General features: G+C 41.4%; 62 protein-coding genes and 1 rRNA gene (1 of these 63 cut by a window edge). 42 read left to right on the top strand and 21 right to left on the bottom strand.

The window, feature by feature from the left end; translation table 11 throughout:
* The 3 genes in view from ND6B_RS15460 to ND6B_RS15470 are tightly spaced (at most 8 nt apart) and all read left to right on the top strand, a layout consistent with a single transcriptional unit that may run on beyond the window.
* Positions 1–62, top strand: partial view of a CheR family methyltransferase gene (locus ND6B_RS15460; RefSeq protein ID WP_013466126.1) — the final stretch only. It extends 769 nt beyond the left edge of the window; 62 of the gene's 831 nt are visible here — the last part of the coding sequence; its start codon lies off the left edge, out of view; it ends in the stop codon at positions 60–62.
* Positions 46–663 carry a chemoreceptor glutamine deamidase CheD gene (gene cheD / locus ND6B_RS15465; RefSeq protein ID WP_013466125.1) on the top strand — a complete coding sequence of 206 codons (618 nt, stop codon included), beginning with the start codon at positions 46–48 and terminating at the stop codon, positions 661–663. Before ND6B_RS15460 ends, cheD begins: the two co-directional genes overlap by 17 nt.
* 8 nt (positions 664–671) lie before the next feature.
* On the top strand, positions 672–1,703 hold the full coding sequence (locus ND6B_RS15470; RefSeq protein WP_028834833.1) for a protein-glutamate methylesterase/protein-glutamine glutaminase: 1,032 nt from the start codon (positions 672–674) through the stop codon (positions 1,701–1,703).
* A gap of 3 nt (positions 1,704–1,706) precedes the next feature.
* On the opposite strand, the gene ND6B_RS15475 is transcribed toward ND6B_RS15470, so the two are convergent.
* Positions 1,707–2,732 carry a polysaccharide deacetylase family protein gene (locus ND6B_RS15475; RefSeq protein WP_033102770.1) on the bottom strand — a complete coding sequence of 342 codons (1,026 nt, stop codon included), beginning with the start codon at positions 2,730–2,732 and terminating at the stop codon, positions 1,707–1,709.
* A 42-nt stretch (positions 2,733–2,774) separates the two neighbouring features.
* On the opposite strand from ND6B_RS15475, the gene ND6B_RS15480 reads away from it, so the two are divergent.
* On the top strand, positions 2,775–4,046 hold the full coding sequence (locus tag ND6B_RS15480; RefSeq protein WP_033102781.1) for an MATE family efflux transporter: 1,272 nt from the start codon (positions 2,775–2,777) through the stop codon (positions 4,044–4,046).
* A 4-nt stretch (positions 4,047–4,050) separates the two neighbouring features.
* Here the strand turns inward: ND6B_RS15480 and ND6B_RS15485 are convergent, their stop codons facing one another.
* Positions 4,051–4,320 (bottom strand): hypothetical protein, encoded by a 270-nt coding sequence (locus ND6B_RS15485; protein ID WP_033102769.1) that lies wholly within the window; start codon positions 4,318–4,320, stop codon positions 4,051–4,053.
* 13 nt (positions 4,321–4,333) lie between these two features.
* On the bottom strand, positions 4,334–4,909 hold the full coding sequence (nfuA, locus tag ND6B_RS15490; protein ID WP_013466120.1) for a Fe-S biogenesis protein NfuA: 576 nt from the start codon (positions 4,907–4,909) through the stop codon (positions 4,334–4,336).
* A gap of 146 nt (positions 4,910–5,055) precedes the next feature.
* Here nfuA and ND6B_RS15495 point away from each other — a divergent pair, with 146 nt between their 5' ends.
* The gene (locus tag ND6B_RS15495; protein ID WP_033102780.1) at positions 5,056–7,605 is read left to right on the top strand and encodes a M14 metallopeptidase family protein; all 2,550 of its coding nucleotides are present in this window, start codon (positions 5,056–5,058) and stop codon (positions 7,603–7,605) included.
* Positions 7,606–7,607: 2 nt separating this feature from the next.
* Here the strand turns inward: ND6B_RS15495 and ND6B_RS15500 are convergent, their stop codons facing one another.
* Complete coding sequence (locus ND6B_RS15500; protein ID WP_013466118.1) at positions 7,608–8,285, bottom strand: ComF family protein; 678 nt, start codon at positions 8,283–8,285, stop codon at positions 7,608–7,610.
* A 74-nt stretch (positions 8,286–8,359) separates the two neighbouring features.
* On the opposite strand from ND6B_RS15500, the gene bioH reads away from it, so the two are divergent.
* The 3 genes from bioH (at position 8,360) to ND6B_RS15515 (ending at position 10,362) form a co-directional block, all read left to right on the top strand.
* A complete protein-coding gene (gene bioH, locus ND6B_RS15505) occupies positions 8,360–9,097 on the top strand; it encodes a pimeloyl-ACP methyl ester esterase BioH (RefSeq protein WP_028834837.1) in 738 nt (245 codons plus the stop codon).
* A gap of 92 nt (positions 9,098–9,189) precedes the next feature.
* On the top strand, positions 9,190–9,498 hold the full coding sequence (locus ND6B_RS15510; protein WP_008112879.1) for a hypothetical protein: 309 nt from the start codon (positions 9,190–9,192) through the stop codon (positions 9,496–9,498).
* A gap of 6 nt (positions 9,499–9,504) precedes the next feature.
* Complete coding sequence (locus ND6B_RS15515) at positions 9,505–10,362, top strand: putative metalloprotease CJM1_0395 family protein (RefSeq protein WP_013466116.1); 858 nt, start codon at positions 9,505–9,507, stop codon at positions 10,360–10,362.
* A gap of 66 nt (positions 10,363–10,428) precedes the next feature.
* Here the strand turns inward: ND6B_RS15515 and ND6B_RS15520 are convergent, their stop codons facing one another.
* The 4 genes from ND6B_RS15520 to greB form a co-directional block, all read right to left on the bottom strand.
* Positions 10,429–12,753, bottom strand: a complete 2,325-nt coding sequence (locus ND6B_RS15520; RefSeq protein WP_033102768.1) for a Tex family protein — start codon at positions 12,751–12,753, stop codon at positions 10,429–10,431.
* 168 nt (positions 12,754–12,921) lie between these two features.
* Complete coding sequence (locus ND6B_RS15525; protein ID WP_016900087.1) at positions 12,922–13,500, bottom strand: CBS domain-containing protein; 579 nt, start codon at positions 13,498–13,500, stop codon at positions 12,922–12,924.
* Positions 13,501–13,555: 55 nt separating this feature from the next.
* The gene (locus tag ND6B_RS15530) at positions 13,556–13,861 is read right to left on the bottom strand and encodes a hypothetical protein (protein ID WP_013466113.1); all 306 of its coding nucleotides are present in this window, start codon (positions 13,859–13,861) and stop codon (positions 13,556–13,558) included.
* 124 nt (positions 13,862–13,985) lie between these two features.
* On the bottom strand, positions 13,986–14,459 hold the full coding sequence (gene greB / locus ND6B_RS15535) for a transcription elongation factor GreB (RefSeq protein WP_024602196.1): 474 nt from the start codon (positions 14,457–14,459) through the stop codon (positions 13,986–13,988).
* A 183-nt stretch (positions 14,460–14,642) separates the two neighbouring features.
* Between greB and ompR the strand changes: the two genes are divergently transcribed.
* A complete protein-coding gene (gene ompR, locus ND6B_RS15540) occupies positions 14,643–15,362 on the top strand; it encodes an osmolarity response regulator transcription factor OmpR (protein WP_016899332.1) in 720 nt (239 codons plus the stop codon).
* A 5-nt stretch (positions 15,363–15,367) separates the two neighbouring features.
* Positions 15,368–16,681 (top strand): two-component system sensor histidine kinase EnvZ, encoded by a 1,314-nt coding sequence (envZ, locus tag ND6B_RS15545; protein WP_013466098.1) that lies wholly within the window; start codon positions 15,368–15,370, stop codon positions 16,679–16,681.
* Between the two features lie 41 nt (positions 16,682–16,722).
* On the opposite strand, the gene ND6B_RS15550 is transcribed toward envZ, so the two are convergent.
* Complete coding sequence (locus tag ND6B_RS15550) at positions 16,723–18,765, bottom strand: glycoside hydrolase family 97 protein (protein WP_033102767.1); 2,043 nt, start codon at positions 18,763–18,765, stop codon at positions 16,723–16,725.
* Between the two features lie 139 nt (positions 18,766–18,904).
* Entirely contained in the window at positions 18,905–19,768 is an 864-nt protein-coding gene (speE, locus tag ND6B_RS15555) for a polyamine aminopropyltransferase (RefSeq protein WP_033102766.1), read from the bottom strand.
* A 199-nt stretch (positions 19,769–19,967) separates the two neighbouring features.
* On the opposite strand from speE, the gene speA reads away from it, so the two are divergent.
* From speA to ND6B_RS15575, 4 genes are read left to right on the top strand one after another with little or no spacing between them, the layout of a single operon-like run.
* Positions 19,968–21,848: a biosynthetic arginine decarboxylase gene (gene speA, locus ND6B_RS15560; protein WP_033102765.1), complete on the top strand. Its 1,881-nt coding sequence runs from the start codon at positions 19,968–19,970 to the stop codon at positions 21,846–21,848.
* 60 nt (positions 21,849–21,908) lie between these two features.
* Complete coding sequence (locus tag ND6B_RS15565) at positions 21,909–22,781, top strand: acyltransferase (RefSeq protein ID WP_008109502.1); 873 nt, start codon at positions 21,909–21,911, stop codon at positions 22,779–22,781.
* An 18-nt stretch (positions 22,782–22,799) separates the two neighbouring features.
* Positions 22,800–23,720 (top strand): acetyltransferase, encoded by a 921-nt coding sequence (locus ND6B_RS15570; protein ID WP_013466094.1) that lies wholly within the window; start codon positions 22,800–22,802, stop codon positions 23,718–23,720.
* Entirely contained in the window at positions 23,717–24,976 is a 1,260-nt protein-coding gene (locus ND6B_RS15575; protein WP_016899329.1) for a mechanosensitive ion channel family protein, read from the top strand. The genes ND6B_RS15570 and ND6B_RS15575 overlap by 4 nt, the downstream gene beginning before the upstream one ends.
* Here the strand turns inward: ND6B_RS15575 and chrA are convergent.
* A complete protein-coding gene (chrA, locus tag ND6B_RS15580) occupies positions 24,936–26,087 on the bottom strand; it encodes a chromate efflux transporter (RefSeq protein ID WP_024602198.1) in 1,152 nt (383 codons plus the stop codon). The two genes, ND6B_RS15575 and chrA, sit on opposite strands and share 41 nt — an antisense overlap.
* Before the next feature lie 184 nt (positions 26,088–26,271).
* On the opposite strand from chrA, the gene ND6B_RS15585 reads away from it, so the two are divergent.
* Complete coding sequence (locus ND6B_RS15585; protein ID WP_016899327.1) at positions 26,272–26,904, top strand: OmpA family protein; 633 nt, start codon at positions 26,272–26,274, stop codon at positions 26,902–26,904.
* Between the two features lie 104 nt (positions 26,905–27,008).
* The gene (locus tag ND6B_RS15590) at positions 27,009–27,674 is read left to right on the top strand and encodes a hypothetical protein (protein WP_033102764.1); all 666 of its coding nucleotides are present in this window, start codon (positions 27,009–27,011) and stop codon (positions 27,672–27,674) included.
* A gap of 14 nt (positions 27,675–27,688) precedes the next feature.
* On the opposite strand, the gene ND6B_RS15595 is transcribed toward ND6B_RS15590, so the two are convergent.
* A complete protein-coding gene (locus ND6B_RS15595; RefSeq protein WP_033102763.1) occupies positions 27,689–29,467 on the bottom strand; it encodes an ABC transporter transmembrane domain-containing protein in 1,779 nt (592 codons plus the stop codon).
* Positions 29,468–29,555: 88 nt separating this feature from the next.
* Here ND6B_RS15595 and ND6B_RS15600 point away from each other — a divergent pair, with 88 nt between their 5' ends.
* The 4 genes from ND6B_RS15600 (at position 29,556) to ND6B_RS15615 (ending at position 31,401) form a co-directional block, all read left to right on the top strand.
* Complete coding sequence (locus tag ND6B_RS15600; protein ID WP_033102762.1) at positions 29,556–29,954, top strand: DUF3224 domain-containing protein; 399 nt, start codon at positions 29,556–29,558, stop codon at positions 29,952–29,954.
* Between the two features lie 17 nt (positions 29,955–29,971).
* Positions 29,972–30,154: a hypothetical protein gene (locus ND6B_RS15605; protein ID WP_008109493.1), complete on the top strand. Its 183-nt coding sequence runs from the start codon at positions 29,972–29,974 to the stop codon at positions 30,152–30,154.
* 9 nt (positions 30,155–30,163) lie between these two features.
* The gene (locus ND6B_RS15610; protein WP_033102761.1) at positions 30,164–30,781 is read left to right on the top strand and encodes a LysE family translocator; all 618 of its coding nucleotides are present in this window, start codon (positions 30,164–30,166) and stop codon (positions 30,779–30,781) included.
* Positions 30,782–30,858: 77 nt separating this feature from the next.
* A complete protein-coding gene (locus ND6B_RS15615; RefSeq protein WP_013466085.1) occupies positions 30,859–31,401 on the top strand; it encodes a PH domain-containing protein in 543 nt (180 codons plus the stop codon).
* 62 nt (positions 31,402–31,463) lie between these two features.
* Here ND6B_RS15615 and ND6B_RS15620 read toward each other — a convergent pair whose 3' ends face one another.
* Entirely contained in the window at positions 31,464–31,808 is a 345-nt protein-coding gene (locus ND6B_RS15620; RefSeq protein WP_008467278.1) for a rhodanese-like domain-containing protein, read from the bottom strand.
* Positions 31,809–31,813: 5 nt separating this feature from the next.
* A complete protein-coding gene (locus ND6B_RS19835) occupies positions 31,814–32,002 on the bottom strand; it encodes a YgaP family membrane protein (protein ID WP_008467276.1) in 189 nt (62 codons plus the stop codon).
* A 131-nt stretch (positions 32,003–32,133) separates the two neighbouring features.
* Between ND6B_RS19835 and ND6B_RS15625 the strand changes: the two genes are divergently transcribed.
* The 3 genes from ND6B_RS15625 to ND6B_RS15635 are packed head-to-tail and all read left to right on the top strand — an operon-like array spanning position 32,134 to position 36,777.
* Positions 32,134–32,436: an ArsR/SmtB family transcription factor gene (locus ND6B_RS15625; RefSeq protein WP_008467273.1), complete on the top strand. Its 303-nt coding sequence runs from the start codon at positions 32,134–32,136 to the stop codon at positions 32,434–32,436.
* Between the two features lie 5 nt (positions 32,437–32,441).
* Positions 32,442–35,717: an efflux RND transporter permease subunit gene (locus ND6B_RS15630; protein ID WP_033102760.1), complete on the top strand. Its 3,276-nt coding sequence runs from the start codon at positions 32,442–32,444 to the stop codon at positions 35,715–35,717.
* Positions 35,707–36,777: an efflux RND transporter periplasmic adaptor subunit gene (locus ND6B_RS15635; RefSeq protein ID WP_033102759.1), complete on the top strand. Its 1,071-nt coding sequence runs from the start codon at positions 35,707–35,709 to the stop codon at positions 36,775–36,777. Before ND6B_RS15630 ends, ND6B_RS15635 begins: the two co-directional genes overlap by 11 nt.
* Here the strand turns inward: ND6B_RS15635 and ND6B_RS15640 are convergent.
* The 7 genes from ND6B_RS15640 to ND6B_RS15670 all read right to left on the bottom strand — a co-directional run bounded on the left by ND6B_RS15640 (position 36,774) and on the right by ND6B_RS15670 (position 43,935).
* A complete protein-coding gene (locus ND6B_RS15640) occupies positions 36,774–37,451 on the bottom strand; it encodes a nitroreductase family protein (RefSeq protein WP_013466082.1) in 678 nt (225 codons plus the stop codon). The genes ND6B_RS15635 and ND6B_RS15640 overlap by 4 nt on opposite strands.
* 212 nt (positions 37,452–37,663) lie before the next feature.
* Positions 37,664–38,902, bottom strand: coding sequence for an ABC transporter permease (locus ND6B_RS15645; protein ID WP_013466081.1), 1,239 nt, complete (start codon positions 38,900–38,902; stop codon positions 37,664–37,666).
* Positions 38,895–39,602, bottom strand: a complete 708-nt coding sequence (locus ND6B_RS15650) for an ABC transporter ATP-binding protein (RefSeq protein WP_033102758.1) — start codon at positions 39,600–39,602, stop codon at positions 38,895–38,897. The genes ND6B_RS15645 and ND6B_RS15650 overlap by 8 nt, the downstream gene beginning before the upstream one ends.
* Positions 39,602–40,768, bottom strand: a complete 1,167-nt coding sequence (locus ND6B_RS15655; protein WP_033102757.1) for an efflux RND transporter periplasmic adaptor subunit — start codon at positions 40,766–40,768, stop codon at positions 39,602–39,604. The genes ND6B_RS15650 and ND6B_RS15655 overlap by 1 nt, the downstream gene beginning before the upstream one ends.
* Positions 40,769–40,816: 48 nt before the next feature.
* Entirely contained in the window at positions 40,817–41,527 is a 711-nt protein-coding gene (locus tag ND6B_RS15660) for a YIP1 family protein (protein ID WP_013466079.1), read from the bottom strand.
* 194 nt (positions 41,528–41,721) lie between these two features.
* Positions 41,722–42,399 carry a TorF family putative porin gene (locus ND6B_RS15665; RefSeq protein WP_016899323.1) on the bottom strand — a complete coding sequence of 226 codons (678 nt, stop codon included), beginning with the start codon at positions 42,397–42,399 and terminating at the stop codon, positions 41,722–41,724.
* A gap of 372 nt (positions 42,400–42,771) precedes the next feature.
* Complete coding sequence (locus ND6B_RS15670; RefSeq protein ID WP_033102756.1) at positions 42,772–43,935, bottom strand: hypothetical protein; 1,164 nt, start codon at positions 43,933–43,935, stop codon at positions 42,772–42,774.
* Positions 43,936–44,201: 266 nt separating this feature from the next.
* Here ND6B_RS15670 and ND6B_RS15675 point away from each other — a divergent pair, with 266 nt between their 5' ends.
* From ND6B_RS15675 to ND6B_RS0118985, 19 genes are all read left to right on the top strand, one after another.
* Positions 44,202–46,160 carry an AsmA family protein gene (locus tag ND6B_RS15675; protein WP_033102755.1) on the top strand — a complete coding sequence of 653 codons (1,959 nt, stop codon included), beginning with the start codon at positions 44,202–44,204 and terminating at the stop codon, positions 46,158–46,160.
* Between the two features lie 274 nt (positions 46,161–46,434).
* Positions 46,435–46,803, top strand: coding sequence for a 50S ribosomal protein L14 (gene rplN / locus ND6B_RS15680; protein ID WP_008115397.1), 369 nt, complete (start codon positions 46,435–46,437; stop codon positions 46,801–46,803).
* A 10-nt stretch (positions 46,804–46,813) separates the two neighbouring features.
* Positions 46,814–47,128 (top strand): 50S ribosomal protein L24, encoded by a 315-nt coding sequence (gene rplX / locus ND6B_RS15685; RefSeq protein ID WP_004589210.1) that lies wholly within the window; start codon positions 46,814–46,816, stop codon positions 47,126–47,128.
* Between the two features lie 16 nt (positions 47,129–47,144).
* Complete coding sequence (gene rplE, locus ND6B_RS15690) at positions 47,145–47,684, top strand: 50S ribosomal protein L5 (RefSeq protein ID WP_010392500.1); 540 nt, start codon at positions 47,145–47,147, stop codon at positions 47,682–47,684.
* 10 nt (positions 47,685–47,694) lie between these two features.
* A complete protein-coding gene (gene rpsN, locus ND6B_RS15695; RefSeq protein ID WP_006794245.1) occupies positions 47,695–48,000 on the top strand; it encodes a 30S ribosomal protein S14 in 306 nt (101 codons plus the stop codon).
* A 21-nt stretch (positions 48,001–48,021) separates the two neighbouring features.
* Positions 48,022–48,414, top strand: coding sequence for a 30S ribosomal protein S8 (gene rpsH, locus ND6B_RS15700; RefSeq protein ID WP_016899320.1), 393 nt, complete (start codon positions 48,022–48,024; stop codon positions 48,412–48,414).
* Between the two features lie 13 nt (positions 48,415–48,427).
* On the top strand, positions 48,428–48,961 hold the full coding sequence (gene rplF, locus ND6B_RS15705; RefSeq protein ID WP_006794247.1) for a 50S ribosomal protein L6: 534 nt from the start codon (positions 48,428–48,430) through the stop codon (positions 48,959–48,961).
* 9 nt (positions 48,962–48,970) lie between these two features.
* Positions 48,971–49,321 carry a 50S ribosomal protein L18 gene (gene rplR / locus ND6B_RS15710; protein WP_008115388.1) on the top strand — a complete coding sequence of 117 codons (351 nt, stop codon included), beginning with the start codon at positions 48,971–48,973 and terminating at the stop codon, positions 49,319–49,321.
* A gap of 9 nt (positions 49,322–49,330) precedes the next feature.
* Positions 49,331–49,837, top strand: coding sequence for a 30S ribosomal protein S5 (rpsE, locus tag ND6B_RS15715; protein ID WP_008115387.1), 507 nt, complete (start codon positions 49,331–49,333; stop codon positions 49,835–49,837).
* 3 nt (positions 49,838–49,840) lie between these two features.
* Positions 49,841–50,023, top strand: a complete 183-nt coding sequence (rpmD, locus tag ND6B_RS15720; RefSeq protein WP_008115384.1) for a 50S ribosomal protein L30 — start codon at positions 49,841–49,843, stop codon at positions 50,021–50,023.
* Between the two features lie 4 nt (positions 50,024–50,027).
* On the top strand, positions 50,028–50,462 hold the full coding sequence (rplO, locus tag ND6B_RS15725) for a 50S ribosomal protein L15 (RefSeq protein WP_013466073.1): 435 nt from the start codon (positions 50,028–50,030) through the stop codon (positions 50,460–50,462).
* 10 nt (positions 50,463–50,472) lie between these two features.
* The gene (gene secY, locus ND6B_RS15730; RefSeq protein WP_008115380.1) at positions 50,473–51,801 is read left to right on the top strand and encodes a preprotein translocase subunit SecY; all 1,329 of its coding nucleotides are present in this window, start codon (positions 50,473–50,475) and stop codon (positions 51,799–51,801) included.
* Positions 51,802–51,823: 22 nt separating this feature from the next.
* Complete coding sequence (rpmJ, locus tag ND6B_RS19830; protein ID WP_002959476.1) at positions 51,824–51,937, top strand: 50S ribosomal protein L36; 114 nt, start codon at positions 51,824–51,826, stop codon at positions 51,935–51,937.
* Between the two features lie 125 nt (positions 51,938–52,062).
* Complete coding sequence (gene rpsM, locus ND6B_RS15735; RefSeq protein WP_008115377.1) at positions 52,063–52,419, top strand: 30S ribosomal protein S13; 357 nt, start codon at positions 52,063–52,065, stop codon at positions 52,417–52,419.
* A gap of 12 nt (positions 52,420–52,431) precedes the next feature.
* Entirely contained in the window at positions 52,432–52,818 is a 387-nt protein-coding gene (rpsK, locus tag ND6B_RS15740) for a 30S ribosomal protein S11 (protein ID WP_002959471.1), read from the top strand.
* Between the two features lie 21 nt (positions 52,819–52,839).
* Positions 52,840–53,460, top strand: a complete 621-nt coding sequence (gene rpsD / locus ND6B_RS15745; RefSeq protein WP_002959461.1) for a 30S ribosomal protein S4 — start codon at positions 52,840–52,842, stop codon at positions 53,458–53,460.
* Between the two features lie 24 nt (positions 53,461–53,484).
* The gene (locus tag ND6B_RS15750) at positions 53,485–54,471 is read left to right on the top strand and encodes a DNA-directed RNA polymerase subunit alpha (protein ID WP_008115371.1); all 987 of its coding nucleotides are present in this window, start codon (positions 53,485–53,487) and stop codon (positions 54,469–54,471) included.
* A gap of 39 nt (positions 54,472–54,510) precedes the next feature.
* Entirely contained in the window at positions 54,511–54,912 is a 402-nt protein-coding gene (rplQ, locus tag ND6B_RS15755; RefSeq protein ID WP_013466072.1) for a 50S ribosomal protein L17, read from the top strand.
* A 980-nt stretch (positions 54,913–55,892) separates the two neighbouring features.
* A 16S ribosomal RNA gene (locus tag ND6B_RS0118985) occupies positions 55,893–56,323 on the top strand; the annotation flags it as partial.

The raw sequence follows: 56,323 nt of genomic DNA, 5'->3' as shown, positions 1-56,323 counted from the left end.
TTTTATTTAAAAACTTAGGGAAAACCATGTATCAAAAAGTAGCCCATGCACACGCAATTTAAGCCAGTATTAGCGGGTTTTGAGCATATTAAACGCTATTGGGACGCCTCGCGAGATCGTGTGGTCGCTAAGGTATTACCAGGTGAGTTTTATGTTTCTAAAAATGATGAGCTAATCACCACCGTCCTAGGATCGTGTATTGCTGCCTGTATTTACGACGATAAGCTAGGCATAGGCGGGATTAACCACTTTATGCTACCAATTCAAAAAGGTGAGCGAATTGAGCAAGCGCATAGTTTAAGTTGTCGTTACGGTAATTGGGCTATGGAATATTTAATTAATGAAGTGCTTAAAAATGGCGCATCCCGGGCAAACTTAAAAGTAAAACTGTTTGGGGGAGGCAAAATAATTAGCGCCATGACAGATATTGGTATTGGCAATATCAGTTTTGCCAATGCATATATAGCAGAAGAAGCGCTAAATTTAGTGGCGCATGATATGGGCGGGCCTTGGCCACGAAAAATATTTTTTAATCCTCATAATGGAAAGGTACAAGTTAAAAAGCTACGTAACTTACACAATAATACGATTGAAAAACGTGAAGTGCGTTACTTACATAATCTTGAGCAACAAACAAAAGCCACTGATATAGAGCTGTTTTAAGGATGGCTATGATTAAAGTATTAATAATTGATGATTCGGCACTGATCAGACAATTGCTGACAGAGATACTGCAACAGGCAAAAGATATTGTGGTAGTAGGGGGTGCACAAGACCCATACGAAGCCCGAGAGATGATCAAAAAATATAATCCGGATGTACTAACGTTGGATGTTGAAATGCCAAAAATGGACGGCATTAGTTTTTTAAAAAACCTGATGCGCTTACGTCCTATGCCGGTTGTGATGATTTCTACACTCACACAAAAAGGTTCACCCATTACGCTTGAAGCGCTTGAGATTGGTGCAGTTGACTTTATTGCTAAGCCAACAGTTAACGTTAAGGAGCAAATGAGTCAATATGCTGATATTGTTCAGCAAAAAGTCAGAGTGGCAGCCAGTGCACGGGTTCGAGGCTATAAAAAAAATAGTGCTGTAGCAGAACCTATCCCCACTAATGCCGAATTTTTAGTAAATAAAGTGATTGCGATTGGTGCGTCAACCGGAGGCACGGAGGCGATAAAAGAAGTACTTATACGCATGCCAAAAAACTGCCCACCCATTGTAATAACGCAGCATATTCCTCCTGTATTTAGTACCTCATTTGCAGAGCGAATGCAGCGCACCTGTACCATTAACGTAAAAGAGGCACAACAAGGCGATAAGCTGGTAGCAGGATGCGCTTATATAGCTCCCGGCGGGCTACATTTACGCATTAGCAAACAAGGTAGTGCATTATATTGTCAGCTTGATGATGGTGAACCTGTAAATAGGCATAAGCCCGCAGTAGATGTACTGTTTAACTCATTACTTGAAATTGGTGCTAAGTATATTGTTGCCACACTATTAACCGGTATGGGAAGTGATGGCGCGAAAGGTTTACTGGCGTTAAAACAACAAGGGGCTTATACATTGGCACAAGATGAGTTTTCGTCTGTGGTATGGGGAATGCCCAAGGCTGCTATTGATATCGGGGCTGCAAATGAGGTCGTACCGCTGGATAAAATGACCCAGCGGTTATTAAATCAAGTGATTAAAAAATAGAATTTAATTGATCACCCAAGGCTGTGAAAACCAATAATAACTGCCTGCTTTTTTTATTGATGGGGCGGTGCAGTTAAAGCGAGAGCGTCCTTTATTAAGCTGCTTTGGCGAGGTCACCTCAACCGTATTATCGTTTAACCAATTTAAATTAGCTTGTCCAATGCTTGATACATAACAGGCAAATTGGCTTTTATGAAAGTCATCAGTCTCTAGATTTATAGTTAACGACGGTGGATTTTGTGTGGTTACACTATCTTTATAGGTTAGTTTATTAATAGTAAAAGCAGTTGAATTGAGCTTGGTAATTAACGTATCTAATTTGCTATAAAAACCAGATGCGGGAAAACGTGGTAAACGGCTAAAATTAGAATGTTGATTAACTGCACCAGAGTGCTGACCAATGCCAATAAAGCCTAGTTCAGTAACGAGAGCTTGTAGCTGATTGTTAAACTCTCCGTATGGATAGGCAAGGTATTTATAATCGTGGCCTATTTCTTCTTTAATACGCTGCTGTGAACTAAGAATGTCGTTTTTAGTGCGTTCACGCCATTGGCTTTGTGTTTCATTTTCGCGCTTTTTATGCAGATAGTTATGCTCGGCACTATGGTTGGCAATAAGGGCGCCTTTTTTTGCAAGCTCTCTGAGCTTATCCCATCCCATCACATAACCCGCTTGTTCATCAATGAGTTTTGGGTTTACAAAAATAGTGTACGGATAGCCAAATTTCTCAAGAATAGGCGCAGCTTGTTCGTAGTTATTGTTGTATCCATCATCAAAAGTAATCGCGAGCGTTTTATCGTCTAAAGCCTTACCTTGTTTTAATGCGCTAATCAGCTCATTTAGTGGAATAACGTTAAAGTTATGCTCTTTTAAATAATTTAAGTGTTTAGTAAAAGTGTTGGCGCTTACACTGGTCACCGCGGGAAGGGTTTCACTGACGTGATGATACTGTAGAATAACAGCTGCTTGCGCACGTAAAGAACCACAAATCAGGAACAATAATACTAAATGAAACAATTTCTTATACATAATAAAGCACACCATAAAAGCTTGTTGTTGTTAGCCGGTCCAATGATATTATCAAATATTACTGTGCCGTTGTTAGGAATTGTTGATACGGCAGTGATTGGTCACCTCGGGAGTGCGCATTATTTAGCGGGAATTGCCTTAGGTTCTACCGTGATCTCCATTTTATTTTGGCTTGCTGGTTTTTTAAGAATGAGCACCACTGGGCTGGTGGCACAGGCTTACGGTAAAAATGATTTAACTCAGCTGGCAGCTTTACTCAAACGCAGTTTGTTATTGGCCAGCAGCGTAGCTCTAATTCTGATTTTATTATCCCCCCTTATAAAACACGCCATTGCGTATTTATCTGCTGCCAATAGTGATGTGCTCAATGAGGCCTATCGGTATTTTAGTATTCGTATTTTTAGCGCCCCAGCAGCGCTATGTAACTTAGTATTATTAGGCTGGATGCTTGGCGTTCACTATGGGCGAGGGCCATTTTATTTATTGTTAGTCACTAATATTACCAATATTGTACTCGACATTTATTTTGTAGTTTATCTTGATTGGGCGGTTGCAGGGGCGGCTTGGGCATCATTAATAGCGGATTACACGGCTTTAATTTTTGCTTTGCTGTTAGTGGTTCAGCTAGCTAAAAAACAGGGCATAAGTTTAGCGGTTGCAAATTGGTTTAGCATAGAAAAAATGGCAGGATTATTAAGTTTAAATCGCGATATTTTTATTCGCTCTTTAGTATTGCAGTTATGTTTTAGCTTTATGACCTTTTATGCTGCACGTATAGGTGAAACTACATTGGCAGCCAATGCGGTACTACTCAACTTTTTAATGTTGGTCAGCTTTGCGCTTGATGGAATTGCTTATGCGAGCGAGGCAAAAGTAGGCCAAGCGAAAGGTCAACAAAGTGTTGAAAAGATAAGGCTATGGGTAAAAATAAGCGTATTTTGGGGCATGTTGTTTGGCATTTTGTATAGTGTATTTTTTATATTATTTGGCAGCTCTATTATAAAGCTGTTGACTAATGTACCTGAGGTTATTGAAGAGGCTACTGATTACTTACCGTGGGTAATTGTGCTGCCAATTTTAGCAATGAGTTGTTTTTTGTTTGATGGTATATTCGTTGGTTTAACACGTGCTAAAGCAATGCGAAATAGTATGCTGTTATCGGCGACAATAGGTTTTTTTGGGGTGTTTTGGTTGTTTCAGTCGTGGCAAAATAATGGCTTATGGTTAGCAATGAGTTGTTTTATGCTAATGCGGGGTGTAACACTTATAATTAAATATCAGCAGCTAAAAACTAATAATCAATTACTTGATTAAACCGTTATTTCCATAGATCGGGGTCGTTATTTTTGGCAGGGATGTTTTTCAATACTTGCGAAAAACGATTGGCAAAAATACCCGCGTAGCCCCAGAATGCAAAAAACAATGCCGGCGCTAAAATTACTATGCCAATGACTTGTAAACTATAATGGTTGTAATAACCCAAAGTGATAAACATCACGGCCAGCACAAACAGTGCTAGGCCGCGAAAAAAGCGCTTTAGACTCAACTTAGGGTCGCTCCCTAAGCGGTAAATGAGTGGCTTTAGCATATTGGGTTAATACTTAGTAATAAGAGTGCTCGCCAGCTTCGTGATCGGTTATGTCAGCCACACCGGTGATCTCATCAAACTTAGCAATCATTTCTTTTTCAATGCCTTCTTTTAGTGTGACATCAATCATAGAGCAACCATTACAACCACCACCAAATTGAAGCACAGCAATACCAGCAGCGGTGATCTCTACTAAGCTTACTTGGCCGCCATGATTTGCAAGTTGTGGGTTAACTTCTGTTTCTAACATGTGTTGAACGCGTTCATTTAGGCTTGCGTCTTCACCTAGCTTACGTGCTTTAGCATTAGGCGCTTTTAGAGTTAGCTGCGTGCCCATTTTGTCAGTAACAAAATCAATTTCAGCTTCGGCTAAAAAAGGCGCGCTTTCGGCATCAACAACAGCGTCAAAACCGTTAAAGTTTAGGCGAATATCGCTCTCTTCTACCGCGTCTTCTGGACAATAAGAAACACCACATTCAGCTTGTGATGTACCAGGATTAACAACAAACACACGAATATTCGTTTGTTGAGATTGATCTGCTAATAGCTTAGCAAAATGCGCTTGCGCTGTTTCGGAAATTGAAATCATAAAACCGTCTATACTTGACTAAATTACTCGGATACTGCATATCATACTCCGCTCATCGTGTTGCGGCTAGTGTTGAACGTAAAAAGTTGGCATCTATTTTAAGCAATGGTAGCGTGCAATTAACAAACATTTTTAGAGTGATTTATATGCGGTTTATATTAACAGTAGTGGTGATACTAGCCAGTTTTTCAAGTGTGGCAAAGCCCCTGTCGTATTATTTTGAGCAACAGGTTGAATTTGATCCCAGCATTCCAACACCTGAAAAAGTACTTGGTTATCAAGTGGGTGAATGGCATGTAAGGCATGATCAGCTTGTACGCTATATGGAAATTTTGGCTCAAAAAAGCGATCGAGTTAATTTTGAAGTAATAGGTCGTACCCACGAGCAGCGCCCACTAGTTATGCTCACTATTGCCGCAGCTAACAAACTAAAAAATATAAAACAAACTCGCCAAGCACACTTAGCTCGCCTAAATAATTCAAACAATAAATTAGCAGAGCAGCCAAGCGTTGTGTGGATGGGTTATAGCGTTCATGGTAACGAATCGTCAGGGAGTAATGCTGCCTTGCTAGTGGCTTATTATTTAGCAGCCGCGCAAGGTGATGAAATAAATGAGCTACTTAACAACACGGTGATTTTACTCGACCCGTCGCTTAACCCAGACGGCTTAGCACGTTTTGCTAATTGGGCTAATAGTAATCGTGGAATGAACTTATCGTCAGATCCGCAAACGCGTGAGCATGTAGAGAACTGGCCAAGTAGCCGTACCAATCATTACTGGTTTGATTTAAATCGTGATTGGCTTTTACTGCAGCACCCTGAGTCGCGAGCGCGTATAGCCAAGTTTCATTATTGGAAACCTAATATTTTAACTGACTTTCATGAAATGGGACCAAACAGTAGCTACTTTTTTCAACCAGGGATCCCAAGTCGTAAACACCCCATTACCCCTGAAGAAAATGTGAGCCTAACAAAAGCAATTGCAAATTATCATGCAAAAACTTTAGATGAAAACAACGCACTGTATTTTACAGAAGAAAGCTTTGATGACTTTTATTATGGCAAAGGTTCAACTTACCCTGATGTAAATGGTGGTGTCGGTATTTTATTTGAACAAGCAAGTTCTCGTGGCCATATTCAAGAAACGATCAATGGCCCGCTAACTTTTGCGTTTACGATTAAAAACCAACTTTTAACGAGCTTATCAACGTTTAAAGCGGCGATTGATAACCGCCAAGCTTTACTTGAGTATCAGGCTAACTTTTATAACAAAGCGGTTGAGCTTGCCAAAGATGAAGACTATCAAGGTTATATTGTTCAAGGTGGGGAAGACAAAACACGTACTAACGATTTTTTAAGCATACTTAAACAGCACCAAATTAATGCTTATCCAGTTAAAGAGGGACTAAAAGCTGAAGGTAAAAACTTTACCGCTAATAGCTATTTTGTGCCGCTTGCGCAACCACAATACCGATTAGTTAAAGCTATTTTTAGTGAACAGCAAAACTTTGCCGATAACACTTTTTACGATGTATCAGGTTGGACATTAGCGCATGCGTTTAATTTACCATTTGCTAAAGTAAACAGCCGCTGGGGATTAGAGGTTGATACTACGGCTTGGCAAAAAGCAAAACAGCCTGTTTTAACGCCGCTAACTAAAAACTATGCCTACGGATTTGCTTGGGACGACATGCTTGCCCCAAAAATGCTCAATAGTTTATTACAGCAAGGCATTAAAGCGCGTGTTGCATTAAAGCCATTAACCGCAACATCAACGAGTAATGAGATAAATTTTGATGCTGGCAGTATTATTATCCCTGCAGGACTGCAAACAGAGACTGATTGGGTGGCAAAGCTAAATCAAGCACAAAGCCAATTTGATATTGAAATTAAGCCAATTACCACAGGCTTAACCAGTAAAGGTGCCGACTTAGGCTCGCGCTCTATGGCGGTTGTTTCTGCGCCTAAGGTGTTATTAGTTGGCGGTAAAGGGGTTAGCCAATATGAAGCAGGTGAAGTGTGGTATTACCTAGATCGCTTTGTAGGCGTAGCGCCTACCATTGTTGAAATGAACCGTTTAGCGTCTTTAGAGCTCAGTAATTACAGCCATATTGTTTTGGCGCATGGCGATTATTCGACGTTATCTGATACCGACAAAGTGGCAATTAAAAGCTGGGTGAGAAAAGGCGGCGTTATTTGGGGTCATAAAGGCGGGGCAAAGTTCTTAGCTGATCAGCAGTTATTAAAAGCAAACTACTTATCACGTAAAGATGTTGCCAGCGCATTTGATACTCAAGGTTTAAAATATGCAGACAAAGACCATCTAGCGGGTCGCCAGCGTATTGCAGGCGCTATATTTAATACTGATGTAGATACTACGCACCCACTGACGTTTTCATTTAAGCGTGACACTCTGCCAGTATTTAAAAACAGTACCTGGTTACTTGAAGCCTCGCAAGCGCCGTTTGTAAATATACTCACCTATACACAACAGCCGTTACTTGCTGGTTTTACTGATGCAGTTAATGTAGAGCAAGTGGCCGGCGGTGCTGCGCTAATGGCTCACTCTTATGGTCGAGGTAGTGTGATTGCGATGACAGACAACCCTGTATTTAGAGGTTACTGGTATGGCACCAGCCGATTATTAAGTAACGCTTTATTTTTCGGGCATACCTTTCGCGTCAGTGGTAACTAAATCTAAAGTGGCGTTAAACAGGTCGTAAATGCCCAGACTTGTTTAGCGCCCGCTTCTTTTAGCGACAAGGTGGCTGCATTGAGTGTTGCACCGGTGGTCATAATATCATCAATAATGACCACCGTTTTACCCTCTAAATTGGCAGTACATGAAAAAGCCTGCTGTAAATTTTTTATCCGCTTTGTTTTGCTCAGTTGTGACTGTGCCGAGGTGTTTTTATTGCGTATTAAAACATTATTCAAGACCTTAAAGGATGACAAACAAGGCTGCCATACTTGGGTAACCTGATTAAATCCTCGACTAAAAAAACGCGACTTGTGCAAAGGTAAAATAATAAATACAGCAGCAGCTAAATGCTGTTTATTAGTAAAAATAGTAAGTTGTTTTTTGATGACTTGCTGCAGTGCTTTTTTGTAATGAATTTGATTATTAAATTTGAGTTGTTTTAGCCATAAATCAAAAGGGGGTTGATAAAAAGCGCAGGCAAATAGTTTCTCAAAGCTGCAGTTAGGAAACATTTCTACAATATCTGGGCGGTAAAATAAATTGTCATACTCAGACAAATCTAGCAAAGGCAGGTCATCTAAACAAAACTGACATAGTCCCAGTGAGCTGTGTATCTGATTCTGGCACAACACGCAATACGAGGGAAAAAGCCAATCAGTTAGGCTAAGTTTCATTCGCTGATTCTCCTCATTACAAACTCCCCCTAAAACGCTATCATAGATTTAAGTTTGGTTAAGGTTAGGCAAATATGCAAAATGAATTTGTGTTGTTGCATGGTTGGGGAATGAACCAAGGCGTGTGGCAGTTAATAAAACCAGAATTAGAATTTTTATATTCTGGTAAGGTACGTAGTTTAGACTTACCTGGTTACGGTGCTCATGATGTCTCTTTGGAACCGTATACTTTACATGATGCAGCTCAGCTGGTGAGTCAGCAATTAAAACCACAATCTGTTTTGATGGGATGGTCTTTAGGCGGTTTGTTTGCCATTTATATTGCCAAACATTGGCCAGAAAAAGTGTCAAAAGTTATTTTAGTTGCCTCCACTCCTTTTTTTGTAGAGCAATTGCCCTGGGAAGGTATTAAACCTAAAGTGCTCACACAGTTTAAAGAACAGCTATTGCAAGAGCGTTCAAAAACGATAGAGCGCTTTTTGGCGATTCAAGCGATGGGCAGTGAGTCGGCGCGAGATGATGTAAAACAGCTAAAACAACTATTGAGTCAGTCACCGCCGCCGAGTAATCAAGCATTAAGTGTGGGGTTAGATATACTGCAAAGTGAAGACTTACGTGAATTATTTTCTCACTGTCCCGTCGCGATTAGTGGAATTTTTGGGCGTTTAGACTCTCTCGTTCCTTATCGAGCAATTGAAAAAATGGTCGCACTTAATTCTGACTTTGAGTACGAAGTAATAGACAAAGCATCACATGCGCCATTTATTTCTCATAAAAACGAATTTTTATCTGCCGTTAAATCAATGCTTTGAAGCAAAGCCATGAATACAGCGGTTTAAAGCTTTATTTTGCGTGATTTTTGAGCGATAATTAAACAATATTTATTTGCTGGAGGTTTATTATTATGCCGATTGGATCTGTATTTAATAGCGGTGTTGAAGGGTTTAATAGAGCCAGCCAAGGTATTGAAAAGGCCAGCGCTGAGATTAACCGTGCCAGCATAGAGCAGCAAGATGATTCTCAATTAGCGCAGCAACGTCAATTAACGGCTGCTCGCCCTGAAGAAGCCGTAACCGCGCCGGTATCCCAACCTGCACGAATTGATGATGCATTAGTAAACTTAAAAGTTGAAGAGTTTAATGCCAAGGCTAACACGCAATCAATTCAAACTGCAGATGATGTACTAGGCACTTTAGTTGATATTAAAGTGTAATTCCTCATGAATATCGTCACGCCGTTTCCGTCTATCAATATAAACACTGCAAATGTTTATACGGAGACTGCTCGGCGTGACAATCAGTTACGTGAAGTCATTCCCCCAGCCGCTGCAAACACCGCCGGTAGTACTGAAAACAAAGCTCAAAGTGATGCAGAAAAAGCCAAACTACCTGGTAACAGCGATAGTTCAACTTATACTGCAAGCGGCAAAATTGCAGACAACAAAATTATTGAACAACGCGAAGGCAATGCTGATAGTGATCAAGATGATGCCGAGCAAGAAAAACAGCAAGCTGCCGAAGAAGTTAGTGAGCAAGAAGAGCTTCAACTTGAGCAAGAACAGCAACAAATTAAAGAGCTCAAAGCTCGCGATACCGAAGTGCGAACCCACGAGCAAGCGCATGCGGCTGTTGGTGGACAATATGCCGGTTCACCCAGTTACGAATACCAAAGAGGCCCCGATGGCACTAATTATGCCGTAGGTGGTGAAGTACCGATTGATGTTGGGGTTATCAATGGCGATCCGCAAGCAACCATCGATAAAATGCAAACGGTACGTGCTGCTGCACTAGCACCAGCAGAACCCTCAGGTGCCGACAGAGCGATTGCGGCAGACGCCACACAGAAAATGGCTGCCGCACAAGCTGAGTTAGCTTCAGCTGATGACGAAGACAGCAGCGAAGATAAAAGTAGAGTCAGTGCGTCGTTTTCTAATAGTGAAAGTTCAGAAGTAAAAACCGCTAAAAGCGAAGAACAATCGCGTGATATTGAAGTTGAAGCGCGTGCAGGACGCATTGCTAGCTTTTATCAACTGGCGACATCACCCGCGATTCAGAGCGAATTTTCAGCGCAAATTTAGCTTATTTAAAATGCATAAAAAAAACCGCCTAGGCGGTTTTTTTTATTTTTAAATATATCGTTTAAATTACTTTTTCACTTTTGCGTTAGCAAAGGCGTCAGCAAAGGCATTCCCCATCATCGCATTGCCTGTATCGCGTTTAGGCTTAGGCGCTCGTGCTTGGTTGGTATTATTGCTGCGAGGCTTTTGCTGTGCCGCAGCAGCTGCTTTATTGCTGGTGTCTATGTCGTCATCTAGGCGCATAGTAAAACTAATGCGTTTACGGGCAGCATCGACTTCAACCACTTTTACTTTAACAATGTCACCTGCTTTAACCACTTCGCGTGGGTCTGAAATAAACTTGTTAGTAATAGCTGAAATATGTACGAGTCCATCTTGATGAACACCCACATCAACAAATGCACCAAAATTAGCAACGTTAGAAACCACACCTTCTAAAATCATACCAGGCTTAAGGTCACTAATTTTTTCAACACCGGCTTTAAACTCCGCGGTTTTGAATTCAGGACGTGGATCGCGACCTGGTTTATCAAGCTCGCTAATAATGTCAGTCACGGTTGGTAAGCCAAATTTATCGTCAATATAGTCGTTTGCAGCGAGTTTACTTAAAAATTCACTGTTACCAATTAAGTTATTTACGTCTACCTGATTATGTTCACAAATACGCTTAACGATTGGGTATGCTTCAGGGTGAACTGATGAGTTATCTAGCGGATCGCTGCCATTATTAATGCGTAAAAACCCGGCCGCTTGTTCGAATGCTTTTGGCCCTAAGCGTTCTACTTTTTTCAATTGACTACGTTTTGTAAATGACCCATTCGTGTCACGGTAGTTTACAATGTTTTGAGCCAACGTTTTGTTTAAGCCAGAAACACGTGCAAGCAAAGGCACTGAGGCCATATTTAAATCAACCCCAATACTGTTTACACAGTCTTCTACTACAGAAATTAGGCTTTGCCCAAGTTGGCTTTGTGATACATCGTGTTGATATTGGCCTACACCGATAGACTTAGGCTCTATTTTAACTAGCTCAGCTAATGGATCTTGGAGGCGACGTGCAATAGATACTGCACCGCGTAAAGATACATCTAAATCTGGGAACTCATTAGCGGCAAATTCAGACGCAGAATACACCGAAGCGCCGGCTTCACTGACCATAATTTTATTCAGTTTAAGCTCGGCATTGGCTTTGATAAGTTCGCCAACCAGTTTATCTGATTCGCGAGAAGCAGTGCCGTTACCAATCGCAATAAGCTCAACTTTATGTTGGCGGCATAATTGCTCGAGCGTACGCAGTGATTTATCCCAATGATTTTGCGGTGCATGTGGGAAGATTGTTTGTGTAGCGAGCAGTTTTCCTGTGCTATCGACTACCGCAATTTTACAACCAGTACGCAAGCCAGGATCTAAACCAAGTGTTGTGCGAGGGCCTGCAGGCGCTGCCATTAATAAATCTTTTAAATTTTTAGCAAATACGTCAATGGCACCGGTTTCGGCTTTTTCACGCATTGCGGCTAAAAACTCGTTTTCTAAGTGTAGCCCAAGCTTAATTTTCCATGCCCACTGCACCACAGTTAATAACCATGCACTAGCAGGTTTGTTTTTAATATCTAGGCGGTAATGATCACTGATCATTTGGGCACATAACTGGGCTGGATTTTCAGCACTTGGCTCAGGGTTAATCGTTAACTGTAAAATGCCTTCATTACGTGCTCTTAGCATGGCTAATGCACGGTGCGAGGGCACTTTTTTTAACGGCTCTTGATGTTCAAAGTAGTCTCTGTATTTAGCACCTGCTTGTTCTTGCCCGTCAATTAACTTACTCTCAATCGCCCCATTTTGACTAATATGGCTTCTAAACTTAGCGAGTAATTTAGCGTCTTCAGCAAAACGCTCCATTAGAATAAATTTGGCACCATCAAGGGCTGCTTTTGTATCAATAATGGCTTTATCGGCATTAATATAGTGAGCGGCTTCAGCTTCTGGGTCGAGCATTGGGTCGTTAAATAACGCATTAGCAAGAGGTTCTAAACCGGCCTCAATAGCGATTTGACCTTTAGTGCGACGCTTTGCCTTATAAGGCAAGTATAAATCTTCAAGCTCGGTTTTACTTTGCGCTGCTTTTATATCAGCTGCTAATTCCTCGGTAAGCTTATTTTGAGATTCTATCGTCGATAGAATAAAGCCACGACGTTCTTCAAGTTCACGTAAATAAGACAAACGTTGTTCTAGAAGGCGTAGTTGGGTGTCATCTAATCCACCGGTCACTTCTTTTCTGTAACGGGCAATAAAGGGGACGGTTGCGCCTTCATCAAGTAACTTTGTTGCTGCAACCACTTGTTGCTGCTGTGCATTTAGCTCAGTTGCTAAACGTGCAGAGATATCGCTCATGCAAAAACCTTTTAATACAAAAAATAAGACCAGCTAAGAAGTTAACTGATGCGTCAATGTCTTGAATAATATCACAGGGGAGGGTAATAAAAAGCTCTTAAAGCAAGCTATTTTACTTGCTTTAAGATGCCATTACTGGGGTTGGAACTATACTAATAAAAAGCTGATTTAGTGAGGGTGCTCTATACTTTCGAGTACTTCACTAAATGTGTGCGCTATTGGACTAATATGAACAGGAATTTGCAGCTTACGTGCTATATCGCGTGCTGAAATTAAACCACTTATTTCATTATTAGCCGCAGTGACTAATAAAAACATAGCGCCATGATGTTCCATAGTTTGCAGTGCATCACCAATGCATGAGTAGCTTAAGCTTTTCATACTTACACCCATTAAATTACTTAGCGGTGTCATTAAATAGCGCAAGCTAATTTCACTACGAGGCAAGCCTAAACGCTGTGCTAAAATCATGATTTTTGAGCTTTGTAAATCAGCACTCGCCACTATACCTATTAGCTTTTGCTGCTCATCAGTTACCAAAATAAAATCAGAGCGTTTAGTCGTTAACTGTTTTGACGCTTGTTCAATTGTTGTATCAAACGATGCACGCATCGGGCTTGTATCAGTAAAACTAGTCACCACTTGTGTAGCAGGTGAAGTTAAATCAATGACAGCTTCATTAGTAAATGTATTCGCAATAGTGCCATGAGAAATATCTTGGGTACGGAGTTCTTTAAAGTTAGACATAATATCCACCTAATTAGTTATAAAATTTAATAATGTTTAAAAGCAAGTTATTAAACTAAATAACGGGTGGCGCTCGCGGGTGTGCATGGCTGTAGGGTGTGACTAAAAGGCTGCTTTCATAATGAAAGTAAAACGCTAAAGGAAGTGGTTGAATTTCTCTAAGCGCAATAACACCGACATGAGAGTCTATATCGGTGTCGAGGTTTGCTTGATCAGGAGAGTCGCAAACAATAAATTCTGCAGGTGTAAAACCAGCATCAATTTGCGTATTTTTGGGTGTTGCATGCAATGTCAAACTTACACTCATGAAGAGTGTAAACAATAGGGCATGTTGTAATATGCGCGCTGTAATGTTTGACATAGTGACGACCTTAATTAACTACTCTCAAATTAATACATCATAACTTGAGTTACTTTAGTTATAGCTTACTCAGATAATATAAACAATAAAAAGTTAATATGATCTGAATCAAAACTAAGCCGTTTTATTTTTGGTAGGAAATATTATTTACATACCATTGCTTAGCACCTTGAGGGGTCATGACCTCAAAATCATCGTCTACTTGTTTTTTTAATAATGCTCGCGCCATCGGTGAGTCAATAGAAATGTAATCGTTACGATCATAAATTTCATCGGGACCGACAATTCTAAACTTCTTACACTCCCCAGCCTCGTTTTCTATTTCAACCCAAGCACCAAAAAAAACTTTGCCGTCTTGCACGGGTGAGTAATCAACAATTTTTAAATCGGGGATACGCTTACGTAGATAGCGCACTCGGCGGTCTATTTGGCGTAATAGACGCTTGTTATACTGATAGTCTGCATTTTCAGAGCGGTCACCAAGGCTTGCAGCCCAGCTCACAATTTTAGTGACTTCTGGGCGTTTTACATTCCAAAGATGGTCATGTTCTTGCTGAAGTTGTAAATAACCTTCGCGAGTAATTAAGTTTGTTTTCACGCCGTGTTCTTGTTTAATTTTCATGTGTGGCACGGTATTAAAATAAAGGCAGCTTGTCGAGATAAAATAGCCACCAATGGGTTTGAAATGTTCAGTAACAATCTAAGCACTTAATTAGTTTTTTATTATTAAGTTTTTCATTTATATTAACTATTAATAAATTATAAAAATAAGCAACAGATTATGGGACAAGAGACAGTAAAAGTATTAGTGGTTGATGACGATAAACGTTTGCGCAGTTTGCTTGAGCGCTATTTAGTAGAGCAAGGATTTATTGTTAGAACAGCCGCAGATTCACAGCAAATGGATAGGCTTATTGAGCGTGAAAACTTTCACTTAATGGTGCTTGATTTAATGCTGCCCGGAGAAGACGGGCTCTCTATTTGCAGACGGTTACGTCAAAAAGAAAACCAAATCCCAATTGTGATGTTGACCGCTAAAGGTGATGAAGTAGACCGCATTATTGGTTTGGAGCTCGGTGCTGACGATTATATTCCTAAACCGTTTAATCCACGTGAGTTACTTGCCCGCATAAAAGCAATTTTACGTCGCCAATCAAAAGAAGTGCCAGGGGCACCTTCAGCAGAAGAGAATTTAATTGAGTTTGGTAAATTTACTTTAAATTTAGCCACACGAGAAATGAGCGAAGGGGATAATACCGTATCGCTCACAAGTGGTGAATTTGCCGTATTAAAAGCGTTGGTATCTCACCCTCGAGAGCCGTTAAGTCGTGATAAATTAATGAACTTGGCAAGAGGTCGCGACTACAGTGCGCTAGAGCGTAGCATAGATGTGCAAGTGTCACGCCTTCGCCGTATGATTGAAGTGGATGCGGCTAACCCGCGTTATATTCAAACTGTATGGGGATTAGGTTATGTGTTTGTTCCTGATGGTGAAAAGTAATAATTATGGGGATGTTTCCACGTAGTGCGTTTGGGCAAACTGTTTTTTTAGTAGCAGCTTTGTTGCTGATTAACCAAATTGTATCCTACGTCACAGTAAGTTTATATGTTGTTAAACCCACCATTGAGCAAGTTAATTTGATGCTCGCTAAGCAAATTAAAACTGTATTTATTGACTGGGAAGATGGTGTTGAAGTAACCGATGAAGTTTCAGAAAAGTTTTTTGAAATAACCGGTATTGAGGTGATGACTCAGCGTGAAGCGATGCGCAATGGCTTAGGGCAAAGTCGTGAGTATTCGGGGCTATCGCGAAGTATGTCAGAGCAGTTGAATGGGTTTTCTCGGGTACGCATTAGTCAAACCGATCCACTTATTTATTGGGTGGAAGCCCCGCAAGCACCGGGCTATTGGGTTAAAGTCCCCTTAACCGGATTTAAAGAAAGTAATCTTGAATTTTTAACTTTTTACTTATCCAGTATAGGCTTTTTAAGTGTATTAGGCGGGTGGTTATTTGCAAGGCATTTGAACCGACCATTAAAAGCACTGCAACAAGCGGCAATAAAAGTAGGCGTTGGTGATTTTAGTACTAAGTTACAAGAACAAGGCTCAAGCGAAGTTATTGAGGTAACGCGCGCTTTTAACCAAATGTCGCGAGGTATAGCAGCCCTTGAAAATGATCGTCGATTACTCATGGCCGGTGTCTCTCACGACTTACGCACACCGCTTACCCGCATTCGGTTAGCCACAGAAATGATGGTTGATGAAGATGATTATTTACGCGAAGGTATTATTTACGACATTGAAGATATGAATGGCATTATTGATCAGTTTATTGAATATTTACGCCATCATAAACGTGAAGAACAAAGCTATGAAGATATCAATGCGTTAGTAGCCGAAGTCGTACAAAGTGAATTAAAGCATCAACGTGTTATCACGTTTGAAAGCAATCCTAACCTAGGTAATATTCCCATCAGCTCAGTTGCTATTAAGCGAGTAGTGACGAATATGATTGAAAATGCACTGCGTTACTCGCAAGGGGATATTGAGGTGCAAAGTTATTTTAATAGCAATAAAAAGTACGTCATTATTGCGGTTAACGATAATGGCCCAGGTATTCCTGAGAGTGAATTAGAATCAGTGTTCGAACCATTTAAGCAAGGTGACGCTGCACGAGGCAGTGAAGGCAGTGGTTTAGGCTTAGCTATTATTAAACGCATTATAGACATGCATAATGGCAAGGTTGTGCTCTCTAATCGCCCTGAAGGTGGTTTAAGTGCGCAAATATATTTACCGGTTAAAGTGGTTAATCAAAACTAAATAAAGCTATCCGCCGTTATATGCGGATAGCTTTAACCATTTTATAGTGCTTTAAAACGAATGGCTGTACCACCACTGGTGGCCAATTTTAGTGTGAGTTTATCATTTGCGGTAACAGTGCGTTTTTCGATTTTTAAATCGTAAGGGTTGTTCTTCCACTCTGCCTTATCACCATCTTTGTAGATTTGCGCTTCAAACTGTTTATCTTTATCTAAGAAGTCGAGTTTAACCTCAATGGTGCGGGCGTTTTCATCAGTTACAGCGCCTAAGTACCAGTCATTACCAGTGTACTGATCGCGTTTACGTTCTTTTCGAGCAAATACAATAAAGTCGCCTACTTCTCCATCAAGCGCAATACTTTGTTGCCAATCGGTCGGTACGTCTTGAATAAATTGAAAAGCATCGGGCTTAGCTAAATAATTTTTAGGTAAATCAGCCGCCATTTGAATTGGGCTGTACATTACAACATAAAGTGCTAATTGCTTTGCCAGCGTTGTTTGCGGACGGTTTGTATCGCCACCTAAGCCATTAAAGCTCATATCAAAAATACCCGGTGTAAAGTCCATTGGGCCTGCAAGCATACGCGTAAAAGCAAGCATTGGAATGTGCTCTGGTGGATTGGGTGGCGTGCCCCATGCGTTAAATTCTTGGCCGCGAGCGCCTTCACGGGCAATCCAGTTAGGGTAAGTTCGGCGAAGGCCGGTGTCTTTTATTGGCTCATGAGTATTAATACTTATTTTATGTTTTGCAGCTAGCTTAACGTTGTATAAGTACTCATTAACCATAAATTGGCCGTCATGCCACTCAAAACGGGCAATGCCGTTTTCATCAATGCGTTTAATATTGCCACCATCGGCCACATAACCGGTTTTAATTTGGCTTACATTTGATTGCTCGTAAAGCGCAAAAGCGTCTTCCATTTGATTACGATAATTTGTTACGTTACCTGAGGTTTCATGGTGGCCAATTAACTGCACCCCTTTTTGCTTACCGTAGCGGGTAAGCTCCTCAATATCAAAGTCATCATATGCTTGGGTAAAGCTAAATACATCGCCATTAAAAAACCAGTCGCCATCCCAACCGGTGTTCCAACCTTCCACTAATACACCATCAAAGCCGTATTTTGCGGCAAAGTCCATGTAGTATTTAGTATTTTTTGTGGTAGCACCGTGTTTTTCGCCACTACCCCAAGTATTCTCATTGATGTGCATGCCCCACCAAATACCTACGTATTTGCCTGGTTTAACCCAGGACACATCACCGAGCTTATTTGGCTCATTTAGATTTAAAATAATATCTGAATTAACTAAGTCTACCGCATGTTCGCCAATTTGAATGGTGCGCCAAGGCGTATTAAATACACCGTGCTTTTTGACTGCTATACCATCTGACCATGGCGTTAAATCGGCGCTAAAAGTGCCTGGGCGACGTTGGTTAAGCACCATGCCCGCATAATCGACTAGGGCTGCTTCATGAATACTGACATGCACGCCGTTGCCATTTTTAAAAGTAAAAGGGGTGTGAGCGAGTGCAGCATCTTGTAAGGCTGTGGTGTTGTAGACATATTCGTAACGATTCCAACCGCGAGCAGGTATCCACCATGCAGTGGCTTTATCGGCACCGGCGATGGCAAACTCGGTCAGCTCTTTAGTAATTTCTGTTTTTTCAAAACCGGCTTGTTTAGGGACTTCATAGCGAAATCCCACACCGCTATCAAAGGCTTTAAATCGCACTGTGTATGTGCCACCGTGGGGTGCGGGTTTATTAAAGGTAACGGCAATTTCATTGTGCTTGTCGACAACGGTTTGACGCTCTCCCCAAGGTTGCTGCCATTGACTATCGGTTTGTGAGCGAGTTACTTCACTAATAACAAAACCTTCATCAAATGGCGCTTGGCTTTTAAATCTAAAACCTAAATGTGACTGTGTAATAACAGGTTTACCATTAAAGCTAATAGAATAGTAAGGAGATGAAGATTGATCAGATATGGTGATTTTAATTTTTTGATCAGGCGATTCCAGCATGGCTTCTTTTGCAAAAGCGCTGCTTGAAAGTAAAGCAACTAGCAGTAAAGGTAATCTCATTGTGTGTCCTTTATGTCAAATTGTAGACTATGAGCATAAAGTGAAGGTGGGGTTATTACGAGATGACTGCAAACGTATTCAATGTAATTAAACACATAAAAAAGGGCTCTAGCGAGCCCTGTTTTGTATTTATAACTTATTATTTTTTATCAAAAGCGCGTTTCATGTAATTAGGTGTTGCGAGTGCACCGTGATGAATGCCGCCATTGTAGTATTCACTATGCTGTGCAATTATTGCTGCGCCGTCTTCTCTAAAGCCATTAAAAGCCTCAGATTTGCGAGCTAGCGTCACTGACCATAACCCACTTGGGTAAATAGGTTGTGGGAATGGGAGTGTTTGTAAATCGTTAAAACCAACACTTAGCATAGCTTCGCGCATTTCAACCAACAGTGGCATATGCATTAATGGCGATTCACTTTGTTGTACCAGTATTCCACCAGGGCGAAGTGCGTTTAAACAGCTAGTATAAAACGCATGGTTAAATAAACCTTCACCTGGGCCTACCGGATCAGTACCATCAACAATCACTACATCAATAGACTCACCAGCTGCTTCGCGCATGTATTTAATGCCATCGTCAAACATCACAGTAGCACGTGGGTCATTATTTGATTCACATAACTCTGGGAAGTACTTTAACGATATTTGGGTAACCACTTCGTCAATATCTATTTGAGTTACAGTTTCTACGCTTGGGTGCTTGAGCACTTCACGTAACGTACCGCAGTCGCCGCCACCAATAATAACTACATTTTTTGGGTTTGGATGCGCCAGTAATGCTGGGTGGCTGATCATTTCGTGGTAAAAAAAGTTTTCACGGCTACTTACCATAGTACAACCATCAATGATCATTAAATTACCAAAGTCTGTGGTTTCAAACATTTCTACTTTTTGAAAAGGAGACTGTTTTTCATCTAACTTTTTGTTAATACGTAATGAAAATGCGCTGCCATCGCGGTCGCTAATTTCAGTAAACCACTTACTTTGATCTAAATTTGCCATAGTTGTTGTTACACTTTTGGTTGAGTATGAAAAAAAGGAGGCAATTCTGCCAGTGCTTGGCCTATTGCTCAATCAAATTTTACTCTCTTTAGCGAATAAAGTTAGCTATAAAGAGGGGAAAGTTCAATTTTTGTTAGCTTAGCAGATAGTGACGTATTAAAATGCCCCTTTACACCTAATTTAATAAAGAAGAGTTGCCATGACTTGGGGTTTAGAAACAGCACGTGCTACATACAATGTTGCTCATTGGAGCGATGGTTATTTTGATATTAACGCACAAGGTGAGTTGATAGCCTATCCTGATGGCGACCAAACAAAACCTGCCATTTCTTTAAGTCAGCTTACTGAGCAATTTAAGCAGCAAGGGTTAACATTGCCCGTACTGGTGCGCTTTACTGATATTTTAAAAAATCGTGTAGATACGCTCACCAATGCCTTTACTCAAGCGCGCACTAACCGCGAATATAACGGCAAATACACCTGTGTTTATCCTATCAAAGTAAACCAACAGCGCTCTGTTGTGAGTAAGTTATTAGCTCACCCAAGTGGCCTAGTGGGACTTGAAGCTGGTTCTAAGCCTGAACTAATGGCCATTTTAGGGGTGGCGAAAGAGCCTATTACTATTGTATGTAACGGCTACAAAGACAGCGAGTTTTTACGTTTAGCCTGTATTGGTCAAGCAATGGGACACAGCGTTAAAATTGTGGTTGAAAAACTCTCAGAGCTAACCACATTGCTTGAAGAAATTGATAATTTAGGCATTGAACCGGCTATTGGAATTCGTATTCGCTTAAATTCGGTTGGCAAAGGTAAATGGCAAAATACCGGTGGTGAAAAAGGTAAGTTTGGTTTAACCGCAGGGCAAGTACTCAGTGCAGTGGAAGTACTTAAGCAACATAACAAGTTGCATTTAATGCAAATGGTGCATTTTCATATTGGTTCTCAAATCGCCAATATTCGTGATATTCATCGTGCCTTGCGCGAATGTGCTCGCCATTTTGCTGAATTAACTCAATACGGTGTACCGCTAAATACGGTTGATGTGGGTGGCGGGCTTGGCGTTGACTACGAAGGCTCAGGCTCACGTAGTGCCTGCTCAATGAACTACACAGTCGAAGAATACGCGCGTAATGTAGTGAATGCATTTGCCGATGTGTGCGATCAGCATAACTTAAAGCATCCTGCGATTATTACCGAATCTGGCCGTGCATTAACGGCTCATCATGCAGTGTTGATCACCGATGTCATTGATGTAGAAAAAGCACCGAATCATTTAAACCCAGAACCGCCATTGGAAAACAGCGCATTAGTGCTAGATGAAATGTGGCAATGCCTACAACGTTTGAACCCACGTATGGCACTTGAAATATATCATGATGCTATGCACTTATTTAGCGAAGCACACGATCAATACGTGCATGGTTTAGTGAGCATGCTAGAGTGGGCGAAAATAGAGCAGCTTTACTTTACGATTTTACACCGAGTTCGTGCATCGTTAAGCGTTAACGCACGCGCTCATCGCGAAGTGCTGGATGATTTAAACGAAAAGCTAGCCGATAAACTGTTTGTGAATTTTTCATTGTTTCAGTCATTACCTGATGTATGGGGTATTCAGCAGTTATTTCCGGTCATGCCCATCGAAAACCTAACGCAGCCGCTTACTCAGCGCGCGATTATCCAAGACATTACTTGTGATTCTGACGGGCAAATACGTGAGTACGTTGAAGGTGCAGGTATTGAAACTAGTTTACCTATCCCTGAATATACACAAGGTCAGCAGTATCATATTGCCATGTTTATGGTGGGGGCATACCAAGAGATTTTAGGTGACTTACATAACCTATTTGGTGATACCGACTCAGTCCATGTTGAGCTTAATGAGCAAGGATATGTATTAACCAATGCCATTAAAGGAGACAGCGTTAAGGATGTATTAAAATTTGTTGATTATGATAGCGAGTTATTAGCTGATAACTTTGCCACTCAAATTAATAAACTTGATGTATCAGAACACTGTAAAGAAGGGTACCTAGCCGAGCTCAATGCAGGGCTTGAAGGCTACACCTATTTTGAAGATTAATTTAGTTGCATAGTTAAGCGCGGTCTTAGTGGCTGCGCGATGTTTAAAGGAATAGAAGTAATGTCAGTTATTCGTAGTGTATTTAGTATTTTCTTTTATACAATAAACACTCTTTTTTGGTTTGTGCCTATTTTTATTTGTGGCATCGTTAAGTTAATCCCAATCAAACCACTACAAAAATTAATGAGCTGGACGGCCAAGCAATGTGCCTCTATTTGGGTGACCTTCAACACGTTAAATCAGACGTTATTAACGCCAACTAAACTTAATGTTATTGGCCTTGAAGAGCTTAAATTAAAAGATTGGTACCTAGTTATTGCGAACCATCAAAGCTGGGTGGATATTTTAGTGTTACAGCGGGTGTTTAACCGAAAAATACCTTTTTTGAACTTCTTTTTGAAAAAAGAGCTTATTTACGTACCTGTTTTAGGTTTGTGTTGGTGGGCACTCGACTTTCCTTTTATGACCCGTACCAGTAAAAGCCAATTAAAAAAGAATCCTAAATTGCGTGGTAAAGATTTAGAAACCACCCGTAAAGCCTGTGAAAAATTTAAAGAAATGCCAGTCAGTGTGGTTAACTTTGTTGAAGGGACGCGGTTTACAGCGCAAAAGCATGCGCGTCAAAATAGCCCGTTTCCTCACTTACTTAAACCGAAAGCGGGTGGTGTGGCGTTTGTAATGCAAGCCATGGGTGAGCAAATTTCTAAAGTGGTAAATGTCACTATTCATTACCCTGAGGGCATTCCTACCTTTATGGATTTTGCAGCCGGTAAAGTAAAACACATTGATGTACATGTTGAAGTAAAAGGCGTTAGTGACGACTTAATTGGTGATTACACTAATGATCCTGACTTTAGAGTACGCTTTCAAAGTGAATTAAACCGCGTGTGGGAAGAAAAAAACCAGACGTTGGTTAATCTCAAACAAAAATAACAAAATGAGCTGACAGTTATGCTAAAAAAATGGTTACCTAATTGGTTAAATGGCTTAATTGTTGGCTGTGTTTTATTTGCTAATTTAATAATATTTGGCGCATTAGTGCTTACCCTTGGGTTAGTTAAATTAGTGCTGCCCATACCTGTAGTGAGTAAATTATTACACAGTGCGTATAAAGGGTGGTGCAAAGGTAACCGCTTAGGGCTGTGGTTAGGCTGTAATAATATTAAAGTTAATATTAGTGGGGAGGTAAACGCCAACAGTTGGTATTTGCTAATCAGTAATCATATTAGCTGGCTTGATATTGCGGTATTGAGCTCGTTGGATGCATTGCCAGCCCCTAAGTTTTTTTTAAAAGATGAGCTTAAATACGTGCCATTTATTGGCACTGGTGCGTGGGCGATGGGTATGCCCTTTATGAAACGAGTGACCAAAGCGCAATTGGCTAAAAATCCGAATTTAAAAGGCTTAGATGTCGAGCGTACTAAGCGCAGTTGCCGTAACTTTCGTCATCATCCTACAACCATAGTTAACTTTGTAGAAGGTACGCGTTTTACTGCGCAAAAGCACCAGCATCAACAAAGTCCTTTTCAGCATTTATTAAAACCTAAGGCTGGTGGAACTGCTTTTGCCTTAGAGGTTTTAAACGAGCAGTTTGACGCTATGCTTAACACCAGTTTAGTGTATAGCGGTCAGTCAGATCATGTGTGTCGTAATATTTTAAAAGGCGAGTTGGAGTCTATTCATATTACTATTGAGGTTATGCCAATAAATACACAGATGATTGGCAGTTACCAAACCGATAAGGCATTCAGGGCCCAGTTTCAGCAATACTTAAATAACTTATGGACAGTAAAAGATAAGCAATTAAGCGCTATTCATATTCAACAAGCTAGTACTGAATTAACACCCAGTAAGGAAATTGAAATACCATGAGCAAAACACACCTACAGGAGCTAATTACTCCTTGGTTTGAAAAAGTCCCCGATGCTTTTTTTCTCAGTGCAATCACCGCCTCATCAATTGGCATTCTTTCATTATTATTTGTTTACTTATTTACTCGTCGCTTAATGTTACCGGGTATTCAAAAGGTGGTGACTAAACTCTCTCCTGAGCGTATTGGTTCATTGTCACCTATGTTAACTAAGCTGAATAAGCGGATTGCCTGCTTGCTGTGCTGTGTGCTTTTTTTAGCCACATTTGATAGTGTTTATCCGGTTAATGCAATTGCTCAAGAGATCCTTAAAACCATTGGCCAAGCATTATTAATTATTTATATAGGTTTTATTATTAGCAGCATAGTGAGCATTGCTGGCGCTATTTATAACCAATTAGATTTTGCCCGAGAAGTACCTATTCAAGGCTTAATTCAAGTGGTTAAGCTGATCACCTTTATTGTGTGTTCAATATTAATTGTTAGTATTGTGCTTGAAAAATCGCCGACTTATATTCTCTCTGGTTTTGGTGCTATTGCCGCTGTTACTTTATTAGTATTTAAAGACACCATATTAGGTTTTGTCGCCAGCATTCAAATTGCCGCTAATCGTTTGGTGACCTATGGAGATTGGATCCAAGTAGATAACTACGGCGCCGATGGCGAAGTAATTGATTTAGGACTTAATACTGTAAAAGTGCGTAACTGGGATAACACCATAACGACCATCCCTACTTATATGCTGGTGGCCGGTTCATTTAAAAATTGGCGCGGTATGCAAGAATCTGGTGGGCGACGCATCAAGCGTTCTTTAAACATTGATATGAACAGCATCTTTTTAGTTGATGACGATTTTAAAGCGCAAATAGAAGCGGCTATACCACTGCAAGAATATATTCGACTAGGCACACTTCCCGATCCGGTGTCGAACTTAGGGCTATTTCGTCGCTATGCAGAGGGTTACTTAAAACAACACAGTAAAATCAATACCTCGCTCACACTTATGGTGCGTGAACTACAACCGCTTAATCATGGCTTACCGATTGAGTTTTACTGCTTCAGTGAAGACAAACGTTGGATATCGTACGAGCACTTACAAGCTGAAATTATGGACCATTTACTGGCCGTATTACCTGTGTTTGGGCTGCGCGCTTATCAAAGTGTCAGTGGGCAATTAAGCCCAGCTGACGGAGCCAATATGGCAGGTAAACCCAGTATTAAAGTGCCCAATAATGCTGTCCAAGGCCAACACCAATAAACAATAACAATAGCCACCAAATAGGTGGCTTTTTAATACGTAACCATGCAAACGCAGCAATCACTAATGCAATTTGCCAAATATTGCTTACGGCAGAAGTCCAAATGGGCGAATATAATGCAGCTGCCAAAAAGCCAACTACAGCAGCATTAAGCGCTGCAATTGAGCTGGCAAAGCGAGGATTACTGGCCAAGTTTATCCAGCTTTTTTGAAACGCCAGCATCAGTAAAAAACCGGGTGAAAATATCAATAATGTTGCGATTAGCGCACCCACTAATGGTTGTGCAGAGTTCAATTGTGCCCCCAAGTAGGTGGCTATAGTAAACATTGGGCCAGGAACGGCTTGGGCACTGGCGTACGCAGTTAAGAATTGATCATTACTCAGCGTTGGAACTCCCGCTTGCAAAACAGGTAATACAACGTGTCCACCACCAAATACCATGGCACCTGCTTGGTAAAAAGGCGCGAATAACGCAGCGTTTTCGCCAAGTGGGATAAAGCTGATGGCAAGTAGTAGTGCAAATAAGCCAAGAGCAATCCAATTGATGTTGGTTTTTTCTCTGCTAACATTTTCTGTAGATTTAGCTAAGTTAAGTAAAGGCCATAAAGCACCGATAATGGCAGCGGTTACTAAAATGGCGATTTGAGTGCCCAACATAGGAAATAAAATCAGTGCTAAAGTACTCATTATTGCCAGAAGTTTAAGTACCGCACTGGTGCAAAAGCTCTTCGCCATACTAAGGGTCGCATCAGCAACAATAACCACGGCAAATAGTTTCAAACCTGCAATAATAGCAAAATAAACAGCATCAAACTGATGTGCACTTATTGCAATTAGCACCATGATCAAAAACGAAGGCAGGGTAAAGCCTATAAACGCAGCGATACCACCGAGTACACCCGCACGTTCTACGCCAATAGCAAAGCTAACCTGACTTGAACCAGGGCCTGGCAGAGCTTGACTTAAGCTAATTAGCTGCGCGTAACGCGCTGTACTTAACCAGCGAAGCGAATCAACAAAGTGGTGCTTAAAGTAACCTAAATGCGCGGCAGGGCCGCCAAAGCTCATGCAGCCAAGCAAAAAAAACTGCCTAAAAATCGCAATTAACATAGTGTCCATCGCCTTTTGATAAATCATAAAATTGTCACAAACAAGTATGACATTATTATGAAACGCTATCACTACTTCCTTATTTGATAGGCAATATCAACGCTTATACGTTATTCTTCATTGTTGGTTCATACATATATTTGCATAATCGCAATAATAAATTCTAAATGAATAGGAAATTACCATGATGTTAACTAAATCACTTTTAAGTGTCACTGTCGTTGCTGTATTACTTTCTGGCTGTGAAATGAATAACACAGGTAAAGGTGCCGCTATTGGTGCAGCCGCGGGTGGTATTTTAGGTAAAGCTACAGGTAATCATAAAGATAAGCGTATTTTTATTGGTGCAGCTATTGGTGCGCTAGCGGGTGCTGCTGTAGGTGATTACATGGATAAACAAGAAGCTGCTTTTCGTGATGAGTTAGCGGGTTCGGGAGTTGAAGTGGTTCGTGAAGGCGATAACTTACGCTTAGTGATGCCCTCTAATATTACGTTTGCGACTGATCAATCTTATATTTCATCGGGCTTTCATGACACTTTAAATGCGATAGCAAGTGTAATGAATAAATACGAAAAAACCTACTTAAGTGTTGAAGGTCACACCGACAGCACGGGCAAAGACAGTTACAACATGACTCTTTCAGAGCAGCGTGCACAAAGTGTAAAAAACTACTTAGTGAACCAGCAAATTATGGCGGCACGAGTAAGCACGAGTGGCTATGGCGAATCACGCCCAATAGCGACTAACGACACAGCGAATGGTCGTGCGCAAAATCGCCGAGTAGAAATTCAAATTGTACCAAACACTCAAGGTTAGCTTTTGTAGTTACAAACCGCGTTTGCGCGCGGTTTGTGTACTTATTTAAAGGGCACTTTTAAATAAGTTAGTTGTCATAAGGAGTTCTTCATAGGGACATGTTTATGACAAATTGGCGTACAGCAATTATTTTATCGGTATGTTTACATGGGTTAGTTTTGTTTTTTTTAACTACCTTAAAAGCCCCTAAAATTAAACAGCCGCAATTAACGCCAATTAAAGCGTATATGGTGAATGTGCCTGCCAAAACTAAAGTAACGCAACAAGCCACTCAGCAAAGCGCTAATAAAAATGTTAATACAGAAATAACCCCAACCAAGCCTGTTAATGCAACCCAATCAAAACCACTAAATGCGACTAATAAAAAAACAAAGGAGACGACTGAGCCGGTAAGTACCACCTCCATAAACACCCACCCTGTAACCGCAACGTCTTATAAAAAGATCGACCTGAAAAAAGGGCTCAATAGTATTTTACAGCAACAAACTGGCTATTCTGATACTGCAAAGAATGACCCTCAGAAAAAGCGCATTACCGTCCCAAAAGAGCATGCAGGGAAGGTGAAGTCGCTATTAAAAATAGAGCAGCAAAATATGCAATTTACCACTTACCGACGAGGTGATAGCTGTTTTAAAAAGGTATCCGTTGGTGCTGGAGTTATGCCAAAAAATGACTTGCCAGATAGTTATATTGTTGGTGCAAAGTGCGATAAAACCAAGCTAACTGAGGCTTACGATACCGCAATGAATAAATGGCTTGATAAAAAGTAGCGACTAAATTGCAATCAATCTAGATTAAACTGTAATTCACATAGCTTTTGATACAAAGGGTTACTTGCCATTAATTGCTGATGAGTGCCTGTGGCTTTTATTTCGCCATTTTCCATTACCACAATCATATCGGCGTGTTTTACCGTGGCTAGTCTATGAGCAATAATCAGCGTTGTTCTATTTTGCATTAAGTGCTCAAGTGCGGCCTGAACATGATGCTCACTTTGCGCATCAAGTGCGCTGGTAGCTTCATCGAGTAGCAGTATTTCGGGATCTTTTAAAATGGCGCGGGCAAGTACAATACGCTGCTTTTGCCCACCCGAAAGCCTAACACCTTGCTCACCTAAAAAGCTGTTATAGCCTTGTGGTAACTGTTTTATAAATTCATCAGCATGTGCATGTTTGGCGGCCGCATAAACTTGCTCGTCACTGGCGCTTGGGTTGCCATAGCGAATGTTATGCATGACATCAGAGCTAAATAAAATTGGGTTTTGTGCCACCATGCCCATTTTGTTGCGTAAGGTGTTTAACGACAACTCTTTAATATCTATATTATGAAACTTAATCGCTCCGCTGGCTGGATCGTAAAAGCGCTGCAATAGTTCAAATAAGGTAGTTTTACCCGCACCGGAAGGGCCAACAATAGCCACAGTTTTACCTGTTTCAATATTTAAGCTGATATTATTTAATGCGCTTACATCTGGGCGAGAAGGGTAATTAAAACTAATACCTTCAAGTGAAATTGCACTGTTGCTGGTTGTTGCATGTAACTCATCATCTTGTGGAATTTCGGGGTTTTGTATTTTACTTTCAACGGCGAGCAGTTCGAGCAATCTTGCTGCGGCTCCTGCGGCGCGCTGTAGTTCACCATAAACCTCTGCAACGGTCGCTACCGACATGGCCACCATAATGGCATAAAACACAAAAGCACCGAGTTCACCGCCCGTCATAGTGCCTGCTAACATATCACTACCGCCTACCCAGAGCATGGCACTAATAGCACTAAAGGTAAGAAAAATAACAGCTGCAATTAAAAACGAACGTTGTTTAATTCGGCTTTTAGCCACATTAAAGGCCTTTTCGGTTTCAAGCGCAAAAGCAGATTGTTCTTGTTGTTCGTGGCTATAACTTTGTACCACTTTTATGTTTTGAATGATCTCACCCGCGTAGGTGCTTATATCGGCAATAGCATCTTGGCTAGAACTGGCGAGTTTGCGCACCTTTTTACCAAACACTATCATAGGCACCAGTACTAAAGGGACGCAGGCCACAACGACCAAGGTAAGCTTTAAATTAGTAACAAGCAGCATAATTAAACCACCGACTAACATTAGCGCGCTTCGCAGTGCCATAGAAAATGACGAGCCAATAATAGATTGTAATAATGTGGTGTCGGTGGTTAAACGCGACATCAGCTCGCCGCTACGATTTTCTTCAAAGTAACTCGGGTGCAAGGTAACAATACGATTAAACACGGCTTTTCGAATGTCGTTACTGACTCGTTCGCCAATCCACGACATTAAATAAAATCGGCTGAATGTACCCACTGCCAATAAACTGATCAAACCAATTAATACCAACACAGCTTGTTGTAATTGCGCTTGCGAGCCGGCAATAAAGCCATGATCAATCACAAATTTAACGCCTTGCCCTAGCGATAAGTTAACTCCTGCGGTGGCAAGTAACGCCACTAAAGCCCCTAAAACTACCCATTTATAAGGCTTAATAAAATTGAATATAGGGAATAAAGCGCTAAAGGCGGCTTTATCTGAAGCAGGCTTGTCTGTAGGCATAGTAGATTCTTATTGATGATTAAGGTATAGATATGGCATCAATAGATTAAAAATCAATAGTATTAAAAATCATCAATAAGGAAAAGTTATGACAACTAAACAGGTAACTGGCGAGTTTACCGTTACATTAGCGCCTATAGAGGGGTATGCACACGGGCAGCAAGGCGTTAACTTAGGTCGTATGGCGATTGATAAACAATTTACTGGTGGCCTAACCGCAACTAGCCAAGGTGAAATGCTCAGCGCCATGACCCCCACCCAAGGCAGTGCCGGTTATGTGGCTATTGAACAAGTAATAGGCGAACTTGATGGTTTGCAAGGTGGTTTTGTACTGCAGCATTTTGGCACCATGGATAAAGGCCAAGATAGCTTGATTTTAAAAGTGGTACCCGACTCAGGCACTGATGAGCTCGCAGGACTAACAGGCAGTATGAAAATACGGATTGAGCAAGGGATTCACCATTACGATTTTGAATACATGTTATAAGTTCAACAAGGATTAAAATGCAAAAAGTAATCGAATTCAGAAAGGCCCGTTTTTTGGGTGGGGTAGATATAGTCGCACTAAATGATCGCATACAGGAATTAAACCAAGACGGCTGGAAAGTAATAAACGCAGTGCCATTGACAGGCTTTTATGGGCAAGTGCATGGTTATGCATTACTTATTGAAAATGAAGAAATATAAGGGTTACTAATGGCATTATCATTATGGTTTAGCTTAGCACTGGTATGCATGATGGGCGCAATGTCGCCAGGGCCTAGTTTAGCTGTGGTATTAAAGCATAGCTTAAATGGCGGGATGAAAAATGGCATGCTGGCAGCGTTAAGCCATGGTTTTGGGGTTGGATTATATGCAGCGGCCTCATTATTGGGATTAGGCGCATTGATGTTGCAGTTTCCTACTGTGTATCAATTTTTAGTGTACTTAGGGGCAGCCTATTTAGCGTATTTAGGTTTGAAAATACTATTTTCAAAACCTAACGACAGCGAGCTGCAAGTTCAAAAAAGTGCAGTGAGCAGTTCTAAGGCGTTACAAGATGGTTTTGCGATTGCATTTTTAAACCCTAAGTTGGCAATTTTCTTTTTGGCGCTATTTTCGCAGATTATCGATCCAGAAAACCTTACATTAAACATCGGTATTATTATGTGCTTAACCGTTTTTGTAATAGATACTGGGTGGTATTTATTGGTGGCTTTACTTACTGATGTGTCTAAAAAGCGCTTTGGCTTTACCAAGCAAAATGTGTGGTTAGATAGACTATTAGGTATGGTATTTATTGCGCTTGCGATCAAAGTGGTAATAGGATTTTAACTATCAAAGTGATTGAATTGCGTACAGTTGGTAATTAATGTAACTTAAAAAAACTATAATTTAAAAGTGATAAAACGATGTCTAATATAATTTTAAAAAGTGCCACTTTTGATAACAAAGTCAAACAGTACTGGATGTGTTTAGCTGCAATATTTAGCCTTTTTCCAGTTGTAACTATTGTGTTTTTACCCGTTGTATTGCTTTTGGTGTGGCTAGTCGCAGGGCGAGTATTAGCAGCTATGTCGGCCGATTTACTAGAGCGCAAGCTAGTGGTTAAACGCGGTATTTTGTTTAAAGAAGAAAAATCGATTCCGCTTGAAAAAATCACTGATGTGGGATTAAGTCAGGGGCCATTAATGCGACTATTTGGTTTATACCGCTTAAGCTTTGAAACTGCAGGGCAGTCTGGTCACGGTGCATTAGTATCGTTACTTGGGGTAGTTAATGCCAGTGAATTTCGTGAAGCCATTTTAACTCAAAAAGATAACCTCACTTCAGATCAGCCAGCCCAATCTAATAACGATGAACCACAAAGCCAAGTAGAGCTCATCCGCTCGCTTACCTATAGCGTAAAAAATATCGAGCAAATGTTAGTCAACTTGTTGGATGAGAGGAAGTAAGGCGCAGGTATACATTAATTTTCGGCGATCGGTTGATCGCCGAGAGATTTAATTTTTGGCCTTTAAAATGCCTGACAAACAGCTTCTGCTTTACAGGTAATAACTGTGACGTTTTCATAACCTACGCGTGTCAGTGCTTCAGCACTTAATGTTGCACGCGCACCACTAGCGCAATGTAAGTAAATAGGGCGTGCTGCGTCTTTTTCTATTTCCATTAACTTCATTTCAAGTAAGCCGCGCGGAATATTAATTGCGCCGGTAGCGGCTTTGGTTGCATGTTCAGCCGGTTCACGCACATCAATGAGTAATCCTTTGTTTTCACTGATCTCCTGTTTAGCTTGTTCGGCGTCGATACGACGTTGATTAGGCGTAATAATTTTTAGTAAATCGGGGATAGATGTAAGCATGGTGATTATTCCTTAAAGCCAAGTTTGCGTAATAGAGTGATCATTGGGCACCAGCTAGTAAAAGCTGATTGGATTAAGTTTACAGCGATAAAAGCGGTAAAGTATATCCACTTCGGATCGTGATACGTTTGCAAAAGGATTGATACAACAATCATGATGCCAGCGATAAGACGAAGTGCGTTATTGAGTTTCATAATAGTAGGTCACTTATTTGATTGAGTACAGAGCTACTATATTAGATATTATTAAATTAGTAAATTCTAATATTAGACATTTCTTATCTAGCAATTTATACTAAGTGCATAATTTAGAATAAGAGCATAGTATGAAAATTGACTTTACAGCGATGGCGACTAATGTGGATCAAGCTGAGCAGCTATTAAAAATATTAGCGAATAAAAATCGACTAATGATTTTATGCTCATTACAAGATACCGAAATGAGTGTGTCGCAGCTTAACGAAGCCGTACCGCTAGCGCAGTCTGCGTTATCACAGCACCTAGCGGCACTGCGCAAAGCCAATGTAGTGGCTACTCGCCGCGAAAGCCAAACTATTTATTACCGCGTGATTGATCAAAATGCCGTGCATTTGTTAGGCACATTATATGGACTGTTTTGCAAGGGCTAAAAGTTATGAGCATGATTGATAACGCAGTAAAAAGCAGCTTAAGTGGCCGTATTCCGGTTATTATTTTTGTGTTGTCGATTTTGTTTGGCTTATTTGCTTTACAACAAACAGCGCGAGAAGAAGAACCACAAATAGTGGTGCCTATGCTCGATATATACGTATCGGCGCCCAACGTAGAAGCTCCAGAGGTAGCCAGATTGGTTACCCAGCCACTTGAAAAGCTACTTGCCCAACTTGGCGGTGTGGAACATATTTATTCCACTACACAAACGAATGCCGCAGTGGTTACACTTCGCTTTGAGGTTGGCCATGACCGCGAACAAGCTATTTTAGATACCTATGCAAAACTTAACAGTTATCAACATACTATGGCTTCTGTTATCAAAAGTTGGCAAATACGGCCCGTTGAAGTGGATGATGTACCTATTGTTATGCTGGGGCTATACAGTAAAGACCCACAACTTTATGGTGATTACGAGTTAAACCGCTTTGCTAACGAAATAGCCAACAGTTTACAGCGTATTGAACACACCAGTGAAGTAAAAGTCATTGCTGGTCGTAAACGAACCCTCACCATTAATTTAAATGCCAGCGCATTGGCTGCCCACCAAACAACCGTAAATGACGTTTTTTATGCATTAAGCGTGTCTAATCAACTAACGCAAGTAGGCAGTGTGGTTGATGGTCAGCAGCAAATTGAATTGCAAGCAGGTGATGTTCTACGAAGTCAATCTGCTGTAGAACAGCTGGTAGTGAATGTTGTTAATGGCAAAAGTGTTTACTTGCTTGATGTTGCAAACGTTATTGATGGCCCAAGTGAAGCTAAGCATTACCAATGGCTTGCCCAATCGGCAAACCAGCAGCATTTACCAATGGTAACACTAAGCGTTGCAAAACAAACAGGCACGAACGCTGTTGCAGTTGCCAACGATGTTCATCAAATGATGGCGCAGCTAACACGCACGCTATTACCCCCTGAGGTGAGCTATGCGGTATTAAGAGATTATGGCGAAACTGCCGATGAAAAAGTAAATAACCTCACTTCAAGTTTAGTCTTTGCGGTCTTTACTGTGGTGATATTTGTGGGGGTGTTTTTAGGTTGGCGTCCGGCGGTTGTGGTAGGGCTGGCTGTGCCTATTTGTTATGGCATTACATTGGCTCTGGATTTTGCATTTGGCTATACCATTAACCGGGTGACCTTGTTTGCGCTTATTTTATCTTTGGGTTTACTGGTAGATGACCCAATCACAGGTATTGATAATATTAGCCGCTTTTTGAATAAAAAAGGCGATAAAAAACAGCAGATTGTTGGCGCAATGAGCGAAATTAGAAGTGCCTTACTTATGTCTACGCTCACTATTATGGTGGCGTTTATTCCACTGGCGTTTATTACCGGAATGATGGGGCCGTACATGGCACCTATGGCATTTAATGTGCCGGTTAGCGTGATGGTTTCTACCATTGTTGCATTTTTTGTAACCCCTTGGCTTGCGATGAAGTTACTCAAGCCTGATAACGAACAACCCTCCGAGCTTGCTCCTAAAGTTGGTGCATATCAAAGAATATTAAGCCCATTATTGGTTTCTAAGGGGCGAGCAAAACTTGTTTTGTGGCTAACCCTAGCATTATTTATCATTAGTGCCATGTTACCCGTGATGCGTTTGGTGCCTTTAAAGCTACTCCCTTTTGATAATAAAAATGAGCTGCAAGTGCTGATAGATATGCCAGAGGGGACTAATCTGGAGCGCACAGCTGCATTTACTAAACAAATCCAAACACTCACATGGCAATTAAACGAAGTAAGTGAAATAGCGGCCTATGTTGGTCAACCTTCAAGTATGGACTTTAACGGTATGGTGCGCGGTTATTATCGCCGTGATGCAGCGAATCTCGCCGAGCTGAGGGTATTGTTAGTGGATAAGTCTAAGCGCGATCATCAATCGCATGGAGTAGTTATGCGCCTTCGCGAACAGCTCGCGATGCTAGCAACCGATGGCATTGTAATAAAAGTGGTTGAAGTACCACCAGGGCCGCCGGTACTGAGTACCTTAGTTGCTGAGGTTTACCGAGATGCTTTTGTTGATGAGCAAACACATTCTCACGCTGCCTTGCAGTTAGCTGCGCGTTTACAACAAGAGCCTCATGTAGTTGAAGTCGATACCTCAATGGTGGCACCCTCGCCATTACAGCGCTTTGTTACCAATAAAACCAAGGCCTCACTCAGTGCGGTTTCAACTCAAAATATTGCACAAACACTCAGTATTGCCTCTCAAGGTGAAAACGTGGGTGTACTTTATGTGAGCAATGAAACAGAGCCCGTTGATATTAAATTACAGCTACCTTATAGCGAGCGAAATCAACTATCGCAATTACTTGCACTTCAGGTTAGGGGCGACAGAGATTTAGCTAAAACTAGCAACGAGTTTGGTTTAAGCAGTGCGCCAAGGCCGTTAGTATCACTTTCAGAACTCGGTGAATTTACACAACATCATGTTGCTAAAACGATTGTTCGTAAAGATCAGCGCGACGTGATTTATGTTATGGCTGAGCTTAATGGGCGCACACCAGCGGAAGTGATTGCTGATGTGAATGCTGATTTAAATGTATCAAACGATGAGTTTGTTAAAACATCGTGGGTAGGTCGTCACTTTTTTAATAATGGCGGAACAGCCCCATGGCAACTACCACAAGGAACCCATGTCAGCTTTAGCGGCGAGGGGGAATGGCGCATAACCATTGATGTATTTAGAGATATGGGCATTGCCTTTGCGTTTGCGCTCAGTGCCATATTTATAATTTTACGGGTACAAACACAGTCGGCGAGTTTATCGCTGATTATCATGTCGGCTATTCCGTTAACAGTGATAGGTATAATGCCAGGTTTTTGGCTGTTAAATCAGTTTGGTGAGCGCTCCATAGCAAGTGCCCCAGAGCCGGTATTATTTACTGCCACAGCGATGATAGGCATGATTGCCCTTGCAGGTATCGTGGTGCGTAACTCACTTATTTTGGTTGAGTTTATTAATCAAGCTCGTGGCCAAGGCATGGCAATTAAAGAGGCGCTTGTTGCAGCGGGTACGGTGCGAATGCGCCCTGTGCTCCTAACCGCAGGTACCACTTTATTAGGTAACTTAGTGATCACACTCGATCCGGTATTTAGCGGGCTCGCGATTGCGATTATTTTTGGCATTGTGGCGTCTACATTATTTTCATTATTTGTAGTACCGCTTGTTTATTATTTAGTGTTTGCAAGCACAGAGGATGAAGCGCATGCAGGGTAAATCAAAACTTATAGGCACATTTGCCGCGTTATTTGTCATTATTATGGCTGTGTTTTATATGGCAGGCAGCTTTTCTGACAAGCAAGCTGCTGGCTTAAAAGAATCACAAATAACGAGCTATCAAGGTGAGCGAGTAACGGTAACGCTGCAAAGTATTGCAGGCACTGAGCAGGTACCAGGTAGTGTAATAGCAAAACAAAATACGCAAATTTCATCGCATGTTATGGCGCAGGTTGAGCAGTTAAAAGTACGTGCTGGCGATAAAGTCGCTAAGGGCGATTTACTTATTATGCTCAAGCAAGATGATTTTAAAGCGGCGTTAGCGCAAAGCAGCGCAAATATTAATGCGGTGCAAGCGTCGTTAACGCAAGCTAAAAAGCAACTAGCCAGAATGATTGATTTAAATGCGCAAGGATTAGTATCTGTTAGTGAATTAGATGACGCCAAAGCAAAGTTTGAAAACTTAACCGCTAATTTAGCGGTTGCTAAGCAACAGCAAACGCAAGCTCAGGTATCGCTTAATTATACGCGTATTACTGCCCCTATTTCGGGCGTGGTCGTTGAGCGCCTAACTGAACCTGGCGATACTGCAACACCCGGTAAACCGCTGATTACTTTGTATAACCCATTACAGTTACAGCTTGAATTTAATGTACGTGAACAACAAGCAGTAAAATTAAGAGTCGGGGACAGTTTAAATGTGGTATTACCTTCTCTAGATATAACAACACCCGCAACGGTGAGCGAAATTGTACCAGTGGCAGATAACGCGGCGCGCAGCTTGCTTATTCGTTTAGAAGCCGATGCGCAACTTGGTTTAATGCCAGGCCTTTATGCTCAACTACAGTTACCAATAAAAAGTACCCAAGGTGTATTAATTGATCCACGTTGGGTGCATGAGTTTGGTCAGCTCAATATGGTGTATGTACTTGAAAACGAAACGCTGGTTAAACGTTTCGTGCGTTTAGGCAGTATTATAAATAACCAGCAACACGTAATAGCAGGCCTAAAAGAGGGTGATGTACTTGCTGTTGATTACATGCCAAGTCAAAGCGATTAAATAAAACTCGCAATTTCATCAATCGACTTTTTATCTAGGGCGTGCAGCGGCACTGTTGCATGCTCATCTGGGTAACCAGTAATAAGTAACATATAAGGGCGTTCGTTGTCTTTATCACGTCCACAAATATCGGTTAGAAAACTCATCGGTTTTGGTGTGTGGGTAAGTGTTGCAAGGCCTGCGCGGTGCAAGGCTTGAATTAAAAAGCCAGTGGCAAGGCCTACCGATTCATGCACATAGTAATTCGTGTTTTTATCGTCCGTATTTACACCCCCCTTTTTTTGACTAAACACCGCGATTAACCATGGCGCGTGCTCTAAATAGGGTTTGTTAGCATCAGTGCCTAAGGGTTTTAATGCATCAAGCCATTCTTCGCCTGCGCGACCTTCATAAAATGAGCGCTCTAGCTTTTCAGCGGCCTCTCGTATTTGTTTTTTAACATCTGCACTATTAATGGCTACAAAATGCCAAGGCTGGTGGTTTGCGCCACTAGGCGCTGTACCTGCCGCTTTTATACAGGTTTCGATGATTTCTTTTGGCACTGGGCGGTTACTAAAGCTGCGAATACTATGACGGCGTTGACTCGTTTGTAAAAACTCATTCGCACGCGTCAGCATTTCCTCTTGAGGGTATTCTATAAAATCGGCTAATGGTTGGCTTTTATGATTTTGCATGGCTGTTCGCTTCTTATTTTTAGAGTGTGTGGTTTAAAATAGCAGCAAAGGCTTTATCTGCTAAGGTTTATAAAACCCGCGCTACGCATAAAATATTTATATCATATTACAAGGCTTAGCCAATAGATAAGAGCCTATTAGGTATCCTAAAACAGTAAAAGTCAGCTATTTTAGGATACTATTTTAAGCAAACAGGTCGCTATTTTGAGTGTTTATTCATAACGTAAGGCATCAATGGGATTAAGCCTAGCTGCTTTTATTGCGGGAGCTAAACCAAATACAATACCGATTAAAGAGGTAAAACCAAACGACAGCATAATAGCCCAGCCTGGTATATAAGCGTCGGGCATGCTTGGTACAGAGAGCGAAATGAGCTCGGCAGCACCATAGCCAATGACTAAGCCAATTAAGCCTCCAAATAATGACAGCACCACGGCTTCAACTAAAAATTGCAGCATGATAAAACCAGGAGTCGCCCCCAGTGCTTTTAATGTGCCTATCACACGGGTGCGTTCGGTGACAGATACAAGCATAATGTTCATTACACCAATACCGCCAACAACAAGACTGATACCTACAATCCCTGCGGTAATTGCTGTAGCGCTACCTGTAAATTTATCAACGTTAGCGCGTGCTTTTTCAGCTGTTTCAAATTCAAAGTCGTTTTCTTGATTGTCTTTTAGTTTATGTAATTGGCGTAAAATGCGAGTGATTTTAGCAAGTACCAATTCTTCATCACTGTCTTCTTTGAGTCTAAACATAATTTGTACATTGCTGCTGCTACTTGGACCCTCTAATGCGCTCATGGTACTGATGGGAATATTAATATAATCGTCTTGATCGAACCCCAATAAACTACCTTGTTTTTCAGCCACGCCAATAATTCTAAACCACTCGCCGCCAAGTTTAATATATTCGCCTACAGGGTTTTTTGGCAGGTTTAGCTTTTCAATAATGGATGGACCAATAAAAGCGACTCGACGGCGCTTTTCATCATCCTCTGCGCGAATAAAGCGCCCAAGTTCTGGAAAGGTTCTATACGCTTTTTGGTAATCTTGCTCTGTACCCATTACTCGTGATGAGTGGCTTTTATTTCCATATTCAGCGCCACCAGAAAAACGCCAAGTAAACATCAGTGCAGTGAGTGTTTCAGCCTCTTTTACTCGGGCTTTTAAGACTAAAAAATCGTTGTAAGTGAGTTTAGCATTTTTGCCCACCATTTCTTGTTCAATGCTGGTAAAGGGTTTAATTGTGGTTACATCAGGTGCCATATCTGCGAGTTGATCGTTAATTTGCTTAGTAAAGCCTTGCATAACGGCTACCACTGTAATAACCGCGGCAACCCCAATTATAATCCCTAAACAAGTGAGTGCGCTTCGCATGGCATTGGCTTTAATGGCCATTAGTGCTGCTTTTGTTCCTTCCATAATTGCAATAGCAGATTTAAACATGCTGTTTGTCTCCTTCACCTTTACGCACATCGCTCACTACCTTGCCATCAACTAAGCGAATAACTCGCTGGCAATGATCTGCAATATCTTGTTCGTGAGTTACCAAAATAATGGTGTGGCCTTCATTATGTAGCTCATCAAATAGCGCCATAATTTCAGTGGTAGTTTTGCTGTCTAGATTCCCGGTTGGTTCGTCACCGAGTAAAATATGCGGTTTAGTCACTAGCGCTCGTGCAATGGCAACACGCTGGCGTTGCCCACCAGACAACTGGCTTGATAGATGATCCACTTTATCACCGAGTCCTACACGTTTGAGTGCATCGAGGGCTTTTTGTTTACGTTGTTTTGCGGGTATAAACCTATAAACCAAAGGCTGCATCACATTTTCAAGTGCCGACGCACGCGGAAGTAAGTTAAAGCTCTGAAAAATAAAGCCAACACTTTCGTTACGCTGATGAGCGAGCTCGGTTTCTGTCATACTTTTTACAAGTTTATCTTTTAAAAAGTAATCCCCAGTAGTTGGAGTATCTAAGCAACCCAATAAGTTCATTAAAGTTGACTTACCTGAACCTGAAGGACCGATTATAGCGACATACTCGTTTTCATTAATGACCACGTTTACATCATCTAGGGCCTTAAATATTTGCTCACCCATTTTGTATTGCTTGTTAATATGCTCAAGCTTGATTACCGCCGACATTATTGCGCATCCTTGGCAGTTGTTTGCTTAACTTTTACCGTATCATTTTCTTTTAGTTTACTGATAGGACGTGCAGGGCCAATAACAATTCGCTCCCCTTTATTTAAACCTTGGGTAATTGCTTGCTCTATATCTGAAGAAATACCCACTTCTACATAGGCTTTGCTTACAGTGTTATCGTCGTTTAAACGCCATACAAACGTTTTGTCATCTTCTTTTTGTACGGCTTCGATAGGGAGCTTTAAGCCATTCACAGCAAGGCTTGTTGCGATTTCTGCACGGCAGCTCATACCTGCATATAGTTGCCTATCGGTATTATCAAGTAACACTTTCACTCGAAATGATAAACCTTGTGAACCTGCTTGGTTTTTTGCTGAGGTTCCAATGTTAATGACCTTGCCAGTGAAGGGTTGATTGGGGTACGCAGCAGCATAAATATCTGCATGCTGGTCCAATTTAATGCCAGCAATATCAGTTTCATCAACTCTGAGCTCAGCTAAAATAGCGCTTGGGTCGGCAACCAGCATTAAATCTGAGCCAATAATATTAGTGGTGCCGGCAATAACGGTTTCGCCTTCTTTAATATTTACTGAGGCGAGCAAACCACTCATTGGAGCACGAAATACACTTTTGCTAAGTCTATCTTCAGCGATTGAAAGAGAGGCTTTGGCTTGATTATAAGACTCTACTCTGGCTTCAATATCTATTTTGGCAAGGTCGCGTGCATTTTGTAAGTTCTCGTATACTTCTTGCCCTGCTAGGCCTACGTCATAAAGCTCTTTTTGACGTTTAAGCTGACGTTCAAAGTTCAAAAGGCGTGTTTTACTGTGTTTAATTTCTATTTCGCTAGCTCGCAATACCGCTTTATTACGTGTTACTTCTGACTCAAAAGCAGTGGTATCTAAGCGCATTAAAATGTCGCCTTGTTTTACACTTTGCCCTTCTTCAACAAACACCTTGTCGACTCGTCCGGTTACCTCTGAACGTAACTGCACTTGAGTATTAAAGACTAAATTGCCAGAGGCCATAATGGAGTCTGCAATACTACCTTGCTCAACCTGTGCAACATTTACCTCTGGTGCTTTTTCATCGCCAGTAATTTGCTTTGATACGATAAGAGCAATAAAAGCTGCAATTGCAAGGGTAATGATAATCGCTTTTTTCATTTTTATTTCCGTATTTATGAGTAGGCAGAAAAGTTTGCCTACATTCCTTTAAGCAACAATAATAATTGTCCAGATGCTGTAAATGATAATGGTCGGTAGCGCAGCAAAAAGAAGTGCTTTATTAAAGCTGAAATTAGTCCAACACTTTAACCCAATAGCAACCAAAGCTATGCTCCAAAGACTAAAAATACTTAAACTCTCCATCATATTATAGAAGCTATCTCCAAGCTCTAATCCCAGAAATAACTGATTTATAGACGCGTAATTGAATAAACTAATAGGTAATTCATTGTTACTGGCTGTAAGAACTAGCGCAACAACACCTAAACTTGAAATAACCATGGGCATCATGCTCCAAACACCAAAACCATACCACGCACCATAGCTATAATTAGCATCAGGGTCTTGCTTAGATATCAACATGTAATACCCAGATAGGAGTGCATTTATAAAAAGAAGGCCGAAAATACCCCCGCCAATTGCAAACCACACTTGGTTATCGAGGCTTTGCTCCATACTTTGACGGATCATTTTTTTCTCGCCGATTGTGGCATCCACACTCGCTGCAGCAACCTGCTGGTCTAAAATAAATTGTGAGTCTGCAGTGGTATAAAATGTATAAGCAGAGGCTGCAAGGGTTAGAGCGAGAAGTGCAAAAGCAAGCCAAGACCAGCCTTTAGCTTCTTTTAGCCCATTAAAAGCCTTGCTTGGGCTGATAAAAATGTCGATACAAGCAGATAGCGCGTTAGATGACTTCATGATTATTCCTTTATGATTTTCTCAATAGTGAACTATATAGTTATCAGTCATATACTAAGGTAAAAGCGAGGTAAGTTGATTTATTAATTGTAACGGTTTGTTAACAAGGTGTGGCGTGATTAGATCTAGTTAAGTTATTTAAAACGAGAAAGGGCCTTTCGGCCCTTAGTGTTGCAGCAAGTAACACATTCTTTTTATAGGCTAAAGTCGACAGCGTAGGCTACATAAGCTTTAACATCTGAGCCGTCCATGTCGTTATCAGATAGGCCAAAGGTAAAACCATCTTTAGACACTGATACACCATAATCAATAATATTGTCATCACCGATGAAATCGCCTGAGTAATGCCCTATGTGTAGCGCCATTTCAGTGCCATTGCTACCAACAGCGAAGCTGTAATCGGCGTTTAAATACAGTGAATCACCAAAATCAGTACCATCACCACTGGCAGCAGATGTTGCAAGTACGGCTGCACCAAATGTAAAACCTTGCACACTAATGCTACCGTAAACTTCTGAAAAATCTGCATCGGCACCTGATGCCGCATCTGGGTAAGCGTAATAAATATAACCTACGTCATAACTTACGTTTTCATTAATAGCGCCGCCAAAACCGGCGTATAAGTCTAGTTCGTAGGTCATTTCATCGGCCCAAGACGCATTTGACGCCCACGTACCTGCATAAAATCCAGATTCATTAGCGTAATCAATACCGCCAGATACAGCTGCATCGCCCCCAGTTTGCTCTTGTCCGCGCCATAAGTAGTTAGAAGTAGCGGCTGCATTGGCTGTTACTTCGGCAAATGCAGTAGTTGATGTCATTCCTGTTAATGCCAATGCACCGATGAGTATTGTTTTTTGTAGTTTTAGCATGTTTCATTTCCCATTGTATGATTTTGCACGCCAAGGTTTTTTATTATAAACGACTACAACCTTTTGAACGGCGGCGTATTATTACGTTACTGCAGGGGGAATTGCACTGTATGTGCCAGCTTCCATTTATTTAATAAAAAATAAATTTTATATTATAAAACAAGGTGTTGAAGTTATGCGCAAAGACGCTTAGTGAAAAGTATGTAAGGAAAGAACACACTGCTGGTGCAAAAAAAAGCCTGGCTGCACCATTAGAGCGCTACCAGGCTATCTATATTAGGATCTATTGACCTTTGAAAATTTAACCTTGAAAGGTCTACAGACCCTAACGTTAAGCTAGTTTATTAAAGCTAATTGCGTTTGATATACGTTTTAACCAAAAATGGTACGCATAAGTGTAATTGTTTCGTTTACACTACGGCCTTTTTGTACTTCGCTAATAATAGAGTCACGTTTAGCACGAATATGTTCTGGGATATCATCAGCAGCAAGAGCGCGATCCACTAAAATCTCAGCAGATTCTTTACCTCGGCGTGGCGCTTTACTGCTGCTCGAAGTGCTACGTGTAGGTTTATTTAGTAGCTTAATGTAGTTAGAGTTATCTGCAGTATTCGTATCTGCATAATAAAAAAAGCAAGGTATTAGCGCTTTTATATCCACTAACTGAGTTTCTAGTTCATTACCTGCATTGGCCATTTTAAACCATGACATAGCGTGAATGCTTTGTACTACATCTTGCCAGTAACGCTCAAAGTCACGGTTATTTAATTTGGTGATACCAAGTGCGGAGCAAAGTGCATCTAAGCGACTGTTACTAATCGGTGTAAATACATCAGGGCGGCGCATTGCTAATAAACGGGTGGCAGGCGCCAGAGTTGGTTTTTCATCACTACCATTAAATGCACTCAAATAAGCAATTACAAATTGTTGGTAATTACCTAGCGCTACATCACCCTCAAGTGGAATGTTGCTGAGTGCATCGTCGAATGCACCTGGCAAATCAGCCAGCATCAGGTGAAAACCTTTGGCGCTTTTGGTAGAGGCAAACCATTCTACATCAAAGTTATAAGTACTCGGATCGAGTGATGCCATATGCTTACCGCTAAAAGCGAGTAAGTCTTCAGGGATCATATCTTTTAACGGCTTTTCACGCAGGCCTGAGATATAAGCAGTTAAACGTAATTGCTCATCAAGTGCCACCAGTTCTTTATGTTGTTCTACAAACATACTCACTACCGGCCAAGGTGCTACCCGTAATGTTTTTAACTGTAAAAAGCTAATCGCTGAAATAAGTTGGTCGTGCAGTTTTTTTAATAATGGTAATTGTGAGGTTTCGAGTAAGTCGTAATTAATGCGGTCGCGGCTTGCACTTAATAGCTCGTAACACCAACCTAAAAAATCTTCTGGATGGTTTTCCACTTTCACGGCCATCAGGTTTAGGCTTAGCTCTGAAGATTGCTTCAGAATGTTTTGATAAATTTGACTTTCTTGTTCGCCTAATGCCATTTTTGACGGTGAAATTAGCAGTTTCTTCATGCCTTGTAGACTCTCCGGTTAGATATATTTTTTAGTCGCTACATTTTAGCTTATTTAGGCTAAATACAACAGGGGCGCGCATCATACCGAACAATTGCAGCAATGTAATCAGGGGCATGAATCTTTAAATTTATTAAAATGAGTTTTGAAAACCTGATTTTAAAAAGGGATGCCCTAATTGATATGTTTTTTATTTATTTAACAATGCTTTTAGTGTTAACTCCCGCTATGATAAGAACATTATTTGCACGTTTGAAAGGATGATCATGAAGACCTTATTTAAAGTTATTGGTGTCATATTATTGCTATGCATAGCGTTAATTGTTGCTGCACCTTTTTTAATTCCTACTGATACCATTTTTAATAAAGTGTCTGAGCAGGTTGAAAAAACAACCGGGCGCACATTAACCATAAAGGGCGATAAAACCCTCAGTGTATTCCCTGCATTAAAATTAGAGCTTAATGATGTGCATTTTGCCAATATGCCTAGCGGCTCTCGCGCTGATATGGCAAGTATGCAGCAACTTGCCGTTCATATTCCTTGGCTTTCATTACTCGGTGGCGAGTTAAAGCTAGAAAAGTTTGTCATTAATGAGCCTGATATTTTGCTAGAAACCGATAAAAACGGTAAAGCTAACTGGCAGTTATTTGATGCAGTGGCCAAGCAACCTGAGCAGCAAACTCAATCGGGTGAGGCAGTCAAACTACCTGAAAACTTTGATATTCAATTAGGTGAAGTCGCTATTTATGGCGGGTCGTTTACATATTTAGATGGTCAAACGGGTGCTAAACAACAAATTAGCGATTTAGAACTGGCTATATTACTGCCTTCACTGCGCAAACAGCTCGAAGTCAAAGGGGCTATTACTTATATGCAAGAGCGATTTGAGCTTGATGTAAAACTTGATACTCCAGCAAAAGCGATTGAAGGTGCCCCATTTAATGTAAAGCAAACGCTTAACTCACGTTTAGTCGATTTAACGTTTGATGGCAGCATAGCCAAACAAGGCCAAGATATTAAAGGATTATTAGCACTTAACGGTGATTCAGTTAAAAATATTGCTAACTGGCAAGGGGTTGACTTAAACGCTAAAGACAATGCGTTTAATGCCTTTAGTATCAATACCCAAATGCACTTGCTCAGTGAGGAGTTTAACCTAACAGAATTAGTTGCAACGCTCGATGCTCTCGAGATTAAAGGTAAAAGTAAGGTGAATCTAGGCAGCCGTTTAGCGGTTAATGCTGATATTGACCTAGGGATGCTTGATTTAAATCCTTACTTACCAGAAACCGTAGCTAAAAAAGAAGCCCCAGTAAAAGACGAGTCTAAGCCTGCAGAGCCAATAGTGTGGGATGATACTAAAATTGATTTAAGTGGCTTAAGTGCATTAGATGCAAATGTGATTGTTCGTTCAAGTGGTTTAAAAGCTAACGACATTAAACTAGGCGCTAATCAGTTTACTATGGCACTTAAAAATAGCATTGCTAAATTAAGTTTAGACAGCTTTGCGGCTTATGAAGGAACAGGTAAAGGGGTGGTGACTATCAATGCTCAAAATACCCCTTATAAAATAGCAACCAACTTCGATTTAGATAAAATAGACGCACAGCCATTACTTAGCGATGCTGCAGGCTTTGATAAGCTAATGGGCAAGGGCTCTTTAAGTTGGAATCTAACCACGGCAGGGCAAAGCCAAAAAACATTCATTAACGCGCTTAATGGTAAGCTAGGGTTCAAGTTCGCGGATGGTGCCGTTAAGGGAGCAAACGTAGCGGAAATGGTGCGTAAGGGTAAAGAGCTAGTTAAAGGCAACTTTAATGCCGTGTCTGAGGGATTAGATACAGGATTTGAAGAATCTGAGAAAACCGATTTCTCTGCACTTTCTGGTAGTTTTAACTTTACCAATGGCGTAGGCAAAAATACTGATTTATCGTTGATCAGCCCTTTAATACGCATTTCAGGTGAAGGAGACGTTGATTTACCGCAAACGCTGGTTAACTATCGACTAGTAACAGGCGTCGTGGACTCTATTGAAGGTCAAGGTACAACCGATGACAGTACTGGCTTTAAAGTTCCTTTACGCATAAAAGGCCCGTTTCATGACGTGAATATAAAGCTTGATGTAAGCAATGCTTTAAAAGATGAAGCTAAGCAAAAGCTTGATGATGCAAAAGACAAAGCTAAAGATAAAATTAAAGACAAATTAAAAGGTTTGTTTGGCTAATTTTAATTACTGATATAAAACAAGGCATCAACAAGATGCCTTGTTTGTTTTATAACCACCTGTAAATTAGATAAATAGCATAGAAAACCTCGTTTTAATTTAGCATCCCTATTAAATTAATTAAAAAATAACCTACCACTCCCCCCTCAATGCTGATACAATTGCCCGCCCTTAAGAGACATCTAGTATGTTTTTTGAGTGGAATTCAATCGAAATGTCTTGATTTTAAACAAATTTAAGACAAGTTGTAATTACTACACCGGAGGTCATTAACATGATCCAAATGCAAACTCAGCTGGAAGTTGCTGATAACAGCGGCGCTCGCAAAGTGCAGTGTATAAAAGTCCTTGGTGGTTCACACCGTCGCTATGCAGCGATTGGCGATATCATTAAAGTTTCTGTAAAAGAAGCGATTCCTCGCGGTAAAGTGAAGAAAGGTGATGTTAAAAACGCGGTAGTTGTGCGTACCAAAAAAGGCGTTCGTCGTCCAGACGGTTCATTGATCCGTTTCGACAGCAATGCGGCTGTTATCTTAAATGATAACTTGCAGCCTATTGGTACTCGTATTTTCGGCCCTGTGACTCGCGAACTTCGTAATGAAAAGTTCATGAAAATCGTTTCACTAGCCCCAGAAGTACTGTAAGGAGTCTATCATGGCAGCAAAAATCCGTCGTGATGACGAAGTAATCGTACTAGCAGGTAAAGACAAAGGTAAGCGCGGCAAAGTGCTTTCAGTTGTAACCGAGTCTGGTCGAGTATTTGTCGAAGGCATTAACTTAATCAAGAAACACCAAAAGCCGGTTCCACAGTTGAACCAAGCTGGCGGTATTGTTGAGAAAGAGGCGTCTATCGACGTATCAAACGTTGCGATCTACAACTCGGAAACGAGCAAAGCAGATCGTGTAGGTTTCAAGATTGAAGATGGTAAGAAATTACGTATCTTTAAATCTACTGGTAAAACTATCTAATAGTTGGAGTAGAATGATGGCGAAACTGCATGAAGTATATAAAGACAAAGTAGTTGCTGAACTTCAAGAGAAGTTTGGTTTCAGCTCTGTCATGCAAGTCCCTCAGATCGAGAAGATCACATTAAATATGGGTGTGGGCGAAGCCTTAGCTGACAAGAAGATTTTAGATAACGCTGTTGCGGATCTAGAAGCTATCTCTGGTCAGAAACCTTTAATCACTAAAGCACGCAAATCTGTTGCTGGCTTCAAAGTGCGTGAAGGTTACCCGATTGGTTGTAAAGTAACCCTACGCGGCGAGCGTATGTGGGACTTTTTTGAGCGTTTGGTTTCAATCGCTATCCCACGTATCCGTGACTTCCGTGGTGTGAGTGCTAAGTCTTTTGATGGACGCGGTAACTACAGCATGGGCGTACGTGAACAAATCATCTTCCCAGAAATTGATTATGATAAAGTAGACCGTGTACGCGGTATGGATATCACAATCACTACATCTGCGAAATCAGATGAGGAAGGCCGTGCGTTGTTAGAAGCGTTTAACTTCCCATTCAAGAAATAAGGGTAGGGTTATGGCAAAGAATTCTATGAAAGCGCGCGAAGCAAAGCGCACTAAACTAGTTGCTCAGTACGCTGAAAAGCGTGCAGCACTAAAAGCTATCATCAGTGATGTTAATACATCTGAAGATGATCGTTGGGACGCGGTACTTAAGCTACAAGCTTTACCTCGTGATTCTAGCCCTGCACGTCAACGTAATCGTTGTAACATTACGGGCCGCCCACATGGTTTCCTTCGCAAATTCGGCATGAGCCGTATTAAAGTTCGCGAAGCAGCTATGCGCGGTGAAATTCCTGGCCTTAAAAAGGCTAGCTGGTAATAGAATCATGGGAGTAAGACTATGAGCTTGCAAGATCCTATCGCGGATTTATTTACACGAATCCGTAACGGTCAGTCAGCGAAGAAAGTATCTGTAACGATGCCTAATTCGAAACTGAAAGTAGCAGTAGCTAATGTATTAAAAAATGAAGGTTACATCGCAGACTTCTCAGTAAGTGGTGATGTAAAACCTGAGCTTTCTATCGAGTTAAAGTACTTCGAAGGCAAAGCTGTTATTGAAAATATCCAGCGTGTAAGTCGCCCTGGTCTACGTATCTATAAGAGACGTGACGAATTACCAAAGGTAATGGGTGGTTTAGGTATCGCTATCGTATCAACTTCTAAAGGCCTAATGACAGACCGCGCAGCACGTAGTGCAGGCGTTGGTGGTGAAATCATTGGTTTTGTAGCTTAATCGGAGGGGAACTATGTCTCGCATAGCAAAGGCACCAATAAACGTTCCTGCCGGTGTAGAAGTTACATTAAAAGGCCAGGAAATCACAGTTAAAGGCAAAAACGGTGAACTTACTCGTACTATCAACGATGCAGTTGAAGTACAAGTTAACGACAACGTTATTACAACTTTACCTCGTGAAGGCGTAGCCAATGCATGGGCACAAGCAGGTACTGCTCGCGCTCTAATCAACAACATGGTTGTTGGTACGCATGAAGGTTACGAGAAGAAACTTCAGTTAGTAGGTGTTGGTTACCGTGCTGCAGCTAAGGGCAAAGTTTTAGACTTAACTCTTGGTTTCTCGCACCCAGTTAATTTCGCAGTTCCTGAAGGAATTACGATTGAAACTCCAAGCCAAACAGAAGTTCTAGTTAAGGGCGTAGATAAGCAGTTAGTTGGTCAAACAGCTGCTAACATTCGTGCATACCGTAAACCTGAGCCTTATAAAGGTAAAGGTGTTCGTTATTCAGATGAGAATGTACGCCGTAAAGAGGCTAAGAAGAAGTAAGGTAAGACGATGGATAAAAAAACAGCTCGTCTACGTCGTGCTAAACGCACTCGTAGAAATTATATTGAACAAGGCACAACGCGTCTTGTTATCCACCGCACGCCACGTCACATTTACGCTCAAGTTGTAAACGCTGAGGGTAATGTACTGGCTGCTGCTTCTACTGTTGAGAAAGCTATTAGCGAAACAGTTAAAGGCACAGGCAACGTTGCAGCTGCACAAGCAGTTGGTAAAGCGGTTGCTGAACGTGCGGCTGACAAAGGCATCGAAAAGATTGCTTTTGATCGCAGTGGCTTTAAATATCACGGCCGTGTGAAGGCGCTAGCTGATGCTGCGCGTGAAGCCGGTTTGCAATTCTAGGAGTAGACAATGGCTAACGTAGAAGCAAAGCAACAACAGCCTGATTTAGCTGAAAAGCTAATCGCGGTGAACCGTGTGTCTAAAGTAGTTAAAGGTGGTCGTATCTTTAGCTTTACTGCACTAACTGTAGTTGGTGATGGCGCAGGTAAAGTAGGTTTCGGTTATGGTAAAGCACGTGAAGTTCCAGCTGCTATTCAAAAAGCAATGGAAAAAGCACGTCGTAACATGATCAACGTAGACCTAAATGGCAACACATTACAGCATCCTGTTAAAGGACGTCATGCTGGCTCACAAGTGTTTATGAAACCAGCATCTGAAGGTACTGGTATCATTGCAGGTGGTGCTATGCGTGCAGTACTTGAAGTGACTGGTGTGCAGAACGTACTTTCTAAATGTTACGGTTCTACTAACCCGATCAACGTTGTACGTGCAACGATCTCAGCTCTTGAGAACATGAATTCTCCTCAGTCGATCGCTGCAAAACGTGGTCTTCGAGTAGATGAGATTTTGGGGTAAACCATGGCTAATAAAACTGTAAAAGTAACACAAGTAAAAAGCTCTATCGGTCGTTTACCGAAGCATAAAGCTACATTACGCGGTCTTGGTTTACGTCGTATCAATCACACTGTTGAGTTAGAAGACACAGCATGTGTACGTGGTATGATTAACCAGGTTTATTACATGGTTAAGGTAGAGGGGTAATTCGATGCATTTGAATACACTTTCACCTGCTGCAGGTTCAAAAACTGCTCCAAAACGTGTTGGTCGTGGTATCGGTTCTGGTCTTGGTAAGACTGGTGGCCGTGGTCACAAAGGTCAAAAATCACGTTCTGGCGGTAAAGTACGCGTTGGTTTCGAAGGCGGTCAAATGCCTATGCAACGTCGTCTACCTAAGTTCGGTTTCACTTCTCGCAAATCATTAGTATCTGCAGAAATTAACCTATACGAAATCGCTAAAGTTGAAGGCGATGTGGTAGACCTAAGCGCGTTACAAGCAGCTGGTCTAGTTAAAAAGAACGTTCAGTTCGTTAAAGTTGTTAAATCTGGCGAAGTTTCACGCGCTGTTACCGTTAAAGGCCTTAAGGCTACTAAAGGTGCACGCGAAGCTATCGAAGCTGCCGGAGGCAAGGTAGAAGACTAAGGAAGTACTAATGGCTAAACCAGGTCAAGATACACAAAGTGCACAAGGTGGACTTTCGGAATTGAAGCGCCGATTACTCTTCGTATTGGGTGCTATCATAATTTACCGTCTAGGTTCATTTGTGCCGATCCCTGGGATTGACGCCGCTGTACTTGCCGATTTCTTCGAGCAACAAAAGGGCACCATTGTTGAGATGTTCAACATGTTTAGCGGTGGTGCGCTTGAGCGAGCTTCAGTGTTAGCACTGGGTATCATGCCGTATATCTCGGCTTCGATTATTACGCAACTATTAACGCATATGTATCCGCCGTTTATAGAGCTTAAGAAAGAAGGTGAGCAAGGGCGTAAAAAGATAAGCCAGTACACACGCTACGGCACGCTTGTGCTTGCTACTATCCAATCAATCGGTATTGCCACAAGCTTACCGGGCATGATGAACGGGTTAGTTGTTAACCCAGGTATGGGATTCTATTTCACCGCAGTGGTGAGTTTAGTAACCGGTACTATGTTCCTTATGTGGTTGGGCGAACAGATAACAGAACGTGGTATCGGTAACGGTATCTCAGTTCTAATATTTGTTGGTATTGTAGCTAACCTGCCGTCTGCTATTGGTTCGACAGCCGAAATGGCGCGCCAAGGTGATTTGAATGTTTTTGTACTGTTGATGGTTGCGGTTATAGTATTCGCTGTTACTTATCTTGTTGTATTCTTTGAACGTGGACAACGACGTATCGTTGTTAACTACGCCAAACGTCAACAAGGTCGTCAAGTATTTGCTGCTCAAAGCACGCATTTACCTCTGAAAGTAAATATGGCGGGTGTTATTCCACCAATCTTCGCTAGCAGTATAATTCTGTTCCCTGGTACAATTGCAAGCTGGTTCGGCCAGGGTGAAGGTCCGGTTGCTGATGTGCTACAAGCAATTGCTACAACGTTGACTCCAGGTCAGCCTTTGTATGCAATGGTTTTAGCTGCGGCTATCATCTTCTTCTGCTTTTTCTACACAGCGTTGGTTTTTAACCCGCGTGAAACGGCAGACAACCTGAAAAAATCTGGCGCATTTATCCCAGGTATTCGTCCAGGTGAGCAGACATCTAAATACATTGATAAAGTGATGACACGCCTGACATTGGCAGGTGCTTTGTATATAACCTTTATCTGTCTGGTGCCCGAATTCATGACTATGGCATGGCAAACGCCATTCTATTTCGGCGGTACATCAATTTTGATTATCGTTGTAGTAATCATGGACTTTATGGCACAAGTACAGACGCATCTGATGTCACATCAGTATGATTCTGTGCTGAAAAAAGCGAACCTTAAAGGCTACGGTCGATAAGGTCAGTTTACGGAGTTGAGCAATGAAAGTACGTGCTTCCGTTAAGAAAATATGCCGTAACTGTAAAGTTATTAAACGTGCTGGTGTAGTACGCGTAATTTGCAGTGAGCCTAAGCATAAGCAAAGGCAAGGCTAAGTAAACAGTCGTGCAGGCTGAGGTTTCTCGGCCTGTGTTTTTAGTTGTGATTTGGTCTTCGTTTGAGTATCCTTACGGGCTTTTCAAACAGATGATTACCAAATTCAAATATAGGAGATGTGTTAGTGGCCCGTATCGCTGGCATTAACGTCCCTGATCATAAACATGCAGTTATTGGTTTAACAGCTATTTATGGCATAGGTAAGACTCGCTCTAAGGCTATCTTAGAAGCGACTGGTATCGCCGAGACCACAAAAATCGGTGAACTTTCAGACGAAACACTTGACGTATTGCGTGAAGCAGTTGGCAAGTACACTGTAGAAGGTGACCTTCGTCGTGAAGTTACTTTGAATATCAAGCGCCTTATGGACCTTGGTTGTTTCCGTGGCCTACGTCACCGTCGCTCTTTACCACTTCGTGGTCAAAGAACAAAGACTAACGCGCGTACCCGTAAGGGTCCTCGTAAGCCTATTAAGCGATAAGGGGATAGTAAAATGGCTAAGACACCAATTCGTCGTAAAAAGGTTAAAAAGCAAGTTGCTGATGGTATGGCTCATGTTCATGCGTCTTTCAACAACACTATTGTAACGATTACCGACCGTCAAGGTAATGCACTATCATGGGCTACTGCCGGTGGTTCAGGTTTCCGTGGTTCACGTAAATCTACTCCATTTGCTGCTCAGGTTGCTGCAGAGCGTGCAGGTACTGCTGCTCAAGAATACGGTTTAAAAAATCTAGAAGTTTTCATCAAAGGTCCAGGTCCAGGTCGTGAATCTGCTGTACGTGCTTTGAATGCTGCTGGTTACCGTATCACCAACATTACTGACGTGACGCCAATACCACACAATGGTTGTCGTCCACCGAAGAAACGTCGCGTTTAACAATAGGTTAGGAGAAATAACATGGCAAGATATTTGGGCCCTAAGCTCAAGCTGAGTCGTCGTGAAGGTACTGACCTGTTCCTTAAGAGCGGCGTAAGAGCTATCGACTCTAAGTGTAAACTTGAGACTGCACCTGGTCAGCACGGCGCTCGTAAAGGACGCTTATCTGATTACGGTTTACAATTACGTGAAAAGCAAAAAGTACGTCGTATCTACGGTGTATTAGAAAAGCAATTCCGTAACTACTACAAAGAAGCTGCTCGCCTTAAAGGTAATACAGGTGAAAACTTGTTACAGCTTTTAGAGCAACGTTTAGACAATGTTGTATATCGCATGGGTTTTGCTAGCACACGCGCTGAAGCACGTCAGTTAGTAAGCCACAAAGCGATTCTAGTTAATGGTCGTGTTGTGAACATTCCTTCATACGTAATTACTCCAGAAGATACTGTTGTAATCCGTGAGAAGTCTAAGACACAAGCACGTATCATCGCTGCTCTAGAGTTGGCTGAGCAACGTGAAAAGCCGACTTGGGTTGAAGTTGACGGTAAGAAATTGGAAGGTAGCTTCAAGCGCCTACCTGAGCGTTCAGATCTGTCTGCGGACATTAATGAACAACTAATCGTCGAACTTTACTCTAAGTAAAGTTAAGAGTTAAGAGAGGATAAAATGCAGGGTTCTGTTACAGAATTTCTAAAACCAAGGTTAGTCGATATCGACGCTATAAACCCAACGCGTTCTAAAGTAGTTTTAGAACCACTCGAGCGTGGCTTTGGTCACACTTTGGGTAATGCCTTACGCCGTATACTGTTATCATCTATGCCTGGATGTGCAGTAACTGAAGTTGAAATCGACGGTGTATTGCATGAGTACAGCGCGAAAGAAGGCGTACAAGAAGACATCATTGAAATACTACTAAACCTTAAAGGTCTAGCGGTAACGTTAGAAGGCAAAGATGAAGTTTTTCTGACCCTGACTAAATCTGGTGTAGGCCCTGTGACTGCGGCAGATATTCAGCACGATGGCGATGTAACAATTGCTAACCCAGATCATGTTATTTGTAATTTAACTACAAATAACAGCGAGATCAGCATGCGTATTCGTGTTGAGCGTGGTCGTGGTTATGTGCCGGCATCTAGTCGTTTATCCTCTGATGACGATGAGCGTCCAATTGGTCGATTGCTGCTTGATGCATCATTCAGCCCAGTTGAACGTATTGCGTACTCGGTTGAATCAGCCCGTGTTGAGCAACGTACAGACTTAGACAAGTTAATCATTGATATGGAAACAAACGGCACTTTAGATCCTGAAGAAGCGATCCGCCGTGCGTCTACTATCTTAGCTGAGCAACTAGATGCATTCGTAGATTTACGCGATGTAACTGAGCCAGAAGAGAAAGAAGAGAAGCCAGAATTCGATCCTATTCTACTTCGTCCAGTTGATGATCTTGAACTAACAGTACGTTCAGCAAACTGTTTGAAAGCCGAGCAAATTCAATATATCGGTGATTTAGTTCAGCGCACTGAAGTTGAGCTTCTTAAAACGCCTAATTTAGGTAAGAAGTCTCTAACTGAAATAAAAGACGTGCTAGCTTCACGTGGTCTTTCTCTAGGTATGCGCCTAGAAAATTGGCCGCCTGCAAGCCTAGCTGAATAATCTAAATCACTATATTAGTTTAGTTAGAAGGATAGGGTCATGCGCCATCGTAAGAGTGGTCGTCAATTAAACCGTAACAGTAGCCATCGTAAAGCGATGTTCAGCAATATGGCAGGTTCTTTGGTGAAACATGAAATCATCAAAACTACTTTGCCTAAAGCGAAAGAGTTACGCCGTGTAATTGAACCTTTAATCACACTGGCTAAGACTGACAGCGTAGCAAATCGCCGTTTAGCATTTGCCCGCACGCGTGATAATGAAGTAGTTGGTAAATTGTTCAGCGAAATCGGTCCTCGTAATACAGACCGTCCAGGTGGTTACACTCGTATTCTTAAGTGTGGCTTCCGTGCTGGTGATAATGCACCAATGGCTTATATTGAACTAGTTGGTCGCCCAGCGGCGAGCGAAGAAGTTCAAGAAGACGCACAGTCTGCAGAGTAAGTCTTTAAAGAGACACCAAAAAGCCGAGCTTATGCTCGGCTTTTTAATACCTAAAATTTATCACACGGTAATAGGGTCGCGACAAGTCCTCCCCAATTTTTTTATCAATAATAAACAACAGCCCCATATCAATAAAGGCAGTCTATTTGCTACTAACAGAAAAATAGTTCGCTTATTTAAATACTTTCTTCATGTTACCCCTGACCTATATATGCTATTTAGCTATGATTGGTAAAAATAAGCTAATTATATAACTTAAGGTTGTGATTAACGTCATAGGTTGAAACAGTAAATACATAAGTAAAGAAAGCCTTACCTATATGCTATGTTTTTTGCCAAATGCCCTTAGTGTTCTACTAGCTAAAATAGTTATAGCAAGAAATCGGATGCTATTTGCAAGCGATTTCAACATCAACATCAACACGTTATCATTAAAAAATAACTTATAACCTCATTTGAAGCTAAATATGCTTGAGTTTAGTTGTCTTTTTAAGCGTTTAGTTGTAATTTTGTTCGAACAGTCATTTATTTCAAGTTTTCTTCAAAAAAGGGTTGATCTGTTTTCGGATCTCCCTATAATGCGACCCCACTGAGACGGCAGAGCGCAACGCATAGCGAGGCACGAGCTACTCAGTGAGTCGAGTAAAACTTAGTTTCGAAAACTTTCAAGTTTAGAGAAATTAAGTGTTGACAAAAAAATAGGAAAGCGTAATATGCGCAGCCCTAGCGAGATAAAGTTAAACGCTTTAATCGCAACGTTCTTTAACAATATAAAGCAATCATCTGTGTGGGCACTCGTACAGATTGAGTTCTAACAGCCAAGCTACTTAGGTAGTGAGGTAAACAAATTTAGAGTCTCAATTGAAACTGAGTGACCAACAGAATAATTACTTAGGTAGTTATTCAGCACAGTCAATTCAATATCGAAAGATATTAAATAATTCAGAATTCATTGAGCTGTCGAAAGACATAAAACTTTTTAATTGAAGAGTTTGATCATGGCTCAGATTGAACGCTGGCGGCAGGCCTAACACATGCAAGTCGAGCGGTAACAGAAAGTAGCTTGCTACTTTGCTGACGAGCGGCGGACGGGTGAGTAATGCTTGGGAACATGCCTTGAGGTGGGGGACAACAGTTGGAAACGACTGCTAATACCGCATAATGTCTACGGACCAAAGGGGGCTTCGGCTCTCGCCTTTAGATTGGCCCAAGTGGGATTAGCTAGTTGGTGAGGTAATGGCTCACCAAGGCGACGATCCCTAGCTGGTTTGAGAGGATGATCAGCCACACTGGGACTGAGACACGGCCCAGACTCCTACGGGAGGCAGCAGTGGGGAATATTGCACAATGGGCGCAAGCCTGATGCAGCCATGCCGCGTGTGTGAAGAAGGCCTTCGGGTTGTAAAGCACT

It is taken from the genome of Pseudoalteromonas sp. ND6B, from assembly GCF_000764215.1.
GTDB classification, from domain to species: Bacteria; Pseudomonadota; Gammaproteobacteria; order Enterobacterales; family Alteromonadaceae; genus Pseudoalteromonas; species Pseudoalteromonas tetraodonis.
Note: the sequence above shows the minus strand (reverse complement) of the source record. Positions and strands in the feature narration are given on the sequence as shown.

Coding starts and splice junctions, on each gene's coding strand:
- ND6B_RS15625 (WP_008467273.1), top strand. CDS start 32,134: ATGAAAATTGACTTTACAGCGATGGCGACTAATGTGGATCAAGCTGAG.
- ND6B_RS15620 (WP_008467278.1), bottom strand. CDS start 31,808: ATGCTTACATCTATCCCCGATTTACTAAAAATTATTACGCCTAATCAA.
- speE (WP_033102766.1), bottom strand. CDS start 19,768: ATGGCAAATTTAGATCAAAGTAAGTGGTTTACTGAAATTAGCGACCGC.
- ND6B_RS15530 (WP_013466113.1), bottom strand. CDS start 13,861: ATGTCAAACATTACAGCGCGCATATTACAACATGCCCTATTGTTTACA.
- ND6B_RS15605 (WP_008109493.1), top strand. CDS start 29,972: ATGCAAAAAGTAATCGAATTCAGAAAGGCCCGTTTTTTGGGTGGGGTA.
- ND6B_RS15595 (WP_033102763.1), bottom strand. CDS start 29,467: ATGCCTACAGACAAGCCTGCTTCAGATAAAGCCGCCTTTAGCGCTTTA.
- rplQ (WP_013466072.1), top strand. CDS start 54,511: ATGCGCCATCGTAAGAGTGGTCGTCAATTAAACCGTAACAGTAGCCAT.
- ND6B_RS15645 (WP_013466081.1), bottom strand. CDS start 38,902: ATGTTTAAATCTGCTATTGCAATTATGGAAGGAACAAAAGCAGCACTA.
- ND6B_RS15630 (WP_033102760.1), top strand. CDS start 32,442: ATGAGCATGATTGATAACGCAGTAAAAAGCAGCTTAAGTGGCCGTATT.
- ND6B_RS15480 (WP_033102781.1), top strand. CDS start 2,775: ATGATATTATCAAATATTACTGTGCCGTTGTTAGGAATTGTTGATACG.
- rpmD (WP_008115384.1), top strand. CDS start 49,841: ATGGCTAATAAAACTGTAAAAGTAACACAAGTAAAAAGCTCTATCGGT.
- ND6B_RS15470 (WP_028834833.1), top strand. CDS start 672: ATGATTAAAGTATTAATAATTGATGATTCGGCACTGATCAGACAATTG.
- ND6B_RS15550 (WP_033102767.1), bottom strand. CDS start 18,765: ATGAGATTACCTTTACTGCTAGTTGCTTTACTTTCAAGCAGCGCTTTT.
- nfuA (WP_013466120.1), bottom strand. CDS start 4,909: ATGATTTCAATTTCCGAAACAGCGCAAGCGCATTTTGCTAAGCTATTA.
- rpsK (WP_002959471.1), top strand. CDS start 52,432: ATGGCTAAGACACCAATTCGTCGTAAAAAGGTTAAAAAGCAAGTTGCT.
- chrA (WP_024602198.1), bottom strand. CDS start 26,087: ATGTTAATTGCGATTTTTAGGCAGTTTTTTTTGCTTGGCTGCATGAGC.
- rpmJ (WP_002959476.1), top strand. CDS start 51,824: ATGAAAGTACGTGCTTCCGTTAAGAAAATATGCCGTAACTGTAAAGTT.
- ND6B_RS15575 (WP_016899329.1), top strand. CDS start 23,717: ATGAGCAAAACACACCTACAGGAGCTAATTACTCCTTGGTTTGAAAAA.
- ND6B_RS15515 (WP_013466116.1), top strand. CDS start 9,505: ATGAATATCGTCACGCCGTTTCCGTCTATCAATATAAACACTGCAAAT.
- rpsD (WP_002959461.1), top strand. CDS start 52,840: ATGGCAAGATATTTGGGCCCTAAGCTCAAGCTGAGTCGTCGTGAAGGT.
- ND6B_RS15750 (WP_008115371.1), top strand. CDS start 53,485: ATGCAGGGTTCTGTTACAGAATTTCTAAAACCAAGGTTAGTCGATATC.
- cheD (WP_013466125.1), top strand. CDS start 46: ATGCACACGCAATTTAAGCCAGTATTAGCGGGTTTTGAGCATATTAAA.
- rpsN (WP_006794245.1), top strand. CDS start 47,695: ATGGCAAAGAATTCTATGAAAGCGCGCGAAGCAAAGCGCACTAAACTA.
- ND6B_RS15615 (WP_013466085.1), top strand. CDS start 30,859: ATGTCTAATATAATTTTAAAAAGTGCCACTTTTGATAACAAAGTCAAA.
- rpsE (WP_008115387.1), top strand. CDS start 49,331: ATGGCTAACGTAGAAGCAAAGCAACAACAGCCTGATTTAGCTGAAAAG.
- ND6B_RS15675 (WP_033102755.1), top strand. CDS start 44,202: ATGAAGACCTTATTTAAAGTTATTGGTGTCATATTATTGCTATGCATA.
- ND6B_RS15660 (WP_013466079.1), bottom strand. CDS start 41,527: ATGAAGTCATCTAACGCGCTATCTGCTTGTATCGACATTTTTATCAGC.
- rpsH (WP_016899320.1), top strand. CDS start 48,022: ATGAGCTTGCAAGATCCTATCGCGGATTTATTTACACGAATCCGTAAC.
- ND6B_RS15670 (WP_033102756.1), bottom strand. CDS start 43,935: ATGAAGAAACTGCTAATTTCACCGTCAAAAATGGCATTAGGCGAACAA.
- envZ (WP_013466098.1), top strand. CDS start 15,368: ATGGGGATGTTTCCACGTAGTGCGTTTGGGCAAACTGTTTTTTTAGTA.
- secY (WP_008115380.1), top strand. CDS start 50,473: ATGGCTAAACCAGGTCAAGATACACAAAGTGCACAAGGTGGACTTTCG.
- bioH (WP_028834837.1), top strand. CDS start 8,360: ATGCAAAATGAATTTGTGTTGTTGCATGGTTGGGGAATGAACCAAGGC.
- ND6B_RS15475 (WP_033102770.1), bottom strand. CDS start 2,732: ATGTATAAGAAATTGTTTCATTTAGTATTATTGTTCCTGATTTGTGGT.
- rplO (WP_013466073.1), top strand. CDS start 50,028: ATGCATTTGAATACACTTTCACCTGCTGCAGGTTCAAAAACTGCTCCA.
- ND6B_RS15665 (WP_016899323.1), bottom strand. CDS start 42,399: ATGCTAAAACTACAAAAAACAATACTCATCGGTGCATTGGCATTAACA.
- ND6B_RS15520 (WP_033102768.1), bottom strand. CDS start 12,753: ATGAGCGATATCTCTGCACGTTTAGCAACTGAGCTAAATGCACAGCAG.
- ND6B_RS15650 (WP_033102758.1), bottom strand. CDS start 39,602: ATGTCGGCGGTAATCAAGCTTGAGCATATTAACAAGCAATACAAAATG.
- ND6B_RS15500 (WP_013466118.1), bottom strand. CDS start 8,285: ATGAAACTTAGCCTAACTGATTGGCTTTTTCCCTCGTATTGCGTGTTG.
- ompR (WP_016899332.1), top strand. CDS start 14,643: ATGGGACAAGAGACAGTAAAAGTATTAGTGGTTGATGACGATAAACGT.
- rplF (WP_006794247.1), top strand. CDS start 48,428: ATGTCTCGCATAGCAAAGGCACCAATAAACGTTCCTGCCGGTGTAGAA.
- ND6B_RS15570 (WP_013466094.1), top strand. CDS start 22,800: ATGCTAAAAAAATGGTTACCTAATTGGTTAAATGGCTTAATTGTTGGC.
- rplN (WP_008115397.1), top strand. CDS start 46,435: ATGATCCAAATGCAAACTCAGCTGGAAGTTGCTGATAACAGCGGCGCT.
- rplX (WP_004589210.1), top strand. CDS start 46,814: ATGGCAGCAAAAATCCGTCGTGATGACGAAGTAATCGTACTAGCAGGT.
- ND6B_RS15610 (WP_033102761.1), top strand. CDS start 30,164: ATGGCATTATCATTATGGTTTAGCTTAGCACTGGTATGCATGATGGGC.
- ND6B_RS15485 (WP_033102769.1), bottom strand. CDS start 4,320: ATGCTAAAGCCACTCATTTACCGCTTAGGGAGCGACCCTAAGTTGAGT.
- speA (WP_033102765.1), top strand. CDS start 19,968: ATGACTTGGGGTTTAGAAACAGCACGTGCTACATACAATGTTGCTCAT.
- ND6B_RS15565 (WP_008109502.1), top strand. CDS start 21,909: ATGTCAGTTATTCGTAGTGTATTTAGTATTTTCTTTTATACAATAAAC.
- ND6B_RS15585 (WP_016899327.1), top strand. CDS start 26,272: ATGATGTTAACTAAATCACTTTTAAGTGTCACTGTCGTTGCTGTATTA.
- ND6B_RS15510 (WP_008112879.1), top strand. CDS start 9,190: ATGCCGATTGGATCTGTATTTAATAGCGGTGTTGAAGGGTTTAATAGA.
- ND6B_RS15495 (WP_033102780.1), top strand. CDS start 5,056: ATGCGGTTTATATTAACAGTAGTGGTGATACTAGCCAGTTTTTCAAGT.
- ND6B_RS15600 (WP_033102762.1), top strand. CDS start 29,556: ATGACAACTAAACAGGTAACTGGCGAGTTTACCGTTACATTAGCGCCT.
- ND6B_RS15635 (WP_033102759.1), top strand. CDS start 35,707: ATGCAGGGTAAATCAAAACTTATAGGCACATTTGCCGCGTTATTTGTC.
- ND6B_RS15525 (WP_016900087.1), bottom strand. CDS start 13,500: ATGTCTAACTTTAAAGAACTCCGTACCCAAGATATTTCTCATGGCACT.
- rplE (WP_010392500.1), top strand. CDS start 47,145: ATGGCGAAACTGCATGAAGTATATAAAGACAAAGTAGTTGCTGAACTT.
- ND6B_RS15655 (WP_033102757.1), bottom strand. CDS start 40,768: ATGAAAAAAGCGATTATCATTACCCTTGCAATTGCAGCTTTTATTGCT.
- rplR (WP_008115388.1), top strand. CDS start 48,971: ATGGATAAAAAAACAGCTCGTCTACGTCGTGCTAAACGCACTCGTAGA.
- ND6B_RS15590 (WP_033102764.1), top strand. CDS start 27,009: ATGACAAATTGGCGTACAGCAATTATTTTATCGGTATGTTTACATGGG.
- ND6B_RS19835 (WP_008467276.1), bottom strand. CDS start 32,002: ATGAAACTCAATAACGCACTTCGTCTTATCGCTGGCATCATGATTGTT.
- ND6B_RS15640 (WP_013466082.1), bottom strand. CDS start 37,451: ATGCAAAATCATAAAAGCCAACCATTAGCCGATTTTATAGAATACCCT.